The sequence below is a fragment of the Streptomyces aurantiacus genome, assembly GCF_001418335.1.
Lineage (GTDB): Bacteria > Actinomycetota > Actinomycetes > Streptomycetales > Streptomycetaceae > Streptomyces > Streptomyces aurantiacus.
The window spans coordinates 1-57671 of sequence record NZ_LIPP01000004.1 but is presented as its reverse complement, the minus strand read 5'-3'; the positions used below and the strand labels follow the sequence as shown (position 1 = coordinate 57671).

Genomic DNA, 57671 nt, shown 5'->3' with positions numbered 1-57671 from the left:
AACGGAATTGACCAACCGGGCGGCCGGGGGAGGCATCGTGGAGGACTATGCGGGACGGGTACTCGCCGACCGTTACCGCCTGCCGCTCCCGCCGACGGACGAGTACGAGTTCGCCGAGACCCGGGCCTTCGACACGTACAGCGGGCAGGAAGTACTGGTCCGTCAGGTGCCGTTGCCCGAGGTCGTCGAGGCGGAGGTGCTCGACACGGACGGGCTGCCCGACGGGTTCGTGGCGCGGGACGCCGGTGTGCGCCGACCGTCCGCGCGGACCACGCGGCAGCCCGCCGAGCCCGCCGTGCGACGGGCCATCGAGGCCGCCCAGGCCGCCGCGCAGATACCTGACCATCCCCGGCTCGACCAGGTCTTCGACGTGTTCGCCGAGGGCGGGTCGCTGTGGGTGGTGAGCGAGTTGGTGCCCTCGCGGCAGCTCGCGGCGCTGCTCGCCGAGGGACCGCTGAGCCCGTACCGGGCCGCCGAGGTGGCCTCCGACGTGCTGACCGCGCTGCGGGTGCTGCACGCGCACGGATGGGTGCACCGGAACATCACCGCCCGCACGGTGCTCGTCTGCGACGACGGACGGGTGATGCTCACGGGCCTCGCCTCCGGAGCCGCGGAGGAGGCGCTCTGCGGGTACGACCCGGTACCGGCCCCCGAAGGCGAAGCCGGAACGGGCGGGCCCGGAACGGCGGGCGGTCCGGCAGGGGCGGGCTCGGTGGGTACGACAGGTACGGCGGCCGGCGGTCGGCACGGTGGCGAGCCCGCGCAGCTCGGTCAGTCCGGTGCCTCGGGTGCCGTCGGTGTCTCCGGGCGGTCCGGTGGACAGGCGGTGCCGGGAGCGCGTGGGCCGGAGGGTGGCCGTGCCGCGGTCGAGGCCGTGCGCGGGGGCGGCAGCACGTTGCCCGTCACGCAGGCGCAGGCGCAGGCCTCGGACATGGCGCAGCGGGCGCTGGACGCGGGCGGGGACGTACGGGCCGCGCGGGCCGGAGCCATCGCGGCCTATCGCGCGGGCGCGCGGGCGGCGGCCCGGGTCCAGGAGGAGCAGCGGGGCGGCGGCCGGAACACGGCGTTGCCCGCTCCGCGGTCCCTGTCCGCCGGGAGCGACACCGAGGCCGGTCAGATCCCGCATCAGATCGTGAATCAGGTCCCGGGGCACGTCCCGGATCAGATCTCGGGGCCGGTCTCCGGGCCCGGCGCCGGGCAAGGGGTGGAGCATACGGCGCCGCCGGGGCAGATCGCCGACCCGTACGGGGTGGGCGGGATGCCGGGTGCCTGGCACGGCGCGGCGCCCCGCGGCAGTGCCCCCGCGGTGGGAAGCCCGATGGGGAACCCGGTGGGAAACCCTGGGGCGGGCCGCCCTCCCGCGCTGCCGGACGGGCGCACCAGTGGTAACGGCGACGCGACCGGTGGCTGGGCCACGGAGGCCGTCGAGCACGGCGCCGGATACGAACCGTCCGCCGGCCATGTCTCCGCCGAACTCGCCTCTACCGAGCTTGCCTCTACCGGGCTCGCGTCCACCGACCGTGCCGCTGCCGGCCAGACATCCGCCGAGCGCTCCTCCGTCGACCGTGCCCTCGCCGACCCCGCCCGGCGCGGCCCGGCCACCGCGCTGGCGGCGGAGCGGGCCCGGCAGGCGCGGATGGCCGTCGTGGGACCCGTCACCGAGCGCTGGGCGCCCGAGCAGGCCGGGCCCGTGCACGAGAACTGGCAGCTGGCCGCGCCCATCGGCCCCGCGACCGACCTGTGGGCGTTGGGCGCGCTGCTCTTCCGCGCCGTTCAGGGCCATGCGCCCTATCCGGAGGAGAGCACCGCCGAGTTGGTGCAGCTGGTGTGCGCCGAGCCGCCCGCGTTCGCGGAGGAGTGCGGTCCGCTCAGGCCGGTCGTGGAGTCGCTGCTGCGCCAGGACCCCACCGAGCGGCTGGACTTCGAGGAGCTGCGGGGCTGGCTGCGTTCTCTGGTGCGGTCGGCGCCCGAGCCGGAGGCGGGTACGTACGTCGTCGCGGCGCCGCCCGTGGACCCCGCCCGGCTGCCTGTCGTACGCCGTCGGGGCGAGCTCGTGCGCAGACGCCGTGCCGGGCTGCCCGCCACCAGCCCCCACGGCCGTCACAAGCGGGGCAAGCGCGGCAAGGAGACCAGGCCCCGCCGGCTCGGCCGCACCCTGCTTCTGCTGATCCTGCTCGTCATGGCCGCGGCCGTCGCGTACGCCATGGCGTTCATGCCCAGGACCGGCTCCGGTGACGAGCGCACCGGTTCCGCGGGGGACGTCGTCAGCCCCACCCCCGGACACTCCGGGGACACCGGCGCGGGACCGGACGGGAACGCGGGCGCCGATCCGAAGGACGACAAGACGCCGGGCAAGGACAGCAGCCCGACGCGCTCGTCCGGTTCCACGACCCAGACCACAGGACCCGAGCTTCCGCAGGGCTTCACCCTGCGCAAGGACTCCGAAGGGTTCCGTGTCGCGGTCGCCAACGGCTGGGAGCGGACCGGCAAGAACGGCCGCGGCCAAGTCGTCTACTCGCACGGCGACTTCGAGCTGCTGGTCGTTCCCGGGCGCGACACGACCGAGGAGTTCGGCAGCGACCCGATGGCCTACCAGCGCGAGGACGAGCGTGAGCTGCAGCCGTTCCGCGACTCGACGTGGGCGACGTCCAGCGGGATGCGGCGCATCGACGTGGGCGGACGGGCCATGGCCGAGGGGCAGTTCACGTGGCAGGACTCCACGGGGCGCGAGGTCTACGTACGGAACCTCGTGATCATCGCCGACGGGCGGTACCACGTGGTGCAGTTGCGCGGTCCGGAGGCCGAGCGCGACGAAGTGACGCGGCTGTACGAGCAGGCGTCGTCGACGTACCAGATCACCGGTTGATGACGTACCAGATCACCCGTTGATGTGGCGTCATGACACTGCGCGGTCGCGGCCTTTGTGCGGCCGTGACATCGGTTCGGTCAGTTTCCCGGCGGGGTGGTGACCCCGGTTTTGTGCTCCGTGCCTGGTCATCGGTCGGCGGCGGCTCGTTCACGGACGAGGCAACCGTCACAGTGCTGTCTCCGTGGTACCCCGCCGGTTCCCTGGGCGGGTGTCGGTCCTTAGTCTGACCCTGTCAAGAGCATTGCGGGGAAACGTGAATCAGATGCAGGGCCTGCTTCTGGCGGGGCGCTACCGGCTCGCCGAATCCATCGGCAGTGGCGGTATGGGCCGGGTGTGGCGCGCACACGACGAGGTGCTGCACCGCACCGTCGCCATCAAGGAGCTGACGGCCGCACTGTACGTGTCCGAAGGCGAGCGGGGCGTCCTCCTCGCCCGTACCCGGGCCGAGGCACGGGCGGCGGCGCGCATCAACCACTCGGCCGTCGTCACCGTGCACGACGTGCTGGAGCACGACGGCCGGCCGTGGATCGTGATGGAGCTGGTCGAGGGCGGCTCGCTGGCCGACGCCGTCAAGGAGTCGGGCAGTATCGAGCCCAGGGAGGCGGCTCGGGTCGGGCTGTGGGTCCTGCGTGCGCTGCGGGCCGCGCACTCCGCCGGCGTACTGCACCGCGACGTCAAGCCCGGCAACGTACTGCTCTCCCAGGACGGGCGGGTGCTGCTCACCGACTTCGGGATCGCGCAGGTCGAGGGGGACACGACGATCACGCGTACCGGCGAGATCGTCGGATCGGTCGACTATCTGGCGCCCGAGCGCATTCGCGGCGAGGATCCCGGTCCCTCCTCCGACCTGTGGGCACTCGGCGCGACGCTCTACACGGCGGTCGAGGGACTGTCCCCGTTCCGCCGGACGACACCCCTGACCACCATGCAGGCCGTGGTCGCCGAGGAGCCCGAGACCCCGCAGAAGGCGGGCGCGCTCACGTCCGTCATCACCGCCCTGCTGCGCAAGGACCCCGCCGAGCGGCCAGGTCCTGACGAGGCCGAGCAGATGCTCGCCGAGGCCGCGGAGGGGCGCACACCGAACTCGGCGCAGGCCTATGTGCCGACGCAACATGTGGCTGGAACACAGGCACCCCCGGAAACGTATGACTCGGGGTCCCAGGGCAGCGCGTACGGGTCGTCGGGGTCCCAGGGCACGTACGGGTCGGCGCAGGCCGTCGCCCCCGGCTCCCAGGACGCCACCCACGTCGCCGCCCAGGGGTCGCCGTACGGGGCTTCCGGTTCCCAGGGCAACCAGTACGCGCAGGACCCTTATGGCAGGCCGGTCGGTCACGACACCTACGGCGGCCACGGCCGGCCCGTTCCCGACCCGGCCGTCGCCACCGCGAACCAGCCGGCGGTGGTCGCCCGGCCCGGCCGCCGCAGGTTCCGCACCGTCGCCGCGGTCGTGCTGGCGGCCGCGCTCGTCGGCGGCGGTGGCGTCGCGGCGATGCTGCTCTCGGACGAATGGCGGGACACCGACACGTCGTCGTCCTCGGACCCGTCTCCCTCGAACCCGTCCTCCTCGGCCGAGGACGGCGACGGCGACGGGAAGCAGACCGACGGGGCCGGGACCGGTGACGTGCCCGACGGCTGGGAGCGCGTCGACGATGTCCAGGGCTTCAGCCTCGTGCTGCCCAAGGGCTGGGAGCGGCAGGTCGAAGGCACCCAGGTCGACTACACGCCCGACGACGGCGAGCACTTCGTACGCATCGCCGTCGACGACTCGCCGGACTTTGACGAACCGTCCCGGCACCTGGAGGACCTGGAACAGCAGGTCTCGGTGCGGTTGGTCGACTACCAGCAGGTCAGCATGGAGTCCAACACCTTCCGCGACCGCCCGGGGGCGCTGTGGGACTTCACCTGGACCGCGCTGTCCAAGGACACGGAGTTCCCCGGCCCGCGCCGCGCCATCGAACAGGCGTATCTCGGCCGTGACGGTGTCGAGTACGTGATCTACATGTCCTCGCCCGCGGCGGACTGGGACACGGCGCGGGAGCGGTTCGACACGATTTTGCGTGGGTGGCGGCCGCCGGCTTCGTAGTGACGCCGGCCCCCACCATGTCCGTGGTGCCTCGTCGTGCCTGCCGTGCCTCGTCGTGCCTGACGGGGGCGCCGTGTCGTGTCCGCTGCCGGTGCGTTGTGGCTGGGCGCGCAGTTCCCCGCGCCCCCTAGAGGCTAGGGGTCGCTCCTCCTTACGGGGCGCGGCTCTGTACGGCACTTGTCGGCCAGGCCTGTGCGCGGACCCGGAGGGGTTTCGTCCGGTGCGGCATGATGGGGCGCATGGGGACCGAGGGGGAGAGACCTGAGGACAACGCCCGTGTCATCGGGGGCCGTTACCGCCTGGAGGCCCAGATCGGCCGGGGCGGCATGGGCGTCGTATGGCGGGCCACGGACCAACTGCTCGCCCGACAGGTCGCGGTCAAGGAACTCGCCCTGGACACCACGCTCTCCGCAGCGGAGTCCCGGCTGCAACGCGAACGCACCCTGCGTGAGGCACGCGCGGTCGCGCAACTGCGGCACCCGCACATCATCGTCGTGCACGACGTCGTGGAGGACGACGAACGCCCCTGCATCGTCATGGACCTGCTCGAAGGAGGCTCGCTCGCCGAGCGGATATCCCGGTACGGCCCCGTCGACGCCGTCGAGGCGGCCCGCATAGGGGTCGATCTCCTCGGCGCGCTGCGCAAGGCGCACGACGCCGGCGTCCTGCACCGCGACCTGAAGCCCGCGAACGTGCTCCTCAACCTGGACGGCATCGTCGTCCTCACCGACTTCGGGGTCGCGCAGGTCTCGGGCGCGTCGACACTCACCGAGAGCGGGGCGTTCGTCGGCTCGCCCGAATACACCGCACCCGAGCGGATGTCGGGCGCCAGGACCGGACCCGAGTCCGACCTGTGGTCGCTCGGTGTGCTGCTCTGTACGGCTCTGAGCGGTGAATCACCGTTCCGCCGCGACTCGTTGGGCGGCACCCTGCACGCCGTGGTGAACGAGGACATATACCCGCCCGCCGCTGTCGAGCCCCTGCTTCCCGTCGTACGGGGCCTCCTCGAACGCGATCCCGCGCGGCGGCTCGACGCGATCGAGGCGGAGTGGCTGCTGCGGGCCTTTCTGGACACGGGCCGCATGCCGCCCGTGCCGCCCGGCGCCACGCCGGAAGAGCGGGACGTGCCGGGCCGGGAAGTCGCGACCCCGCCGCCGACGACCGTGGAGCCCGCCGTACCGCACCCGCTGAGGCCCTCCTTCGCCGCCTCCTCGGGCGTCCCCTCGTCGATCCGCAACGCGCTGATCGCGACCGCCCTCGTCGCGGCGATGGCCGTGGCGGGCGTGTCCGCGGCGGCGCTGCTGATGGGCGACGACGGCAGCGGGCCGGCCCTGCCCACGGGTTCGGCGTCCTCGTCCGGTACGGCCGCCACGGGTTCCCGGCCCTCGGCCTCCGGCGGTCGCACCGTGCCCACGGGATACCGCCTCGTCCAGGACGCGGCGGGCTTCTCGCTCGCCGTCCCCGTGGGCTTCACCCGCGAGACGCGGGACGAGCGGATCTACTACGTGTCCGCCGGCAAGACCTTCCGTATCGGCGTCAAGGTGTCCGACCCGGTACCGGGCGGCCCGCTCAAGGTGCTGAAACGCGCCGCGGCCAAGGGGCCCGAGACCAACCCCGGATATCGCGGGGGCCGGGTCACGGAGACCACCCGTGCCGGGCGTACCGCCGCGCTGTGGGAGTTCACCTGGGACGGCTTCAGCGAGGCGGAGGGCGCACGGCACACCTACGTCCTGGGCTGGGAGGAGGGCGGCCGGATGAACGACGTGCAGGTGTCGGCGCCGGTCGGCCAGGCACGGCAGGCACGGGAGTACTTCGACGTCGCGGTCGACACGTTCGCCCGTACCGGATCGTAAGACGCCGCGGCAAGGCCGCAGGAAGGCCGCAGGAGGGCCGCAGGCGGGCCGTAGAACAGCGCAGGACGCCGTAAAAGGCGCATAAGGAGCACCGCGCGTCACGGGTCTGTGACCGGAAAGCGCCGAGGGTGGAGCGCAAGCACTTGTCGCGATAAGGATGGACCCATGAGCAGCAACGGGGGAGCCCCTTACGGATCCGACGAGCCAACGAGTTTCGGTCTGCAACCGCCGCGCCAACCGGCCGCCGTACCGCACCCAGGGAACCCGTACGCCACGCCCACCCAAGTCGTACCCGAGCAGCAGGCCCAGCAGGCGCCGCAGGACCCCGGTGTCGGGCGGCTCATCGCAGGCCGGTACAGGCTGCTCGACAAGCTCGGGCACGGCGGCATGGGCACCGTGTGGCGGGCCAAGGACGAGACGGTGGACCGGGAGGTCGCGGTCAAGGAACCGCGTGTCCCCGACCACCTTCCCGAACGTGAACGAGCCAATGTTTTCGAGCGGATGCGCCGCGAGGCGCGCGCCGCGGCCCGGCTCGACCACCCGGCGGTCGTGAACGTCCATGATGTCGCCGTCGTGGACGGCCAGCCGTGGATCGTGATGGAACTGGTCCGGGGCCGTTCGCTCGGCGGCGCGCTGCAGGAGGGCACCCTCGGGGCACGGGAAGCGGCGAGAATCGGCCTGGAGGTGCTCGGCGCGCTGGAGGCCGCGCACGCGGCGGGCATCCTGCACCGCGACGTCAAGCCGGACAACGTACTGCTCGGCACGGGCGACCGGGTGGTCCTCACCGACTTCGGCATCGCCCAGATCGAGGGCGAGACGAACCTGACCGACACGGGCGGCTTCGTCGGCTCGCCCGAGTTCATCGCGCCCGAACGGGTGTTGGGGCAGCGCCCGGGTCCGGCCTCCGACCTCTGGTCGCTCGGCGTGGTCCTGTACGCGGCCACGGAGGGCGTCTCGCCGTTCCGCCGCACCAACACGCCCGCGACGCTCCAGTCCGTCCTCAACGCCGCGCCGGCCCCGCCCACCGCGGCCACGGGACCGCTCGCCGAGGCCATCAACGGCCTCCTCGACAAGGACCCGAACCGCCGCCCGGACGCGGCGCGGGTGCGCGCGCTCCTGGAACAGACCGCGCGCCCGCCCCAGCCGGAGCCCACACGGATCGTCCAGGTCGTGGAACCCGCTGGGACGGGAGCCGCTGGGACGGGAGCCGGCGGGACGTCGTCCCGGGTCGGCCGCAAGGGCTGGATCGGCGCCGGCGTCGGCGCCGCGGTCGTCGCGTCGGCGGCGGCGGTGGCCGCATACCTGGTGGTCGCGGACCCGTTCGCGGGGCCGCTGCCGGACAACTGGAAGAAGGCGGACGTGAAGCCGCTGGGCGCGACGGTCGCGGTACCGGCCGGCTACCAGAGGACGGGGCCCAAGCCCGACGCGCCCAAGGGCGACCACTGGGCCCAGTGGACCGACTTGAGCGGCAGCCTCTGGATCACCCTGTCGCTGGCGAAGAAGACCGAGGACACCGCGGGCGAGATCGCCGGGACGGCGGCGGCCGAGATGTACGACGACGACGCCACGTACCGCGAGAGCGGCGCCTACGGCCTGGACATGGACTCGGAGCCCGCGCCGAGGAGCGATGCCGTCGAGACGACGTACAAGGACCGCAAGGCCGCCCGCAACACCGTCGTCTATACGAGCACGGACACCCAGAATCCGCGTCCGCGCGAGATCCAGGTCCTCTACTACAAGACGAAGTCCGGCGACATGTACAGGCTCATGATCGGTTACCCGGGCAAGGGCGACTTCACCGAGCGCGGGCGTGAGGTCGCGAAGACGGCCATCGCGAACCTGGACATCGACAGGCTGTGAACCGGCGGGCCGGCGGACAGGCGGACAGGCGGGCAGGCGGGAACTGGGGCCCGGGCCGGGTCAGTTCCGTAGTCCCGTGGTCCCGTAGCCCGGTGCAGACGTGAAACGTCAACTCGGCCTGGGGAGAGGCATACTGCTGCCTCTGGACTTGGAGAGAGGCGGCAGGCGTGGGCCTGGAACTTGGCGGCCGGGCGCATGCCCGGCAGCGGTGGGCGGCGCGCGGCGCGCTGGGGGCCGCCGGTGGCGCGGTGCTGATGCTGACCGTGACCACGAGGGTGGAGAGCGTGCTGCTCGTCCCCGTGGGGGTGTTCGGCACGGCGCTGACCGTGGCCGCGCTGTGGTGGGTGCTGACCCTGCGCGGGGCGGCCCGGGGCGCGGCCGGGGCACTGGCCCTCGCGACGCCCGCCGCCGTCCTCTGGTTCTTCGCCGCCGAGAACCTGCTGTGGGTCGTCGTGGTGTCCCTGGTCCTGTGGGGTTTCGCAGTCTGGGCCGGGAAGTACGCGCTCAGCAGCACCAAGTCGCACGTGGTGAGCGTGCCTGAGCACCGGACTCCCGCTCCCGCCAAGCCCTTCCTCATCATGAACCCGCGGTCCGGGGGCGGGAAGGTCGAGCGGTTCGGGCTGCGGGAGAAGGCCGAGCGGCTCGGGGCGCGGGTGCACCTCCTCGACCCCGAGCGGCACGAGGACGTGACCGAACTCGCCCAGAAGGCCGTCGCGGACGGCGCCGACCTGCTCGGTGTCGCGGGCGGCGACGGTACGCAGGCCCTCGTCGCCGCGGTCGCCGCCCAGCACGACATACCGTTCCTCGTCGTCTGCGCCGGGACCCGCAACCACTTCGCCATGGACCTCGGGCTCGACCGCGACGACCCGGCGGCGAGCCTGGACGCGCTCACCGACGCCGGGGTCGAACTGCGCATAGACCTCGGTTTCGCCGACACCCATCCATTCGTCAACAACGCCTCGTTCGGGGCGTACGCGGTGGTCGTGCAGAGCCCCGCGTACCGGGACGACAAGGTCCGTACGACGCTGGAGCTGCTGCCGGAACTGCTCACGCACCAGCGGGGGCCGCGGCTGACCGCCCAGGTGGGTGAGAAGGGCGGCGCCGAAGCGGCCGTCATCGACGCGCCTCAGGCCCTGCTGGTGAGCAACAACCCCTACCGCATGGACGATCCGGCGGGGCTCGGCTACCGCGAGCGGCTGGAGTCCGGTGTGCTGGGCGTCCTCGGCATCAGGGTCGGCAGCGCGGCCGAGGCCGCCGGGCTGCTCCTCGGCCCGCACTCCACCGGGCTCACGGTGCTGACCGCCCGCGAGGTGGTCGTGGACGCCGACCGCCCCGAGATAGAGGTCGGCGTGGACGGCGAGGCGCTCGTCCTTCCCACTCCCGTACGGTGCCGGATCGAGCCCGGCGCCCTGCGCGTGCGCGTCCCCGGGAACCGGCCGGGCGTTCCGGAGACCAAGCCGCCCATGGACTGGCGCCGGCTGCGCAAGCTCGCGGCGGCGGTGGGACGTACGGCACTTCACCACCGGGCCCTGCCCAGGGAGGAACTTTGAGCGAAGACGGGGGGCGCCTGATCGGTGGCCGCTACCGGCTGACCGAGCGCATCGGTTCGGGCGGCATGGGCACCGTGTGGAAGGCCACGGACGAACTCGTGGAGCGGGACGTCGCGGTCAAGGAGCCCCGGCTGCCCGGCGATCCGCGGGACGCGGCCCACCAGCGCGCGTACCACCGGCTGCAGCGAGAGGCGCGGGCCGCCGCGCGCGTCGACCACCCCGGCGCCGTCGCGATCCACGACGTGGTCGTGGAGGACGGACTGCCGTGGATCGTCATGGAGTTGATCCGTGGCGAGTCGCTCCACGAGGTGCTGCAGCGCGGCGCGCTCCCGCCCACCGAGTCGGCGCGGATCGGACTGGCCGTGGTGGGCGCCCTGAAGGCCGCGCACGCCAAGGGCATCGTGCACCGCGACGTGAAGCCCGCGAACGTCCTGCTCGGACAGCACGGCCGCGTCGTGCTCACCGACTTCGGCATCGCGCACATCCAGGGCGAGGAATCCCTCACCATGAGCGGGGAGTTCGTCGGCTCCCTGGAGTTCATCGCACCGGAGCGGATGTCGGGGCGGGGCGCGGGCCCGGCCGCGGACATGTGGTCCCTGGGCGTCTGCCTGTACGCGGCCGTCGAGGGCTGGTCCCCGTTCCGGCGTACGACGCTGGAGTCCACCCTCGCCGCGATCCTGTCCGCCGAGCCGCCGGAGCCCCAGCACGCGGGACCGCTCGGGCCGCTGATCGTCCGGCTCCTGACGAAGGACCCGGACCAGCGGCCGGACGCCGACGAGGTCGCTGCCGCGCTGGAGGCGGTGGCGGAGGGCTGGCCGGTCCCGAGGGGCGACCTGACGGCACCGCAGGACGCCTCGCACTTACGGGAGTTCGCCGACGACTCCGGAACGGTACGGTTCGGGCGGCGCCCGGACGAACCCGTCGTGGTCGGCCCCGCTTCCGGCCCCGTCTCCGCGCCCGAAGCCGACAATAGCGCCCACCCCGATGCCGTACCCCCGAAGCGCAGGCGCCGCACTCCCCGCCTTGTCGCCGGCACCGTCGCCGGCGCCCTGCTCATAGCGGGCGGCGTCTGGCTGGGCACCTCGCTCACCGACGTCGACAGCGACGCCGCCGGCGGAACGGCGGGGGGCGGGGCGGCATCGGGGAGTTCGAAGAGCTCGCCGGCGACCACCACCCCGGGCCCGAAGGCACCCTCGGGCACCGGGGTGTGGACCGCCCGCCCGGAGAAGGAGATGCGCGCCGTCCTGCACCTCCCCAAGCAGTACGTGCGCTTCCACGAGCAGGGCGACGCCGACGACCAGCCGCGGATGGCGATCTTCGACAACGACGAGGTCATCCAGGTCCGGCTCACGCAGTGGGACGAGGCACCGAGCTCGTCGATGGTCCGGGCGAAGGAGCAGGGCGACACCTGGGCGGGCTACGGGGACTCGAAAAGCCTGTACACGCCGACGACCTTCGACGGGTACGAGGCCACACTCGCCGACACCACCTACGACACCGAGGGCACCCTGACCCGCGTCATGGAGCTGGTGATCCTCACCCGCGACAGCCGTATGTACGAGCTGCGCGTGGACATGCCCAAGGGGACGGCGGACGAGAAACGCGGCACGGCGGTGTTCAAGGGCGCACGAGAGGGCCTTGAGATCGACCCGTGACCACGCTCATATCCACGGTCGTGACTGCGGCGACGCCCTGATCAGGGCATTCGTTGCCAGTGATCACTGGCGTCGTGTGTGCAGTCGGTGAAACCCTGTTACCGACGGGTACCCAAAGAGCGCGGGCGGGCATACCCTGCGCCTCATGACGGACTCGCAGGCCCCAGGACAGGCCCCAGGACAGGCCCCAGCACAGGACTCGGCGCAGGACGCGGCACAGGACCCGGCGCAGGACGACCCGGCGCAGGCTCCGGCGAAGACCGGCACCAACCCCCTCGCGCCCGCGCCCGAAGGCGCCCGTACAGCTGCCGACGTGGTCACGCCGGAGCTGATAGCCCAGCTCACGCGGGGCGTGGTCGGCTCGGGCCGCACCGCCAACCACACGCCGTTCACCGGCGAGAAGCTGGCCGACCTGCCCGAGTCCACCCCGCAGGACGTGGAGCTGGCCTACGAGCGGGCCCGCGCGGCCCAGTCCCTCTGGGCGCAGACCCCCGTCAGGCAGCGCGCGGCCGTCCTCCTGCGCTTCCACGACCTGGTGCTCGCCCGCCAGGCCGAGGTGCTCGACCTGATCCAGCTGGAGACCGGCAAGGCCCGCCTGCACGCCCACGAGGAGGTCCAGGCGGTCGCCGTCGCGGCCCGCCACTACGGCCGCAGGGCCCCCTTCTACCTGCGCCCCAGGCGGCACGCGGGCGCCATGCCGACCCTCACCAAGGTCACCGAGCTGCGCCACCCGCGAGGCGTCGTCGGCCAGATCGCCCCCTGGAACTACCCGCTGGAACTCTCCGTCGGCGACGCGCTGCCCGCCTTCGTCGCGGGCAACGCCGTCGTGATGAAGCCCGACACCGAGACCTGCCTCACCGCCCTGTGGGCCCGTGACCTGCTGATCGAGGCGGGTCTTCCGGCCGATGTCTTCCAGGTCGTCCTCGGCGAGGGCCCCGTCGTCGGCCCGGAGGTCGTCAAGCACGCCGACTACGTCTCCTTCACCGGCTCCACCCGTACGGGCCGCGAGGTCGCCCGGAGCGCGGCGGCCCGGCTGGTCGGCGTGTCCCTCGAACTCGGCGGCAAGAACGCCATGCTGGTCCTGGCGGACGCCGACGTCGAAAGGGCCGCGGCCGGCGCGATCCGCGCCTGCTTCTCGTCGGCCGGCCAGCTGTGCATCTCCATCGAACGGCTGTACGTCCATGAGTCGATCGCGGACACGTTCCTGGAGCGGTTCGCGGCGAGGACCCGGGCCATGCGGCTCGGCACGTCCCTCGCGTACGGGGCCGAGATGGGCTCGCTGGTCGGCGAACGCCAGCTGGAGACCGTGACCCGGCACGTGGAGGAGGCCGTCGCCAAGGGGGCGACGGTCGTCGCGGGCGGGGTCGCGCGCCCCGACATCGGCCCGTACTTCTTCGAGCCGACCATCCTCGACGGCGTCGAGGCGCCGATGGCGGTCTGCGGCGAGGAGACCTTCGGCCCGGTCGTGTCCGTCTACCGCTTCGCGGACGAGGACGAGGTGATCGAGGCCGCCAACGCCACGGCGTACGGCCTCAACTCGTCGGTCTGGACGAAGGACGGCCGTCGCGGCGCGAAGGTCGCGGCCCGGCTGCGGACCGGCACGGTCAACATCAACGAGGGCTACGGGCCCGCGTACGGCAGCGTCCAGTCGCCGATGGGTGGCATGAAGGACTCCGGCCTCGGCCGCCGCCACGGCTCCGAGGGCATCCTCAAGTACACGGAGGCCCAGACGGTCGCCCAGCAGCGCCTGCTGCCGATGGCCCCGTCACTCGGCATGGACGACGAGAAGTACGCCGCTTTCATGAGCCGCAGCCTGCGCCTGATGAAGGCGTTCAGGTTCAGGTAGGCGCCCCCGTCAGGGGCTCGGGCCCCGTAAGGGGCGCGGGGAACCGCGCGACCAGCCACAGAGCACCCGCACTGCACACTCAAAGGGGAGAAGGCACGTGCCCAAGGACGCTTACGACTACGACGTCATCGTCGTCGGCTCCGGCTTCGGCGGATCCGTCACCGCCCTGCGCCTCACGGAGAAGGGCTACCACGTCGGCGTCCTGGAAGCAGGCCGCCGCTTCGACAGAGGCACGCTCCCCAAGAACTCCTGGGACCTCAAGAACTACCTCTGGGCGCCGAAACTCGGCATGTACGGCATCCAGCGCATCCACCTCCTCGGCAACGTCATGGTGCTCGCGGGCGCAGGCGTCGGCGGCGGCTCCCTCAACTACGCCAACACCCTCTACGTACCGCCGAAGCCGTTCTTCGAGGACCCGCAGTGGAAGGACATCACCGACTGGCAGGAGGAGCTGAAGCCGTACTACGACCAGGCGCAGCGCATGCTCGGCGTACGGCTGAACCCGACCATGACCCCGTCGGACGTCCATCTCAAGGCGGCCGCCGGGCGGATGGGCGTGGGCGACACCTTCCACCTGGCGCCGGTCGGTGTCTTCTTCGGTGACGGCGAGGACGCCGACGGGACCGTGAAGGCGCAGCCGGGACAGCAGGTCGACGACCCGTACTTCGGCGGCGCGGGACCGGCCCGCAGCGCGTGCGCCGAGTGCGGCGAGTGCATGACGGGCTGCCGGCACGGCGCGAAGAACACCCTCAACGAGAACTATCTGTACCTCGCCGAGAAGGCCGGCGCGGTCGTCCACCCGCTGACGACCGTCGTCTCCGTCACGGAGGACTCGCAGGGCGGGTACGCCGTCTCGACGCTGCCGACGGACCGCATGCGCAAGGGCGAGGGGCGCGTCCTCAAGGCCCGCCGGGTGGTCCTCGCGGCCGGTACGTACGGCACGCAGACCCTGCTGCACCGGATGAAGGCGGGCGGTCAGCTCCCGCACCTGTCGGGCAGGCTGGGTGAGCTGACCCGTACGAACTCCGAGGCGCTGGTCGGCGCGCAGACGACCGACCGCCGCTACCGCAAGGCCACCGGCGAGGCGAAGGCCGACTTCACCCGCGGGGTGGCGATCACGTCCTCGATCCACCCGGACGCCAACACCCACATCGAGCCCGTCCGCTACGGGAAGGGCTCGAACTCGATGGGCAGCCTGTCGATCCTCCAGGTCCCCTACTCGGAGGGCTCGTCGCGGGTGCTCGGCTGGCTGGTCAACGCGGTGAAACACCCCACCCTCGTGGCCCGTTCGCTCTCCAACCGCCGCTGGTCGGAGCGGACCATCATCGGCCTGGTGATGCAGTCCCTCGACAACTCCCTGACGACGTACCTGAAGCCGAAGGGGGCGGGCAAGGGTTTGCTGACGGCACGCCAGGGCCATGGTGCCCCCAACCCGAAGCAGATCAGGGCGGCTTCGGAGGGCGCCTCCGCGATCGCCGCCGAGATCAACGGCTTCGCGGGTTCGAACGTCGGTGAGCTGATGGGCACGCCGCTGACCGCCCACTTCCTGGGCGGCTGCCCGATCGGCGCGACGGCGGACGAGGGTGTCATCGACCCCTACCACCGGCTGCACGGACACCCGGGCATCTCGGTCGTCGACGGCGCCGCGATCTCGGCGAACCTGGGCGTGAACCCGTCGCTGACCATCACCGCGCAGGCCGAGCGCGCGATGTCGTACTGGCCCAACAAGGGGGAGGCGGACCCGCGTCCGGCACCCGGCGCCGCGTACGAGCGCCTGAAGCCGGTCGAGCCGCTGAAGCCCGCGGTCCCGGCGGACGCCTTCGGCGCCCTGAAACTGCCGTTCCTGGGCATGCCGACCATGCCCCCGAAAAAGTAACCGCACGCCCCCATCCGGTCCCATCGGGCCCATCGGGCCCAAAAAAGACGAAGGACCTGCGCCCCCCTCCGAGCGCAGGTCCTTCGTCTTCTTGTGCGTGAAGCGGGTTACGCCTTACGCGTCTTGAGCAGCCCAGGCGCCCCGTCAAAGGGCGCGGGGAACTGCGCGCCAAGCCCCCACCGACCCGCAGTCGTCACTGCGGGCCAAGCGGAGCGTTACGCGTCGCTGCCGGCCTTACGACGACGAGCGATGAACACCGCACCCGCACCGGCGACCAGCGCGGCCCCGCCCACCAGACCGATGGTCGGCAGTGCGGAGTTGGACCCGGTCTCGGCGAGGTTGCCGGTCGGCAGGTCGGAGACGTTGCCCTGCGGCTTCTTCACCGGGTCCTTGCTGTCGCCGTTGTCGTTCGGCGTGGCGGTACCCGGCTTCGGGTTGGTCGAGCCGGCCTTCAGGACCTCGAAGTCGTACTGCGCCCAGCCCTCGGCGATGCAGTCCTGGCCGTCGATGTTGTCGACGTAGGCACCGGAGCCGAAGGAGTACGAGTCGCCGGCCGGGGCACCCTTGTCGACGCTGAAGCGCAGGTCGACCGTCTGGCTCGCCTTGGCCTTGAGCGCCTCGACGTAGAAGAAGTAGTCACCGGCCCAGTTCTCGTCGCCGATCCGCTCCCACTTGCCGGACTCGTCGTTCTTGAACTCCAGCGTGACGTACTTGCTCAGGAACTTCGACTCGTCGAGCTCGTAGTTCTCGATCTCGGCGTAGAAGGCCACACCCTTGAGCTCTTCCTTCGACTCGTTGGTGACGACGAGTTCGAAGGGGTGGGCGCCGTCGCCCGCGACGATCTTGCCGGGCAGACCCTTGATGTCCGCGGAGACCTTGGCGTCGCCGTAGTTCTCGTCGAGGTCCTCGCAGTACGGAGCGTCCTCTTCCGGGTCGGTCGGCTCCTCGCTCGGATCGGCCGACGCGGACGGCGACCCGGAGGGCGGCGTCGTGGTGACACTGGTGCTCGGGTCCGGCGTGGCCGAGGGGATCTCACTGCCCGGAGGCGTCGTCGAGGGCGGCGTGGCGGACGGCGACGTGGTCTCGGTGGTGGACGGGTCCGGGGTCGGCGACGTGGACTCGGACCCGGTGGGCTCGGTCCCTGTCGCGAACGCGGCCGGAGCCGACAGCAGGGTGAGCGGGGCGATGACAGCCGTCACGGCCGCAGCGGCCATGACACGACGAAGCTTCATGAAGACCTCGGAAAGTCCGGTGTGCCGCAACGTAACGGCACGAGATTCGGGAGGCCTCCGCGTGGCGGGCGCGGGTACGGCCGTTGGTTCCGAAAGTGAGACCTGTGACCCCTGTGAAGGGTTGTCCTGAAACTCACAGAATTTTTATGTGGCCTGGGTCACATGCGGGGTCGACTTGTGAACTCCCGTGCCGACACCCTAGAACTGACCGTCGGTCGGCTGTCGAGCACGTCGATCAGTAAGTTGATCAATACGTCGAACAGCGAGTCGGCCGTCGGGCCGGCGATGGGGGAGAGGCGCGAGGGCCGTGACCGAGAAGTCGTCCGAAAAGTCACCCGAGGAGCCCAGCGAGCCAGGGGAGTCGAGGGGGGCAGCGGAGTCGAGGGAGCCGGGAGAGTCCATACCGGACGACGTGTGGGAACGCTTCGTCCAGGACAGCGAGCGGGACATCCGGACCTCGGAGGCGCCCAAGGAACCGTCCGCGCGCGCCCGCATGGTGACCGAGCGGCTGCGGCAACAGGAGGCCCGCGGCGAACTGCCCCAGGGCTGGCGCACGGATCCCGTCGGACAGGGGGCGAGCGGGCGGCAGGCCCGGCGCCGCAAGATGTGGACGATCATCGGCATCCCGCTCGCGCTCGCGGTGGCCGTGGTCGCGATGAAACCGTCCCTGCTGCCGGGCGACCTGTTCGGCACGGACTCGGGCACGGGTACGAGCACGGGCACCGGCGTCGGCACGGGCACGCGCCCACTCCCCGCCGAGACGGTGCCCGAGACCGCGGCCCCGGGTTCCGCGCCCGGAACCCCCACCCTGGACGAGCCCTTCGCCGGCTCCCCGGCCGCGCGGTACGCCGACGGCGCCGCCGGGATCGTACTGCCGGAGGCGAAGGCCGTCGGCGCGTTCTCCAAGGCCCAGGTCGCCCAGGCCCTGGAGCAGACCAGAGCCCTGCTCGTAGACGCGAATCTCGACCGCGGGACGCTGCTCGGCGCCACCCCCGAGACCGTGCTCGACAAGGTGCTCGACCCCAAACAGCCCGAGCTGGTCGACGACCTGCGGTCCCGGCTGCGCAAGCCCGGCAAGGACGACGATCCACTGCGCCTCTTCAGCCGCTTCGACGCGAAGGAGGTGCGGCTCGTCGGTGACGTGGTCAAGACCCGTGGCCGTACGACGTTCGAGGCGGGTGCGGACGGCGCGGTGGACATCCACGTCGACTACACCTTCGTCTACGCGCTGGCCCCGGCCGACCCGGACTCCACCGAGGTGGCCCGCACCATCGTCCGCCGCGTCATCGACCTGCAGATGGCCGATCCGGCGAAGGTCCGGGTCACGCCGGGCAGGCTGGCGATCATCCGCTACGACGACGACGTCGCCAACTCCGCCTGCGAGGTCTACGACGGCTTCCTGCACCCGCGGCTGTCCTCGGCCGATCCGACGGGCGCGCCGCCGAGCGGGCCCACGGTCGACCCGTACGACCGGAGCCGGGACATCGGTGACGACTCCGAGAGCCAGCAGTGCGGGACGGTGTCCCGGACATGACGCCAAGGATCCCGAAGATGGCGACGAGGACGAGGACGAGGACGAGGGCGAGGGCGAGGACGGGGACGGGGATCGCCCGGCCCGTGGTGGCCGTATCGGCCGTGGCCGCCCTCGCCTGCGCGGCGGCGTGCGGCGGAGGCGGCGCCGACCAGGGCGGAAAGTCGTCGCGCCCGACGGCGAGCGAACAGACGACCGCCGGTCCGAAAGAGAAGACCCCTACGCAGGACGGCCAGGACGGCCAGGACAGTCATGACGGTCAGGAGAACGAGGACAGCCAGGGCTCACAGGGCGGCGGCACGTCGGACGCGCAGAAGGCGGACGAGCGGCCCCTGACCAAGGCGCAGTTGAAGAAGGCCGCGCTCGTGACGGCTGATGTGAAGGGCTTCGAGGTCAAGGAGTCGGATGGCGCGGACCTCCTGGGCCGGTCCGTTCCGGCGGCGCCGTCGAAGTGCCAGCCGGTCGCCGACATGTTCCTGTTCGCCACCGACCCGGCCTCGGAGGACGGAGTCAGCCGCGGTGTCGCTGCGAAGGACGAGACGGACGCCTCGGTACACACGTTCGCGCTTCTCTCGTACGAGTCGGGCAAGGCCGACGAGGTGATCGACGGCCTGCGTTCGGCGACGAAGAACTGCACCGGCTACCGGCACGCCGGCTACGACTACAAGGGCGTGAAGGCGCTGGCCGACCCAGAGCTGGGTAACGAGTCCGTCGCGTACCGGATGGTCGCCTCCATCGAGGGAGCGCAGGTGCCTGTCGCGTACACGGTCGTCCGCGACGGTACGACGCTGGTGGCCTTCAGCTCGATGAACCTGCTGGACGCGGACAAGATCGAGGTCCCGGCCAAGCTGGTCGAGGCGCAACTCGCCAAGCTGACGAAGACGACCGGCTGAGACACGGGGCAGAGGCAGGTGACAGAGAGACGGGAAAGCGAAGGGCCCCGCGGGACGATCCGCGGGGCCCTTCGGGGTCAGCACCGACGTCAGGGCAGCGCCGGTGCCTTGGGAAGCGGCGCCGGGGGGTAGCGCCGCTTGTTGGCTTGTCCGCCGGTCTGCACTCCGGCGCACTCGGGGAGTGCGCGTGGTATCGACCAATGGCGGTAGGGCGGTGCAATACGGATGTCTGCTTGGTTTTGGGGGTTGTTCTAGGCATCGTGCTCGATGGGCCGCGGCCTTCGCAACCGTTTCGACCGCCCTTGCACAGATTCCGGCGGTCGGCTCCGAGCGTCCCCGGAGCCGACCTTCTGGGATGACCGGGCCGCTGTCCCCTGCCGTCCGGTCACTTCTCCGGAACGAGGTCCCACGGCGCACATGCGTACGCCTCCCGTTCCAGCGGAGCCACGCGTGGTTTTCTTCGGGCCCGCCCCTGGCTGACACGGACATCGGGACAACGAAGCCCGCGGCGGGGCAGTCACGTGCCGTACGGGTGAGAGGGAGTGCGTACGTGAGTGCACCGGACATCCGTCGTACGGGGATGGCGTACGGGAATGGCCTGCGCGGACGTCGTACGTGGCTGCCCGTAGGCGGATGTCATGGGCGCGCGCACTCAGATGCGGCCCCGGCACAGCTCCAGCAACGTCATCGCGAGCGAGGTGCCGGGCTTGCCCAGGGCTTCCCGGTAGTGGCCGAGCACCTCCATCTCGCGCGACAGGTTCACGCGGCGCCCGCCGGAGGTGATCCGGGCCTCCTGGACGACGGCCGAGACGGCCATGCGTTCCTGGACCAGACCGATGATGCGGTCGTCGAGGGCGTCGATGCGTTCTCGGGCGCCGGTGATCACGCCGGCGGCCTCTTCGGTACGGGCGCCGGTCTTGTCCGCGGTGGGGGCCGGACCCGGGGTGGCTGTGCTCATCTCGTGGGCTCCTCTTCGGATGAGGTGCCCCGGAGCGACAAGGTCCGGAAAACGCAGGCGCCCCGGGCCTTGTCGGCCCGGGGCGCCTGGGAAGTCGCTTGTCAGTTGCTCAAGCAGCACGACCATGGCAGCCGGCGGGCCGGTTGCCATAGATAAAGACGAAGGTCTGGTGCGTGAGCATGAAAGCAGTATGCCCGCGAGGCCGCCCCCGGCCAAGCCGGTTCTTTCAGCCCGTCTGGGGGCACCTCCCAGCGGTAGCTGGGGGAGTTTGAGGACGAGCGTGTTCAGCGCGATGCGGGGGTCTGGGGGCGCAGCCCCCAGAAACGGACGGGAAGGGCAGGGGCGGCGGGGGCGAGAATCCCCGCCGTGAGCGCCGCACTCACGACCCCCGTTAGACTCGGAACCACAGCCCCACAGACCCGCCGGAAGGCAAACCGTGCCAGAAGCGTCCCCCGCCGCCACCCCCGACACCGTCCTGGTCGTCGACTTCGGCGCGCAGTACGCCCAGCTCATCGCCCGCCGAGTCCGTGAGGCCCGGGTGTACAGCGAGATCGTGCCGAGCACCATGCCGGTCGACGAGATGCTCGCCAAGAACCCGGCGGCGATCATCCTCTCCGGCGGCCCCTCGTCGGTGTACGCGGAAGGCGCCCCGCGCCTGGACCGCGCGCTCTTCGAGGCCGACGTCCCGGTCTTCGGCATGTGCTACGGCTTCCAGCTGATGGCGACCACCCTCGGCGGCACGGTCGACAACACGGGCGCCCGCGAGTACGGCCGTACGCCGCTGCACGTCTCCAAGACAGGCTCGACCCTGTTCGAGGGCACCCCGGCCGAGCAGTCCGTCTGGATGTCGCACGGCGACGCGTGCAGCGCGGCCCCCGAGGGCTTCTCGGTGACGGCCTCCACGGACGTCGTCCCGGTCGCGGCCTTCGAGAACGACGAGAAGAAGCTGTACGGGGTCCAGCACCACCCCGAGGTCATGCACACCACGCACGGCCAGCAGGTGCTCGAACACTTCCTCTACCGCGGCGCGGGCCTGTCCCCGTCCTGGACCACCGGCAACGTCATCGAGGAGCAGGTGGCGCTGATCCGCGAGCAGGTCGGCGACAAGCGCGCCATCTGCGGCCTCTCCGGCGGCGTGGACTCCGCGGTCGCCGCGGCCCTCGTGCAGAAGGCCATCGGCACGCAGCTGACCTGCGTGTACGTCGACCACGGCCTGATGCGCAAGGGCGAGACCGAGCAGGTCGAGAAGGACTTCGTGGCGGCGACCGGCGTCCAGCTGAAGGTCGTGGACGCCGAGGAGCGCTTCCTCACGGCTCTCAAGGGCGTCTCGGACCCCGAGGAGAAGCGGAAGATCATCGGCCGCGAGTTCATCCGGGTCTTCGAGCAGGCCCAGGCGGAGATCATCGCGGACGAGGGCCCGGAGGTGGCCTTCCTGGTCCAGGGCACGCTCTACCCGGACGTGGTCGAGTCCGGTGGCGGCACGGGCACCGCCAACATCAAGTCGCACCACAACGTCGGCGGGCTCCCCGAGGACCTTGAGTTCCAGCTGGTCGAACCGCTGCGCCAGCTCTTCAAGGACGAGGTCCGGATGGTCGGCCAGGAGCTCGGCCTGCCGGAGGAGATCGTCCAGCGGCAGCCGTTCCCCGGCCCCGGGCTCGGTATCCGGATCGTCGGCGAGGTCAACAAGGAGCGGCTCGACCTGCTCCGCGACGCCGACGCCATCGCCCGCGAGGAGCTGACGGCCGCCGGTCTCGACCGCGACATCTGGCAGTGCCCGGTCGTGCTGCTCGCCGACGTCCGCTCCGTCGGGGTCCAGGGCGACGGCCGCACGTACGGCCACCCGATCGTGCTGCGGCCGGTGTCCTCCGAGGACGCGATGACCGCCGACTGGTCGCGCCTGCCGTACGAGGTCCTCGCGAAGATCTCGACGCGGATCACGAACGAGGTCGCCGACGTCAACCGAGTGGTCCTCGACGTGACGTCGAAGCCGCCGGGCACCATCGAGTGGGAGTAGCGGGAGTAGCGATTGGTGCGGGGGTCAGCGGCGGATCGCGGTGGTTTCGCGGGTGAACTGGCGGTGGCCGATCAGTTTGTAGGCCAGCCGGGCCGGGGCCGGTACGACCTGTAGGAATTTCCGCCGTTCGGCGTCGTCGGTTTCCTCGGTGATGTGGCCGAGGAAGACCAGCCGTCGGGTGAGCGGGATCGCGCTCATGCCGTGTTTGCCGAGTGCGTCCCATTCGCTTTGCGTCAGTGTGGTGGAGACGATGGGGAGGATCGTCTGTTCCTCCTCGGCCAGGTGGTCGGTCAGTGTCGGCATCATGGCCTCGATGAGAGCGGCCATCCGCTCGCCGGCGGCGGCGTCCGCGCTCGCTGTCCATGCCGGCAGCTCGGCACCGACACCCGTCACGGCGTCGTCGACCTGGGCGTGCTGCGCGTCCATCCGGTCCATCAGCTCCGGGTCGAGGGTGGCTCGCTCGCGCAGCAGGGGAAAGAGCAGCTCGTCCTCGCCGGTGTGGTGCGTGTGGAGGAAGTCCAGCATCTCCCGGGCGTGTGCGCCGATGACCTTGGACCGTGCACGGTCATGTGCCGCGGAGCGCAGCAGTTGGGGGAGCCGGCCGAACTCGCGGCGGATGACGCGGTGGATCAGCACCATCTCGTGGGTGTCGACGCCGGGTCCGGAAGGGCACACGGGGCCCGGTCCGGAAGGGTTCACGGGGCCCGGTCCGGAAGGGTTCACGGGGCTCACCGTGACTCCTCGATCGCCGCTGCGGCCTCGATCGCCGCGGCGGCGTCGCGGACGGCTTCGCGCGCCGTGGTCGCCGGCCGGCCGATGAGCTTTACGAGGTCGTCGCTGGTGGTGAACAGTTCCCCGCGGGCCAGGCCGGCATCCGCGTCGGCGACGACGGCGGCCATCCCCGGGGGCAGCCCGGCACCGGTCAGGACGGCGGTGTAGTCGGCGACCGGCATGTCCTGGTAGGCGATGGGGGTGCCCAGGACGTCGCTGATGGTGGCGGCCAGTTCGGCCAGGGTGAACGGCGTGCCGCCCAGCTCGTAGGTGGCTCCCAGGTGCCCGTCCTGCGTCAGCACCGCGACGGCGGCAGCCGCCAGGTCACTGCGGGCGGCCGCGCTGACGCGACCGTCGCGCGCGCTGCCCGGCAAGGCGTGGTACTGGGTGATCATCGGGAGCTGATCGGTGTAGTTCTCCAGGTACCACCCGTTGCGCAGGACGACGAACTCCGAACCGCCGGCCCGCAGATACTCCTCGGTGCGGCGATGCTCGTCGGCGAGCGTCATCCGCGCGGTCGAGGCATTGACGAGGCTGGTGTACACGATCCGGGACACACCCGCCCGGCGCGCCGCGTCGATGGCGTTGCGGTGGTTGTCGAACCGCTCCCCGACCGTCGTCGTGGAGACCAGCACCATCGCGTCGGCGCCTGCGAAGGCCTCGTCGAGGGTGCTCGGGTCGGCGAAGTCCGCCCGCCGCACGGTGACCCCGCTGCGTGCGAGGTCGGCGAGCTTGTCGATGTCCCGGCCGGTGGCCACGATCTGCGCCGGCGACGTACCGGCGGCGAGGAGTTGATCGACGACGAGCCGGCCGAGATGACCCGACGCTCCGGTGATGACAATGGACATGATGTTTCCTTCGATAGGAGGTGTTTGGTGTGAGTGAACTAGGTGGGCAGCCGGTGAAATTGGCTAATTGGCTAATTGGCTATCTGGCTAATTCGCCAACTCGCTAACTCCAGCCGCCGTCGGCTTCGATGGTGGTGCCGGTGATGTAAGACGCGTCTGGGGAGAGCAGAAACGCGACCACGGCGGCGATTTCGTCGGGTCGGCCCAACCGGCCGAGTGCGCTCATCGAGCGGAGGAGTTCGGGGAACGGTACGTCGGTGAGTGCGGGGTGGATGTAGTGGGGGGCGTAGCGGGTCATGCGGGTGTTGGTGGCGCCGGGGGAGATCGCGTTGATGGCGATGTTTCGTTCGGCGAGTTCGGGGGCCAGATTGCGCACCATGGCCGGGATGGCGGCTTTGCTTGCCGCGTACAGGGCGTGGTGATGGACCGCCAGGCGTACGCTGACCGAGGAGCTGAGGATGATCCGGCCGCCGTCGGTCATCGCGGCGACTGCGGCCTGGGTGACGAACAGCTGTCCGGCCACGTTGGTCCGGAAGAGGTGGTCGAAGTCGGCCTGGGTGATGGTTTCCAGCGCGCCGAAGTGTTCGACGCCGGCGTTGCTGACCAGTAGGTCCAGGCCGCCGAACTCGGATACCACCGCGCCGACCAGTTCGTGGGTCTGCGCCATGTCACTGATGTCTGCCGGGAAAGCCGAAGCGGTGGATCCGTTGTCGCGGAGTTCGCCGACGAGCTCATCGGCGCCGGTCTTGTCGGATCGATAGTTGACCGCGACGGTGGCTCCCTGGGCGGCGAGCCGCCGCACGATCGCGGCGCCGATTCCACCACTGCCCCCGGTGACCAGGACCCGCTTGCCCGCCAGGCTTGATGTCGATGTCATCGCGCTACCTGTCTTCTTTCTCTGTTTTCTCTGTTTTCTCTGCTTTTTCTGTCTGCTCCGGACGCGAACAATCCTTGGGTCGCACCGAACCGTCCTCGTCGGCGCCGCCACACGAACTAGCACGAACTAGTCAGGAACATTGACTACCGTACTCGTGTGGCAGCTCCGAAGCCAACAGCGCAGGTGGGAAGTCGCCGAGGGGTGGACGGCGCGTGCGGGGCGCGGTGTGCGCAGCGTTGTGGCACGCGCTGCCGCGGTCCGGTCGGCGGCGATCCGAGCGGGGCGGCGTTGACGTAGGGTGTGGAACTCGCCGGATCAGATGAGTGATGGAGCCGAAAGCGGCATGGACGACGAGCAGCGGGACGACGAGCAGCGGGTTGATCTAGGGGTGGCGTTGTTCATCCCGTACCGGTACACCGAGGACCGGATGTTCCGGGCTCTGCAGGACGCCGGATTCGACGACTGGACACTCGCCCAGTGCCGGGTGTTCCAGCGCGTCGCCCCGGACGGTTCGCGCCTCACGGACGTCGCTGAGCAGGCACAAATGACCAAGCAGAGCGCCGGTGTGATGGTCGACCAGCTGGAGCGCCTGGGCTACGTCCGCCGGGTCCCCGACCCCACCGACGGCCGCGCCCGGCTGATCGTGATCGAGGAACGCGGCCGGCGGGCGGTCGAGGTCGCCAGGGCGACGCTCGACGAGATCCTCGCGGAGTGGAAGGCCTACCTGGGCACCCGCAACTTCGCGTTGCTGCACCAGATCCTGGATCAGCTCCGTGAGATCACCGACCCCTACGGACGCTGACCCCGGCCACGCCGAGTCACCCGCCTCCCCCGTTTCCGCTCACCCCGGACCGCCGGGACCGCCGGGACCGGCGGGCACCCGCAGGCTTCGACCTTGCCTTGACATAGACAGTTCTACTGACTAACTTTCCCGATGGGATCCTCGCCGCACGGCGCGCCGACACCCGGCAGCGGCCTGACGAGGTTCGATTCGGCCTTCAATAGAATGCGAAATGTCATGAGGTTTCTTGTCCTGGGAGCAACCGGTCGCACCGGCGTCCTCTTCGTCAAAAAGGCACTCGACCAGGGACACCAGGTCACCGCTCTCGTTCGGAGGCTCGACGCCACCGTTGACCCGCGCGCTCACATCGTCAGCGGCGACGTCACCGACGCCGCCGTGATCGCGACGGCAGCCCAAGGCCACGACGCTGTCATCAGTGCCCTCGGAAACGCCCCCGAAGCTCCCACGCTGATCACCGACACCGTCCGTGCAGTCATCACCGCCGCGAAGACATCAGGCGTTGACCGATTCATCATGGTGTCTGCGTTCGGAGTCGGCGACTCTCTCGCCAAGACCTCATTCCTCGTACGCTTCATATCCCGCACCATGCTTCGGAAGAAGTATGCGGACAAAGCCGCGGCGGAAGCGCTCCTGAAGGCAAGCGGTCTGCAGTGGACCCTCGAATACCCCGGGCCATTGAACGACGGAGGCATCAGCCGCTACACCGAGATCGTGCTTGAGGACGTCACGAAATTGCCGATCTTCCCCTCGACCTCTCGCGCGAACGTCGCCGACTTCCTCCTCCAGGCCGCCGTGAAAGACACCTTTGTCCATCAGACCGTCGTCGTCGTCAACGCCAAATAGGTCCCCGATGCGGGCCCCGAACCCCCACTCGTTACTGAGCTTACTGAACTCAAATGGTCATTTCGGGTCGGTGGTCACTCATAAGTGGGAAGGGTCCCGCTCAGGTCCGCCTGAGCGTGCGCACCGGTGCTCCCGGTTTCCAGATCTCGACGACCAGATATGTGTCGTCCTCGACGTAGGTCCGTACGACCTCCGTCAGCTCGGTGCGAAAGAGGTGGAACGGCTCCGGCGGTTCCACCTCTTCGACGTACCCGGCCTTCTCCGCCGGATCGAGGACCTCGACGGCCCGGCCCGCGATCCGTACGTCGCCGCCGGCCATCTCCGTGCCCGGACCCGGGTTCGCCTGCAGGGCGAAGCGCGGGTCCCGGTGCAGGTCCAGCACCTTGAGGGAGTCCGGCATCATGCCGAGCCACAACTCCCCGTGCAGGAAACGGACCTCAAGACCGGAGGTGCGGGGCGACCCGTCCTTGCGGAGGGTCGCCACGGTGTGGTGCGTGAAGGCCGCGAACCGTTCCTCGACGGTTCCGGCGAGCTCCGCTTCCGCGGCGCAGAAGGCCGCCCAGTTCGACGTCGTACGGTTCGTGGGAGTCGTGCGAGGCATGCGGGTCATACGAGGATTCTGGCGCCGATACCCGACATCCGGTGTCGCCTTTCCGCGCCGTCGTCCTTCGACGCCGTAATTTCCGTAGTGTCAGTGGCGTCTTTTCGGCAGGGTGTTCCTCGGACGACCTCTGCCGAAGAGCCGTTCCGCCGACCGCAGCCTCCGGGCGAGCCGGTCCTTCCGTATCACCTCACGGCGCAGGAAGAGCGCGAACACCGCGGCCATCGTGGCGCTCGCGGCAAGTGAGGACCGCCAGCCCACGGGGATCAGCAGCAGCGCCATGAGGGCCGCGCTCGCGGTCATGAAGACGGCCTTGCGGCGCCAGTCGGGGACGTCTCCGGCCAGGGCGTCGAACTCGATGCGGGCCCTGAGAAGAGCTACCGCCGGTGCCACGTCCGGCAGGGGCTTCAGCGTGCCGGGACGCATGCCCGGGGCGCGGCCCGCGGCGAGCCGGCCGAGCGCCGCCGTGCTGCGCTCGCGGGCCTCGGGGCGGGCGTCGCGGACCAGCCGGACCTGAAGTGTCTGGCCGAGTCTGCTCGCTCCCTCGTACCGGAACCCGTACTGCACGGCGACGTAGCTGAGTGCGGCGAGGCGGCGTGGGGATCCGAAGGCTTCGTCCAGGACGACCACGTCGCGCGTGGCGATCTGTCTGAGCATGTTCGCGATGAGGCGCTCGGTTCTCTTCACGGGCGCGACGAGGACAGGGGCGGGAACGGGTAGGCGGTCGTGGGGCGGCGCGGTCCGCGCAGCGGGTGGGGAAGGCGGTGCACGGGGGGTTCCTCCAGGGGACGTCGGCGCAGGTGCCCGACGGGTTCGTTGGCTCCGGTCAGGCAGACCAGCGACCTCTTACAACGGTTGTGCACTCTCTTCTCCGACATCTCTGTTCTCCTGTGCTGACCGCCGGTAACTTCCCGCCCGTAACCACGTACGGAGTCCGTTCCTCAGGGCTGGAGGACATATGCACGGGCCCACCCCGCCCCTGCCCCTTCCCACCGACAGACTGCGCTTCTCGATGCCGCCGATGCACGAGTCGCTCGACGACGAGCGCCGACACCGCAAGGAACGCCTCGCGGGCGCGCTGCGGCTCTTCGGGCGACTCGGCTTCGAGGACGGGGTCTCCGGCCACATCACCGCGCGCGACCCGGAGTACAGCGACTGTTTCTGGGTCAACCCGTTCGGGATGCCCTTCAAGCATGTCACCGTCGGTGACCTGGTGATGGCCAACGGGGAAGGGCAGGTGCTTGAGGGCCGCTACCACGTGAACCAGGCCGCGTTCACCGTGCACGCCCAGGTGCACGCGGCCAGGCCGGACGTCGTCGCGGTCGCCCACTGCCACTCGGTGAACGGGCGCGCGCTGTCCGCGCTCGGCGACCTGCTCGACCCGATCACCCAGGAGAGCTGCGCGTTCTACGAGGACCACGCGCTGTACGACGCCTACTCGGGGGTGGCCGTGGACGCAGAGGAGGGGCGGCGGATCGCCTCCGCGCTCGGTTCGTTCAAGGCGCTCGTGCTGCGCAACCACGGGCTGCTGACGGTCGGCGACTCGGTGGACGCGGCGGCCTGGTGGTTCCTGTCGATGGAACGGTCCTGCCAGGTGCAGCTGACCGCGTGCGCGGCGGGCCGCCCGGTGCTGATCGACCACAAGCAGGCGGTCGCGACGCGGGAGCAGACCGGCGGGGACCTGGTGGCGTGGATCAACTACCAGCCGCTGTGGCAGGACATCAGCCGCAGCGAGCCGGACCTGCTGTCCTGACGTGCTGACGTACTCATATGCTCACGTGCCTCGCCGGAACCGGAACCGGAACACGTGCCTTGCTAGAAGTCGCGGAGCACGGCCGCCTTCGTCGTCGCGAACTCGTCGTCGGTGAGCACGCCGTCGCGATGCAGTTCGCCCAGCTCCCTCAGCCGGCGCAGGAGTACGTCGTGAATGTCCTGCGGGGGCACTTGGGGTGCCTGGGGTACTTGTTGGGATGTCCCGGGTCCCTGGGGCGGTATGGAGTCCCCGGGGGCGGACAGCAGCCGGGGCGGATCGCCCCGCGCGAGTTCGCCGGTCCGGACGGACGGGTGCGGGAGGCGGGCCATGACCGCGGTCGCGACGAGCGCCGTCAGCAGGTCGCGCCGCGCGCTGCCCCACAGGTCGAGCGCGAACGGGTCCTTCTCCGGCGGCAGTTTCGAGAACACCGAGTCGCGCGTCACGAAACGCAGGAACCCGTCCTCGTAACCGGAGTTGGGCAGCCACTCCACCTGCACGAGATCCGGCAGCCCGATGATGCGCGGGCCCGTCGCGCGCTTCACCCGGTCCGAGGTGTCGCTCCAGTCGATACGGACCCGGGTGCCGTCGAAGGAGACCGTGCCGTCGCTGGAGCGCACCGAGACGGGCACGGGCGGGCCCGGCAGCAGATATTCCCTGGCCGGTTCCTTGGGGATCTGTTCGATGAGCAGGGCATGGCGGATCTCCTCGGCGACGTACTCGGCGACGCCCGAGCGGTCGATGGCCACGGACAGCCGGTACGGGTCCGCCGCGTCGGGCAGCCTGCCCCCGGTCGCCTGGAGCAGCGGGTCGGCTCCCTCGCGGAGTCTCAGGCGCAGGCGGCCGCGCTTGCGTTCGGGTTCGTAGACGACGCCCGCGACCGCTTCGAGGGGCACGGCGATCTCTCCGTACGTCTGCCGGAACAGCGGCACGGAACGGTGCAGTCCCGGGGTGATCCGGACCGTGCTGCCGTCGAAGGCCCAGGTTCCGTCGCGCTGGATGATCTCGGCCATACGGAAATTCTCGCAGCCGGGTCAACACGGGGGCGGGCGGTTCACCCGCGCTGACCAGACCTGGCGGCAGCGGGGGCTGTGGGGTACGGCACAATGCGCGTCGGCACGAGGCAGTTGTGCGGCTGCGCAGTTGTGCGGTGGGCGGGTGTACGGCCGATGAACATTCGACGGAGCGGTGCGGAAGGCGGCAAGGGGCGTGGCGGTGCAGGAGGCTGGACAGGGCGCGGGACGTGAGGCCGGCCGGAATGCCGGTCGGGGTCCCGACCGGGGTGCCGGCCGGGGCGGGCACGAGGGCGGCTGTACCTGCGGGGACTGCCCGCACGGGGCACGTGAGGGCCATCGGCGGGCCGTCGCCGCGTTCCTCGCCAAGCGGGACGAACTGGCGTCGGGACACGGGCTGCCGGCCGCGGTGGCGCACTCGGCCGGGGCCTCGCGGCAGTGGGTGTCGGACGAGCTGACCCAGTCCGCGGACCTCGTCGCCGAACGCGGCCGGGCCGAGGGGGAGGTCTGGCTCGGTCTCGTGTGGCGGCGAACCGTCATGGCCGTGTGGGGACTTGTCCTGATCCTGCTCCTGGTGCAGACGCTCACCGCGATCGGGGCGGGCTGGACGTCCGCGCGCACGGCGGGGCTGCTCGCGGCGGTCGTCGTGGCCGGGCTGCTGACCGTGGCCTCGTGGTTCCACCGGGCGCGGGGCGGGGTGCTGGCGCCGGTCATCGGTGAGGACAACCGGCTGTCCACCTCCCGTGTGGTGGCGGGCGGTTGGGTGCTGTTCGTCGTCTACGCGGTACTCGTGCTGGCGGGCCGGCTCGCCGGGGCGTCCTCGCACGCCGAGCGGGACTCCCTGATCGAGGGACTCGAACTCGCGCGCGGCGCCGGCATCGTGACCGTCCTCGCCGTCGTGTCCGGGATCGCCGTACTGGTGCGGCGCGTGGTGGGACTGCGGGTCCTCGGGCAGCGGCTGCAGAAGGTGCGGGCCGACCGGCCCCGAGCCGCCGACCTGATGACCGACGACTCCGGGCGCGGGAGCTTCGCGGACACGCAGTACGTGGTCCTGGGCGCCGTCGCGCTCGTGTTCGCGGCGGTGCGGCTGGCCCGGCGGCCCGAACAACTGCCGGACCTGCCGTGGGGGCTCGCGGTGGTGGTGCTGGTGTCGGCCGCCACGTACGTCGCCGCGAAGTACGCCGAAGGCGGGCGGCCGGTCATTCTCTCGGTCGTGCGGGCGCGCGAGGCCGGGGACTTGGACGCGCCGATCCGGACCGGGGACGACATCGAGATCCGCGGCGCCGGGTTCGTGCCGCCCGGGGCGCAGAGCGCGGACCGGCTGTCGCGGATGGTGGTACGGATCGGCGCGGTCCATGTGCACGTGCCGTTGGTCCCGGTGCCCGGAGGGTTCAGCAACCCGTCCGACGCGGTGCTCACCGTGCCGGTACCCGTGGACGTGGAGCCGGGGCGCGTGGAGGTCCAGGTCGTCACCGCGGCGGGCGTGGAGACGAACCGGGTGGAGGTCGACGTCACGGACTGAGACGGCACTCTTCTTCCTTCCCTTCATTCCTCTCCTTCCTTCCCTCAGGGGATCAAAGGGGATGTTCCGGTGTGCGTGGTGAAATTTGTGCGCCCGGTCTTGAGCGGGAACTCGCTGCCATACGTATTGTCTTGTTGAGGGGTGAACCGTTCGGCGGTTGAGAGGTGGCGGAGGCTATGACTCACGGCATGCGGATGGACACGCACTCCGGGTACGTGGACGGCGGCGGCGGAGGGGACTGGCGGGACACCGCCACCCGATACGCGTTGCTCCCCCTACGGGTCTTCCTGGGCGTCACCTTCATCTATGCGGGGATCGACAAACTCACCGACAGCGCCTTCATGTCCGACTCCGGGGCGGGCTCGATCGGCGACATGATGCGTGCGGTCCGTGACTCGTCCGCCATTCCCGCGCTCCTCGACCTCTCTCTCAAGAACCCCGTCGGCTTCGGCTATGCCATCGCCCTGGGTGAGCTCGCGGTGGGGATCGGCACGCTGATCGGCCTGCTGGCCCGCCTCGCCGCGGTCGGCGGAGCACTGATCTCCCTCAGCCTCTGGCTGACGATGAGCTGGGCCTCGGACCCGTACTACTACGGAAATGACCTCCCCTACTTGATGGCTTGGCTGCCCCTCGTACTCGCCGGAGCGGGCGTCTTCTCCATCGACGCCAAACTGAGGTCCAGGCGCAGGCGCCGAGTCGGCGCGTACTAGACCCCGCCCCGTCCGACTCGACCACTGAGAACTCAAGCCGCCGGTACGCGCCGAGGCGGGGCTCAGCCCCCGCCCCCGGTACGCGTGCTGTCCCGTGTGGGCGACTCGCGGCGGTGGCGGCGTATCCCGTGGGCCAGGCTGCCTGCCACGGCCGCCAGGCACAGACCTCCTGCGACCAGTGGGATCACCGTGAACCACGGGGTCTCCCAGAGGTCACCCGCGTCACCGGCGTAGATGACGCCCGTGAGGGTGAGGAAGAAGCCCGCGACGAGGCGGCCGGGCTGGAATTCATGACGTGGCACGGGCCACCTCCGCCTGTCCGACGCCGACGTCGAGAGTGAGGTCGAGCGTGCCGCCGTCCTTGCTCCCGTCCGCGGGCGTGAGGGTCAGTTGCTTGTGCTTGCCGGGAGCCACGTCCACGTCCTGCTGCTTGTCACCCGGCAACTGGATGTCGCCGACGCCCACCTCGACGGACAGCTTCACCGTCACGTCCTTCGGCACGACGACCTTCAGCCGCCCTATGCCCACCTCGGCGCGTGTCGCCACGGTCTGCCCCTTGTCCAGGTCGATCCGGCTGAGGTCGAGCTTGCCGACGCCCGTACCGAGGTCGTACCCCTCCTGTACGGCGGCCACCGCGGCCGGAGTCCAGTTCGTACGCTCCCAGTGGGTGGTGATGTCCTTCGGCAGAGCCGCCGAGCAGGCCAACAGCCCCGCCGTGACGATCGCGAGGAAGACCGACCCCGCTCCCGTACGCCCGCGGAACGCGCTGACCGCGATACCCAGGCCGAACACGGCCAGCGCACAGGCCAGGCCGGTCTGCAGGCTGCTGCCGAGCGTGTGGTCGTCCCACGTCAGCCCCGTACCGAGCGCGCTCGCTATGAGGGCGAACAGGAACATCGGGCCGCCGAGCCCGCGGGGGCCGCGCGGCTTGGTCTCCCGCGTCCGTCTGTCCCGGCCGGGGCCGCCGCCGCGCGCGATGGTGATCGCCGCCGCGACGTCCCGGTCCCAGGTGCCCTTGGGGCCCCACAGATAGCCCGTGCCGCCCTCGTACGTCCCGTCCTTGACGATGGGCTCCCGCCACCAGGAGGGGAAGGAGCCGGGCACGGGCGGTGCCTGTGCCTCCGGCGGAGCGTCGGCCACGGCCTGCGCGGCTATGGGGCTTCCCCTGTTCCCACGCGGCCGAGCGGTGGGGGAAGGGTCGGGTGCGTCGCTGCCGCGCTGCCGTGACCAGTAGCCGGCGCCCGCGAGGAGCAGCGCGAGCGTCGCCGCGAAGGTCAGTACGCCGCTGTTGCTCAGCATGGAGAGGAACACACCGCAGCCGACCAGGGCGAAGAGCACGGCCGCCATCGCCTGGCCGTCCACGCGGCCGGTGAGGAGCTTGCGCACCTCGTTCTCCTCTTCGTCGTCGTACGCGACGAAGAGCCAGATGAAGCCGTAGAAGATGAGGCCGATGCCGCCGGTCGCGGAGAGCACCGCGAGCACGATCCGGAAGATCACCGGGTCCATGTCGCACTGCCGCCCGAGCCCCGCGCACACACCGCCCAGCATCTTGTGCCGCGAGTCGCGCCGGAACCTGCGCGGCAGCTCGGGCACCGGCGGGTCCTCGGCCGCGAGGGGCTTGGGGCCCGCCGTGGGCACGGCGTCCTGCGGCTCGGTGCCGGATCCCGGGCCCGGGGCGGGGCCCGGGGCGGGTTCCGGCCCGGGCCCCGGGCTCGCCGCGGCGTGCTGCTGATCGCTCATGCGTCCATGGTGACGGCCGCGAGGGCTCGGCGGCAGTCGGTACGACCCTGGCCGAACCCTGAAATCGGCCCCGGGGCGACCCTCATGCCGCTTGCTCCGGCCGGTTTGCCGGTTTGCCGGTTTGCCGGCTGCGGGGCCGCGCCGTTGCTTGTCGCGCAGTTCCCCGCGCCCCCTGGAATTCGTTCCTGCCGGGGGATCTGCAGATCAGGGAAGTCTCGGGGGTCGACCCTGATGCCTGGCGGAGGGGGGCGTGTGAATATCGATGGCATGCCGGATGCCGCAGCTCTGACCGTCGAGGTCCCGCGGCCTCCACGCAAGCTCTACCGCAGCAGCGACGGACGCTGGCTCGGGGGCGTGGCGCGGGGGCTCGCAGGGCATCTCGGCCTGCCCGTGATCTGGGTGCGGCTGGTCTTCGTGGGCCTGTTCATGGCGGACGGCCTGGGGGCGTTGCTGTACGGAGCGTTCTGGTTCTTCGTCCCGCTCGGCGTCGGCGGTGTGGACGCCGAGCGGCCCCCCGCCCTCGCCACCGAGACCGCCCCCGACGGCCGCCGCAGACTGGTGGCCCGCAAGCCCGACAAGGGGCAGATCGTCGCGCTGCTCGCGATGGTCGTCGTGGCCCTGGTCTTCGTGGGAAACGTCGATCTGAGCGGTGGCGCCAAGGCCTACCTCTGGCCGACCGTCCTCGTCGGCGCCGGCGTCGCCCTGGTCTGGCGCCAGGCGGACAACGCGCGCCGGGCCCGCTGGATGGAGGTGGGCCGCCGCAAGCGCACCATCTCACTGCTGCGCTCCGCGGCCGGGGTCCTGCTCGTCGCCGCGGGGGTCTCCGGGATATTCGTGCTGCAGGGCTCCGCCGCCCACCTCGGTTCGGTCCTCCAGGCCGCGCTCGCCGTCCTCGTCGGGATAGCGCTGCTGGCCGGCCCGTATCTCGTGCGCATGACCCAGGACCTCTCCGAGGAGCGACTGATGCGCATCCGCGCCCAGGAGCGGGCCGAGGTCGCCGCGCACGTCCACGACTCGGTGCTGCACACGCTCACGCTGATACAGCGCAACGCGGAGAACGCGAGCGAGGTACGACGCCTCGCCCGCGCCCAGGAGCGCGACCTGCGTAACTGGCTCTACAAACCGGAGGGCACAGGCAAGGACGAGGCGGACGAGCCCGACACCCTCGCCGAGGCCGTCAAGCGCAGCGCCGCGGAGGTCGAGGACAAGCACGGGGTGCCCATCGAGGTCGTGGTCGTCGGCGACTGCCCGCTCGACGACAGGATCGGCGCCCAGATGCAGGCCGCGAGGGAAGCGATGGTGAACGCGGCCAAGTACGGTGGCGAGGGCGGCGCGGTGCAGGTCTTCGCCGAGGTCGAGGGGAGGACCGTCTTCGTGTCGGTCCGGGACCGCGGTCCCGGATTCGACCTGGACTCGATACCCGCCGACCGTATGGGCGTCAGAGAATCGATCATCGGCCGCATGGAGCGCAACGGCGGTACGGCCCGGCTGCGTGCGGTGCCGGACGGCGGCACGGAGGTCGAGCTGGAGATGGAGAGGGCGGAGACATGAGCGACGCGAACGAACCGACCGGAGCGGTCGGGCCGAATCCCGGCGCGTCGTCAGGGGCGGCGCCGGCCAACGACCCGGCGGGCGCCTCCGACTCGACGGCCCCCGCGCCAGGGCGGCAGGTGCGCGTCGTGCTCGTCGACGACCACCGCATGTTCCGTACGGGGGTCCAGGCGGAGATCGGGCAGACCGAGCGGACCGGTGTCGAGGTGGTCGGCGAGGCCGCGGACGTCGACCAGGCGGTCACGGTCATCACGGCGACCCGCCCCGAGGTCGTCCTCCTCGACGTGCATCTTCCTGGCGGCGGCGGGGTCGAAGTGCTGCGTCGCTGCTCGCCGTTGATGGCCGACGCCGCGCAGCCGGTCCGGTTCCTCGCGCTGTCCGTGTCGGACGCCGCGGAGGACGTCATCGGTGTGATCCGGGGCGGCGCCCGCGGCTACGTGACGAAGACGATCACCGGCACGGACCTCGTCGACTCCGTCTTCCGCGTCCAGGACGGCGACGCCGTCTTCTCTCCCCGGCTGGCCGGCTTCGTCCTTGACGCCTTCGCCTCCACCGACGCCCCGCCCGTCGACGAGGACCTCGACCGCCTCACCCAGCGCGAGCGCGAGGTCCTGCGTCTCATCGCCCGTGGATACGCGTACAAGGAGATCGCCAAGCAACTCTTCATCTCCGTCAAGACGGTCGAGTCCCATGTCTCGGCGGTCCTGCGCAAGCTCCAGCTGTCGAACCGGCATGAGCTGACGAGGTGGGCGACGGCGCGTCGGCTGGTGTGACGCGGCCCAGCTCGGTCCGGACCGGTCCGGCTGGTCGGGGTCCGGCCCCGTGCCGCCCCGGCTCCGCGCCGCGCACTGGTTCGACCGCCCGGTGGCGCGTGGGCGAGCACGTGGTTCGCCTGTGTGCGGCGAGAGGAGCTACTACGCCTTGATCAGTTCTTCGCTCAGGTCCCAGAGGCGTTGGGCGGAGTCCGGGTCGATGGAGTGGGATGCGACGGCGGAGTTGGGGTTCTGGGGGTCGAAGGGGCTCAGGTCGTCGTCCAGTTCTGAGATGTCGCTGTTCCTCAGGTAGATACCGCCGATGTCGGCGAGGAGGGGGCTGGTGGCCGCGAACACGATGGTGGCCGCGCCCTGTTGCGGTGTCTTCTTCTCGTGGTCGGGGTCGATGATCGGGCGGCCGGACTCGTCGATGAGTCCCATGGCGCGCAGTTCCTCCTGGCCTCCGGCGCCGTTGAGGCTGGTGCCGACGACGATGCCGGGATGAGTGGCGTATCCGCGGATGCCGTCCGGGGCCCAACGGCGGTCCAGTTCGACGGCGAAGAGCACGTTGGCCGTCTTGGACTGGGCGTAGGCGAGGGTGTGGTCGTAGCCGGCGGTGAAGTGCGGGTCGTCCCAGCGGATGGCGGACAGTCGCTGGGCGCCGGAGGTGACGTTGACGACCCGGGCGCCGTGAGCGGCGCGCAGGGCAGGCAGCAGCCCCGAGGTCAGTTGGAAGTGGCCGAGGTGGTTGGTGGCGAACTGCACCTCGTAGCCTCGGGCGTCCACGGACCGTTCCCGGGGTGCCGGGACGCCGGCGCTGTTGATCAGGAGGTGCAGCGGGCGGCCGGAATCGAGCCACCGTGCGGCGAAGGCGTCGATCGACGCCGGGTCGAGGAGGTCCAGCCGGTCGGCGTCGGCGTTCTCGATCCCGGCCAGTAGTTCCTTGGTGCGGTCCGGGTTGCGCGAGGCCGTGGTCACGGACGCGCCTGCCGCGGTCAGGGCGCGGGTGACTTCCAGACCGATCCCTGCGTGGCCACCGGTGACGATGGCGTTCTTGCCGCGCAGGTCGACTCCCGCGATGACCTCGTCGGCCGTGGAGGCCGCGGTGAAGCCGGACCCGAGAGGATGCTGTTTGTGGTTCATGGCAGGGCTCATGGCAGGGCTCATGGCAGGGTTCCTGTGCTGATTCCGATCGTGGTTCATATCTCCACGTTATGGATCGGGGGGCGCACGCTGAATAATTGACAGTTCGCATTTCTTTCGCAATCGTTCAGACATGGTGAGCGACCCGTTGTCCGACGTCTTCGACCTGATCGAGATCAAGGGGCTGATGAGCAGCGGTTTCACCACCCCGCACGGGCGCGCCTGGGTGGCCCGCGGCTCCGTCACGCGCAGGTTGAAGTTCATCGCGGTCGTCCGCGGTCAGGCCCGACTGACCGCCAGTGGTACCGACCAGCCGCTCGACCTCGAACCCGGCGACGTCGCCATCCTGAACAACCAGGCCTGGCTGGAAGTACGCGGAGGGCCTGAGGATCAGGTCCCGTACGAGGTCGACGTGTCGAGCGCGAGTCACCTTCTCGGTGACGAAGAGGGGGAAGCGGGGCAGGAGGGGGCCGACGCCCTCCTCGGTGGTCACATCGCCCTCAACCCGATCGGCGAAGCCCTGCTCACGCAAGCACTTCCGCCGGTAGGACACGTCCGGGCCGCGACCGCCACCGCTCCGCTGCGCGCCCGGCTGGATCAGCTCCTGGACGAAGTCACCGGCGAGCGCGTCGGCTCCGCCTTCGCGATCCGCCAACACGGACAGCTGCTCGTACTCGACATGCTGCGCGTCTATCTCGGCCAGGCCGCGCTTCCCTCTGGCTGGCTGCGGCTGCTGGTCGACGAGCGGCTGCACGCGGCGGTGACCCTCATGCACGCCGAACCGGGCAGAGCCTGGCGGCTGGAGACCCTCGCACAAGCGGCGGCGATGTCCCGCACCGCATTCGCCACGCGCTTTCGGGAAGTGGCGGGCATGCCACCGCTCACCTACCTCAGCCACTGGCGCATGCTGCTCGCGCAGCGTGCCCTGCGCGACGGGGACGATCACGTCGGCGCGCTGGCGTCCACCTTGGGTTACGCCTCGGAGAGCGCCTTCAGCACCGCGTTCAAGCGGGAGACCGGGGAGCCGCCGCTGCGGTACCGGAAACGCGTGCGCGCGGAGGGTACGAGGCCCGTTCCGAGCGACGATGATCGCGACTGGGTTACCGGGGGCAGCGGCTGAACTCAGGGGGTGAGCACCGAGCTTGTGTGCCACGGCAGGCGCCACTTGATGGTGGGAGGCGGGTGGGTCAGGCGTGGTGACGTCCGGGAGCGCGCAGCAGCCGTAGCCGTAGCAGCCGTAGCAGCCGCAGCAGCCGCAGCGGGCTTGGCGGTACTGCGGCAGCCAGGTCGAGATGTGGAGGGAAGAGGCCGGGGCCAGTCGTCAGGATGAGGATCTGGCCAACGAGGCCGGCGGTATGAACTGCCCGGTGACGGGACAGCCCTTAGCGGTGAGCGAGGCCGTCGATCATCAGGTTGAGGGTGAAGTCGAACCGGTCGTGGCCCTCGCCCGCGGTGAGCTCGGACGCGTAGCGGATGGTGTGGGGGAAGGTTTCGGCGGGCAGCGCCGTCAGTCGGCGCCGGAGTTCGGCGGTGTCGACGACCCACTCCGTCTCGTCGTCGACCTTGCGCTGCTTCAGGACCGAGAGCTCCAGGCAGTAGCCGGCCACGTACAGCAGGAGCGCGTCGATGGCCCAGGCGGCGGCCTGTGGGGCGACTCCGCCGGCCAGCAGGACCGCCAGCATTCCCTCACTCACACGCATGGTTTCGAGATCGGTGGGGGCCATCGCGAGCGCGGCGCGGGAGATGCCGGGGTATCTCAGGTACTGGTCACGTATCTGGACGCACACGCCGCGGATCTGCTCCCGCCAGGCCGCGGGGTCGGGCTCAGGCAGGACGAGCGCGGCGCACAGCCGCCCGATGAGCAGCTCGTCGAGGTCGGCCTTGTTGACCACGTGGGCGTAGAGCGAGGCGGGGCCGGTGTCCAGCGCGCCCGCCAGTCGGCGCATGGTCAGCGCCTCGTAGCCCTCGTCTGCGATGACGCCCAGCGCGGTGTCGACTACCTGCTCCACGGTGATGGGGACCTTGCGGCGCCGTGGCCGGTGGTCGGATCCGGCTCCGGTTCCGGCTTTCGCTCCGGCTCCGGTCCCGGTTCCGGCCTCGGGGGTCGGCGGCTGGTGGCGCGCCGCGCGTCGCTCTCTCGGGTTCACTCGGCCACTATAACTTGACACGAACGCTGTTCGTTTGTAGAACACTGTTCGTGAATATGGATGCGAAAGCGAATGCCAACCAGGACATGGACGTGCCCGTGGACGTCACCGTGGTCGGGGCCGGGCCAGTAGGGCTCATACTCGCCGCGGAGCTGGCGCTCTCCGGGGCGACAGTGCAGGTACTTGAACGGCGGGCCGAGCCGGACGAGGCGATGAAGGCGCAGGGGATCAACATCCCGACGGCCGAGGCGCTCGACCGCCGCGGTCTGCTGCCTGCCGCGGAGCAGGTGCAGCGAGAGATCCTTGAGCGGGTGGGGTCGTTCTTCGGCATGGCCGACGGCCGGAGGCCAGGCGACGACCGGTCCCCTGGCGACGACCGATCCCCTGGCGAGAACGGGGCGCCCGGCCGGAACCGGCGGGCGCCCGACGTGCGCTTCACCGGGCACTTCGCGGGCATGGTCCTCGACCCCGAGCTCGTGGACTGGGCCGATCCCGACTTCACCTCGCACGCCGCGGCCGCCGGAGCGAGGATGGTGCCGCAGCGTGAGCTGGTGGCACTCCTCACCGAGCACGTTGAGCGTCTTGGCGTATCGGTGCTTCGAGGCGTGGAGGTCACCGCGCTCGACGACACCGGTGACGGCGTGCTCGTCGGTACTGCCACCCGTACTGCCGTCGGTGTTACGGCCGGTACGTTGCGCACCGGGTGGGTGGTCGGCTGTGACGGCGGGCACAGCACCGTGCGCCGCCTCGCGGGCATCGACTTCCCCGGTACCGACCCCGAACTCACCGGCTACCAGGCAGTCGTCGACATCGCCGACCCGGAGAAGCTCGCGAACGGGTGGGCTTGGTCGCCGGCAGGGGCGTACCGCTGCGGGCCACAGCCCGGGCGGGTGGCCACGATCGAGTTCGACAACCCTTCCGCCGACCTCCCCGACGCCCGGCTTCGCCCGCGCGGGGGGACCCCCATGGCGCCGGTCACCCTGGAGGAGTTGCAGACGAGTCTGCGGCGGGTCTCGGGCACCGACGTCACGCTCACCGCACTGCGCGCCACCCCGACCCGCTGGACCGACAACACCCGCCAGGCCGCGACCTACCGGTCGGGGCGGGTGCTCCTGGCCGGCGACGCCGCGCACGTGCACCCGCCGTTCGGCGGCCAAGGGCTCAACCTCGGGGCCGGCGACGCGATGAACCTCGGCTGGAAGCTCGGGGCCGTGATCGCCGGGTGGGTGCCCGAAGGGCTGCTCGACACCTACGATTCCGAGCGTCGGCCCGTTTGCGCCTGGGTGATGGACTGGACGCGGGCCCAGATCGGAGTGCTGCGCGGGGACGCCAAGTCGGCCGCGCTGCGGGGGATCGTCGGCGATCTGCTGAGCACTCGGGCGGGTACGACCTACGCGGTCAAGAAGATCTCCGGCGTCACGCAGCGCATCGACCTGCCCGGCGACCAGCGCATCGACCTGCCCGGCGACCTGCCCGGCGGCCATCTGCCGGGTCCGGCGGGTTTGCCACACCCGCCCCATCTGCCGCGTCCGCCGCACCCGTTGGTCGGCCGGTACGTTCCCGACCTGTGGCTGAGGGACGGCACCCGGCTGGTCGACCACGGTCACGGCGGCGGATTCCTGTTGCTCGACCGCACTCCGGACGGCGCGTTCGCGCGCGTCGCCGCGGCCTGGACCGGGCGAGTGAGCAGCGTGACCGATGACCACGCGACGCCGACCGGGGTGTTGGTACGCCCGGACGGGGTGGTCGCCTGGGCCACCGACCTCAGCGACACCACCGACACCACCGACACCACCGACCTCGCCGCTGTCGCCGGCCTCGAAGCCGCCCTGCGCCGATGGGCCGGCGCGCCGTCGCCCTCACCCGAGGAAGAGCAGGGCGGGTCTGTATCTATGTGATCAACGTGAAGCTCCTAGACGTGAAGCTCTGTCGGCGTGAGGCTTCGCCAGACGGGGAGCGTTCAGGAGTGTTCAGGAATAACCGCGGGCCCGCCTCGCGTTGCGGCGAGCATGACGACGAACGCGCCGCGGCCCGAGGTGTTGCGATACACAGCCTTCTCCGACACCCCCGACGGAGGAAACCCCGCCGGTGTCGTGCTGGACGCCAGCGCCCTGGACGACAGCGACATGCTGGCCATCGCCGCCGACCTCGGATACTCGGAGACCGCGTTCCTGACCGCGGCCCCGGAGGGCCTCGGCGGCAAGGAGGAACGGGCGTACAGCATCCGTTACTTCAGCCCCAAGGCCGAGGTGCCGTTCTGCGGGCACGCCACCGTCGCGACCGCCGTCGCGCTCGCCGAACGGACGGGCCCCGGGAAGCTGGTGTTCGCGACGGGCGTCGGCACCGTACCGGTGGAGGTGGCCGAGGAGGGCGGAACCGTCAGGGCCACGCTCACCAGCGTCGAGCCGCACATCGCGAAGATCGCCGACGCCGACCTCGCGGAGGCGCTCGCCGCGCTCGGCTGGCCGGCCGGCGATCTCGACCCGGACTTCCCGCCCCATATCGCGTTCGCCGGCGCCCGCCATCTCGTTCTCGCGGCGGCGACGCGCGCTCGTCTCGCGGATCTCGCGTACGACTTCACGCGCCTCGAAGCCCTGATGCACCGCTTGGAGTTGACCACGGTCCAGTTGGTGTGGCGGGCGTCGGCCACCGTCTTCCATGTCCGTAACCCCTTCCCCGTGGGCGGCGTCGTCGAGGACCCGGCGACCGGCGCCGCGGCCGCCGCGTTCGGTGCGTACGCCCGTGAGCTGGGCCTGGTCCCCGAGGACGCCGTCCTCACCCTGCACCAGGGCGAGGACCTGGGCCGCCCCGGCGAACTCACGGTGACGCTGCGCGCGGGCGACTCGCGCGTCCGTGTCAGCGGCGCAGGCGCTCCCATCGAATGAGCAGTGTTCCTGCGGCGTCAGCCGGCGTCGCCGAGCATCGCTGACAGCTCAGGCATTGCTGATCGCTGATCGCTCACGCCACGCGGGTCCCTCATGCCACGCGCGTCGCCCCCGCGAACGGCATCTCGTCGATCGGCGCCACCCGTACCGGTGCCGACGGGCTCGGCGCGTGGATCATCTGCCCGTTGCCCACGTACAGCCCCACATGACTGATGCCCGAGTAGAAGAACACCAGGTCACCGGGGAGGAGTCCGGACCGCGAGACGTGCCGGCCCGCGTTGATCTGCGCGTACGTCGTCCGCGGCAGCGAAATGCCCGCGGCGCGGTACGCGGCCTGCGTCAGCCCCGAGCAGTCGAAGGCGTCGGGGCCGGTGGCACCCCACACATACGGGCTGCCGAGCTTCTCGTAGGCATACGAGATCGCCGCTGCCGCACGGGAGTTGGGGGCGGCCGTGGCGGAACCCGCCCCGGCGCCGCGCGGCTCCGAGCCGGAACGCGAGGCACGTGCGGTGTCCGGGTCGTCCGCCCCGATGCGGGCCCGGTCCGCCTCCGACAGCCGCGACAGCAACTGACGCGCCTCGCCCAGCTTCCCGGTGACCGCCTTCTTGTGGCGCTTCAGGTCGGCCTGCCGCGCCTTGAGCGAGGCGAGTTCGACGTGTGCGGCTCCGCGCAGCTGTTCGATCTCGCGCAGCTGTGTGCGTACGCGCGACACCGTCGACGCCTGCCTGTCGCCGACCCGCTCGGCGAACGCGGCCCCGTCCAGGTACTGATCGGGGTCCGAGGAGAACATCAGCTCCAGCGAGGGATCGACGCTCCCGTCCCGGTACTGGGCGGTCGCCAGCGAACCGAGGGCGTCCCGCTCCGAGTTGAGCCGTTCCGTCCTGCGCGCGGCCTCGTCCTGCAGTGTGTCGTACCGGCCAGCCGCCTTCGTGGCCTTCTCCTTCGCCCCGTTGTACTTCTCGGTGGCGACCTCCGCCTCCTGGTACAGCTTGTCGACCTTCGCCTCCACCTGCGCCGGTGTCAGCTCGGGCGCGGCAACCCCCGTCCCGTCGAACCCGGTCGCGCTCGCCGCGCCCGCGAGGGCGATGGTGAAGGCGGTACGGGCCGTACCGCCGCCGCCGAGTGAGCGCTGTCTGGGCCTGCGATGCGCTGCCACGTGCGATCCACGTTCCTTCCGTGTTCCTTCCGTACGGCCGCCGAGGTGCCGGGCGGAGCCGGTCACCTGGGGAAGGACGCTAAGCCTGGTGGTGCACTGGGAGTAACGACTTGTGCGGAAGTGGTGACACTCGGCCACGAGCTGACCGGGTACGACCATGATCCGGGCCCGACGCCACCAGCTCGGCACGGAGGGTGACCGATGCGCGGGTTGTGGAGGAACGGCGGGCCGGACAGTGCTACGAGCTCGTAGCACGGGCCCGCAGTGCAGGCTCGTATCACGGGCTTCGTGCGGGGTGTGGTGACCGGGGCGGTGCGAGGCGGTATGCGGGCATCCGGTTAGGGTCCGGGCTCATGGACGTACTCATTCATGTCTTCGTCGCCCTGCACATCATCGGCATCGCCGCCCTGCTGGGCGGATTCCTCACCCAGCTGAAGGCCATGGGCGACGGCACGGCCCGCTTCACCCCCGCCATGCTCCACGGCGCACTGACCATGCTGGTCACCGGCGCGGTCCTCGTCGGCCTGAACCAGGCCGACGACCAGACCGTCAACAACATCAAGATCGGCACAAAGCTGGCACTGCTGGTCGTGATCCTCGGACTCGTCTACGTGAAACGTGACGAGGAGAAGGTGGAGAAGGGACTGTTCGCCCTGGTGGGCGGACTGACCGCGGTGAACGTCTTCATCGCGGTCCTCTGGACCTGAGCGAACCGTCCCCTCCCTCGTTGCGCAGGTCCGTCGTTTTCCGCAGGTCTGTCGTTACGCCGGTCCGTCGTTACGCCGGCCGCACCACGCTGTGGATCGGCATGTAGTAGATCGACTCCTCGCGGACGTACGCACCCGGTTTGGGGGCGTGGATCATCATGCCGTCGCCGATGTAGATGCCGACGTGGCTGATGTCGTCGTAGAAGAAGACCAGGTCACCGGGCTGGGCGTGGTCCACGGAGACCGTCGTGCCGGTCTCGACCTGGTCCCATGTCGTACGGGGAAGGGTCACACCGGCGGCCTTCCAGGCGGCCTGGGTCAGCCCGGAACAGTCGTACGAACCGGGGCCGCTCGCACCCCATACGTACGGTTTGCCGATCTGTGCGCGCGCGAAGGCGAGCGCCTTGGCCGCCTTCGAGGTGGCGGCGGAATCGGAGCCCGGCGCGCTCCCCGTACCCGTACCCGTGCCTGTGCCTGTACCTGTGGCGGTCCCCGCGTCCTGCTGGGCCTGAGCCGCCGCGTCGGCCGCCTGCTGCCGGGCGAGCTCGTCTGCCTTGCGCTGGGCCTTCTCCTGCCTCTCCCGCTCGATCGCGGCGAGCCGGGCCTTGTCCTCGGCGGTCAGTTTCGAGAGGAGCTCGCGCGCCTCGGCGAGCTTCCGCTGGACGTCCGCCTTGGACGTCTTCAGCGTGCTCTGCGTCGTGGTGAGCGTCTCCAGGCCCTCGGACGCCTCTTGTCGCTTCTGCGTCGTGGCGGCCCGCTGCGTCGCGTAGTCCTCGACTGCCTGCTTCTGCCGGGCGGTCAGCCGGTTCATCAGCTGGGTCTGGTCGAAGTAGTCCTGCGGGTTGTCCGCGAGGAGGAGGGAAGCCGTGTCGGGGGCGGAGGCTCCCGTGCGGTACTGCGCGGCGGCGAAGGTGCCGAGCTCCTCGCGTGCATCGTTGAGCTTCTCGGTGCGCTGCGCCATGTCGTCGAGGAGGGTGTCGACACGTTTGCGCTGCTTGGTGGTCTTCGCCTTGGCCTCGTTGTACTTCTCGGTGGCCGTGCCCGCCTGCTGGTAGAGGTCGTCCACCTTCTTCTGGACTTCCTCCATGCTCGGCTTGGGCTCCGCGGCCGGTGAGGCGTCCGCCGACTGGGAGAGCAGGGCCACCGAGGTCAGGGCCGCGGTGGCGAGGGCCGGCGTCCGCATGCTCATGGAAGCGGGGGGCCGCGACTTGCGATGTGGCGCCACGAGGGCGTCTCCTTCCGTCATCCGCCTACCGAGTTAGCTGTCGGGTTCGGGCGAATGCTTCGGAAGGTTTGCCCTACGGCCCTTGTCCCGCGAGGGAGTTCGGACCGATTCACCCCAAGTTCGGTTGGGTCCCCGGTTCCGGTGCCACGAGGGCGTACCGGATTCGGCGGAGCCCGCTCGGCCCGGCGTTGTTCGCCGGTGCGGGTCGAGCGGCCTACCCGAAAGTTAGCCAATTCGTGTGGCGCCTGTGAAGTTTGATGTGCGATATGCCCGATACATTTTCGTGACCTGGGTATGGAGACTCGTTCGCTGGCTTCAATTGGGCGGGATATGCGCCGAGTTGCCCGGAGTGGCAAGTTCCGGGTGGGGTGACCCGTTCGGCGGCAAGGCGCATGTTTCGGCCCCGGTCGGTCTGGTTGGCCCTCGGTCGGCCCGGTCGGCCGTTTGGTTCCGGAACGTGTTCGGGTAGTAGCTATGAGCGATCCACCCTGTCGGGACCGGATTCAGGACCGGATTCAGGACCGGAGTAAGGATCGGATTCGTGTCCGGGTTGGAGTCCGGGTCCGGGTTCGGATTTCGCGGAGTTTCCGGGGTGGCGGCAGGGTGTCAGTGGGGGCGCCTAGACTCGGAGAGCGATGAGCAGCCTCTTTGATGACAGCTTCCTGGCGGACCTCCAGCCCTCGCGGGCCCATGAGGAAGAGCCCCCGCCGCCGCCCGAGGACGAGGCGCCGGACCCGGTTCCGGACGACCTGTTCGGCGGGCGCTTCGACGTGCCCCCGGTGCCGCCGACCAGGGACGGTTACTACCGCGACGGCGCCCCCCGGCCGCTCGTGGACCCGGCCGCGCTCCTGGACGGGCTGAACGAGAACCAGCGCGCGGCGGTGGTCCACCACGGCTCGCCCCTGCTCATCGTGGCGGGCGCCGGTTCCGGCAAGACCCGCGTGCTCACGCACCGGATCGCCCACCTGCTGGGCGAGCGCAAGGTGCACCCGGGCCAGATCCTCGCGATCACCTTCACGAACAAGGCCGCGGGCGAGATGAAGGAGCGCGTCGAGCAGCTCGTCGGCCCGCGGGCCAACGCGATGTGGGTGATGACCTTCCACAGCGCCTGTGTGCGGATCCTGCGCCGCGAGAGCAAGCAGCTCGGGTTCACGTCGTCCTTCTCGATCTACGACGCCGCCGACAGCAAGCGCCTCATGGCCCTGGTCTGCCGCGATCTGGAGCTCGACCCCAAGCGCTTCCCGCCGAAGTCCTTCAGCGCCAAGGTCTCGAACCTGAAGAACGAGCTGATCGACGAGGAGGACTTCGCCGCCCAGGCCGCCGACGGCTTCGAGAAGACCGTCGCCCAGGCCTACGCGATGTACCAGTCGCGGCTGCGCGAGGCGAACGCGCTGGACTTCGACGACCTGATCATGACGACGGTCAACCTCCTGCGCGCCTTCCCCGACGTCGCCGAGCACTACCGCCGCCGCTTCCGCCACGTCCTGGTCGACGAGTACCAGGACACGAACCACGCGCAGTACTCGCTGGTCAGGGAGCTGGTCGGCACCTCGGATCACTCCAAGGCTCTCCCCGAGGATCACTCCGGCGACCACTCCGGGGACGTGCCGTCGGCGGAGGGCGACCTGCCGCCCGCCGAGCTGTGCGTCGTCGGTGACGCCGACCAGTCGATCTACGCATTCCGTGGCGCGACGATCCGCAACATCCTCCAGTTCGAGGAGGACTACCCGAACGCGACGACGATCCTGCTGGAGCAGAACTACCGTTCCACGCAGACGATCCTGACCGCAGCCAACGCGGTCATCGAGCGCAACGCATCGCGCCGCCCCAAGAACCTGTGGACCAACGCGGGCGCGGGCGCGCGCATCACCGGCTACGTCGCCGACACGGAGCACGACGAGGCCCAGTTCGTCTCCGACGAGATCGACCGCCTCACCGACGCAGGCGACGCGAAGGCGGGCGACGTCGCCGTCTTCTACCGTACGAACGCCCAGTCCCGTGTCTTCGAAGAGGTCTTCATCCGGGTCGGCCTGCCCTACAAGGTCGTCGGCGGCGTCCGCTTCTACGAGCGCAAGGAGGTCCGGGACGTCCTCGCGTACCTGCGTGTGCTCGCGAACCCCGAGGACTCCGTACCGCTGCGCCGCATTCTGAACGTTCCCAAGCGCGGCATCGGCGACCGCGCCGAGGCGATGATCGACGCGCTCTCCCAGCGCGAGAAGATCAGCTTCCCGCAGGCACTGCGCCGCGTCGACGAGGCGTACGGCATGGCGGCCCGCTCGACGAACGCCGTCAAGCGGTTCAACACGCTGATGGAAGACCTCCGGACGATCGTCGAGTCGGGCGCGGGCCCCGCGACGGTTCTGGAGGCCGTACTCGAACGGACCGGCTACCTCGCCGAGTTGCAGGCCTCGACCGACCCGCAGGACGAGACCCGCATCGAGAACCTCCAGGAACTGGCCGCCGTGGCACTGGAGTTCGAGCAGGAGGCCGGTGAGGGCGAGGCCCCGGGCGGGCTGTCCGCCTTCCTGGAGCGGGTCGCGCTCGTCGCCGACTCCGACCAGATCCCGGACGACGAAGAGGACGGGTCCGGCGTCATCACGCTCATGACCCTCCACACCGCCAAGGGCCTCGAATTCCCCGTGGTGTTCCTGACCGGCATGGAGGACGGCGTCTTCCCGCACATGCGTGCGCTCGGCCAGGCCAAGGAGCTGGAGGAGGAGCGGCGGCTCGCGTACGTCGGCATCACCCGCGCGCGCGAGCGGCTGTACCTGACACGGGCGTCGATGCGCAGCGCGTGGGGGCAGCCCTCGTACAACCCGCCGTCCCGCTTCCTGGAGGAGATCCCGGACGCGCATCTGGACTGGAAGCGCACCGGATCCATGGGAGCGGTGGCCTCCGGACCGGCCGCCGGCGTCGCGGCCTCCCTGTCCTCCACCCGCTCCCGCTCGGCGGCTTCGGGCGCGTCGGGCTTCGCGACGCGGCGCGGTGCCTCGGACAAGCCGGTGGTGTCGCTGGCGGTCGGAGACCGGGTCACGCACGACCAGTTCGGCCTCGGCACGGTGGTCGGCGTGAAGGGCATGGGGGTGAACTCGGAAGCGACGGTCGACTTCGGCGGAGAGAAGCCGAAGCGTCTGCTGCTGCGGTACGCGCCGGTGGAGAAGTTGTAGGAGCAGGAGCAGGAACTCGCTCGGTTCGTACGTACCGTACTTACTGCCGGTACTTACTGCCCGTACGTACTGCTACGTCGGGTCCACCCCGTGGCTGCGCAGCCACGGGAGCGGGTCGATCGCCGAACCGCCGGCGGGGCGTACCTCGAAGTGCAGGTGGGGGCCGGTGGAGTTGCCGGAGCTGCCTGAGTAGGCGATCGGGTCGCCGGCCTTCACGACCGTCCCCGAGGCGACCTTGTACGTGGAGAGGTGGCAGTACCAGGTCTCCGTGCCGTCCTTGGCCGTCACGATGACCATGTTTCCGTAGGCGCTGTTCCACTCCGTACGGACGGTCCCGTCGGTCGCGGCCATCACCGTCGTGCCGAACGAGACGGGGAAGTCGATGCCGGTGTGCACGGACATCCAGTTGACGCCGGCCTGACCGTAGTAGGCGCTGAGTCCGTGCCGCGAGACCGGCAGCGCGAACTTCGGGCGCAGCCGCTCCTTGCGGGCCGCGTCCGCCGCCGCCTTCTGCTTCTCGGCGGCCTGCTCGGCCTTCAAGTCGATACGTTCCTGCGTACGGCTCGCGCGGTCGGCGAAGTCGTCAGCGTCCGCGGAGAGGTTCTCAAGCTGCGTGTCCAGCTTGTTGTTCACGGCCGACGGCTTCACGGCGCTCGCGTCGGGCGCGGCGGCCGTCGTCTGGACGTCGTCACCGCCGTCGCCACCGGTCACGGACGCGGCGGCGATCCCGGCGACACCCATCACGCACGCCGACGGCACGGCGATCGTCATCAGCGCGGAACGCTTGGCCGGGGGGCGGCGGCGCGACCGGGAACCGGAACGGTTCGTCGCGCGGGACGCGACACGGGAGGCCGGGGCCGGGGAGTCGGGAGCGACGTCCTCGACGTCGTCGAGCAGCGGGGAGTCGTCGTGAGCTTGATCAGATTGACCGTGACCGTGACCGTGAGTGTGGGTGTCGGCGTGGGTGTCGGGGTCCGCGCCGGCGATGCCATCGGCTTGGTCGTAGTGGCCGAAGTCGCCTTGCGCGGTGACCTGTTCCTCGTGCGGAACCTGCTCGAACGTGCGCGTGGCCTGCTGATGGAACGACTCTTGCTGGTCGTACGCGTCCGGCTGGTCGCTGTGTGTATGGGGCTGCGCCTGGTGCTGCTCGCCGCCGTCCGAGTTCCACGCCGTGGCGTCGTACGTGCCCGTCTCGAAGGTCGGCGCGCTCCACTGCTGGGTGGGGTCGACCTGTTCGGCCTGGAGCCAGGCGTTCGCGTCCCACTGACCCGTGCCGTCGGGGCTCGCGGCCTGCGCCGGGATCCCGCCCAGCTGCTGGTAACCGGCCTGCGCCCAGACACCGCTCGTGTCGTAACTGCCGGTCTCGTAGGCGGTGTGGTGCTGGGCCGCGTACGGGTCGTAGTTCAGCGTCTGATGACTGCCCGTGGAATCGCCCCAGTTGTTGCTGGGAGCCGCCCCGGCCGTGGCGTCGTACGAACCGGTCCCCGCGCTGCCGCCGTCGGTTCCGCTTCCGTTGCCGGGCAGGTCGCCGAAGAGGGGGTCGGTGTCGAACGTGGACGTCGCGTAGGCGCCCGCCGTGCCGTAACCGCCCGTTGTGTCGTACGAGCCGGCGGCGGCCGGGTCGAAACCGGTGGCGGAGTATGTGTCGTACGTGGTGAAGTCGCCGTACTGGTCTCCCTGCTGGCCATAGGACGCGTAATGCGCCGAGGTGGCCTCGGGAGCCGGAGCCGGGGGAGTTACGGTCCCCGACGGGTGACGGTCGTTCACCAACTTCTCTTTCGCCTCGACAACAGGGGCTGGCAGAGCAGTGCGGTGACTGTACCCGGCGGTATGAGGGCGCGACAATCTTCGGCAGGTTTCCTCCTCTCGGGAAACGGGCATTCGGCCGCCTTTCGGCGGAGGATGGGGACACCTTTGGCCTTGTGTTCGATGAGCGTTCGAAGAAAAGACGGCTGCGAAGCCGAATACGGCTTCCGCTTACGGCACTTCCCGCCGCTCTCCGTTGCCCCGGTACGGGGAGGATGGCCGCCGGATGTCCGCTTCCGGTTACGCCACTGTCAGGGCGCCGGTGTGGGCGCCGGTGTCGGCGGTGGTGCGGGGGGTGGCGTGGGTGGCGGCGTGGGCGGTTTCCTCCGCTGTGTCCAGGGCCTGGCGTATGCCCGCCGCGACCGCCGGGTGCACCGGTAGGGCGAGGTGTCCGATTCCGGTCACCCGTACGTTCTGCACGAGCAGATCCGGGTGCTCGATGCACGCCGTTTCCAGCGGTTCCATCAACTGGTCCAGGTCGCTCCAGAAACTCACGAACCGCGTGCGGCAGTGCGGGGCCGGTTGGCGCAGTTCCTCAAGTACGCCGGAGCCCGGGCGCATCTGCCGGACGATCGGGTGCGCGTTCAGCAGCGGCACGACACGCGTGCCCGCGTGCGGTGTGCCCAGGGTGACCAGGGTCCGGACGCGGATGTCACCGCCCAGGCGCTGCACGTAGTAGCGCGCGATCAGTCCGCCGAGGCTGTGCCCGACGATGTCCACCTCCTGGTGGCCGGTGCGTTCGCAGATCTCCTTGATGTGCCGGCCGAGCAACTCGGCGGCGGCCCGTATGTCACAGGTCAGCGGGGAGTAGTTGAGCGACTCGATCTGCTGCCGGCCGTGCTGGGTCAGGGAACGGCGCAGCAGCACGAAGACCGAGCGGTTGTCTATGAAGCCGTGCAGCAGGACGACCGGGGGCCTGTCCGGGGTGGGCAGCCGGATTGCCTCGGCGGTGCTCTCCGTGTCGAGGGCCGAGGTGGCCGGGTCGGACAGGTCTGCCGGGTCGGACAGGTCGGTCAGGGGCTGGGCCGGGACTGGGGACGGGGACGGGCGGCGCTCCGGGGTGATGCCGGAGGGATAGAGGACGAGGTGGCCGGCGAGGATGGCGATCTCCAGGGCCGTCGCCTTCAGCAGGGTCAGTGAGAGTCCGGCCAGTCTGGCGGGGAGCAGGTGCCGGCAGAGTGGAAGAAGGGGCGGTAGCGCCCTGGTGACCTGCATGGCCGACCTCCCGTCGGCGCACGGCAGGACCCCTCTGTCCCCCGTGTGCCCTCGTGGGAAGCCGATGGCGAGGACGGCGACGGTGCACGTACGGCGTGGGTGACACCGGTGGAGCGACGGGGTGCCCGTCGTCGTGCGATAGCCGATGCGCCGCACCACCCCGTCGCGCGGCTGACGGCGCGGAGGCGCGGAGACCTCGTAGCGGTTTCCCTTGCGCTCGTCCCGGGTGCGAACCGTGTGTCGTGGTGCGCGGGATCGGTGCGCTGCGAACTTGTCCCACCGTGTGATTTCCCCCTCGGTCTCCGCCCCGAAACTGCCGGTTGCGGGATGCTGCGGATAACGCTCGTTCACTTCTCCGGACCGCGCGGTGCGGGGTGGCTGTGTCGGGCATGTCCGCATAGGTTCGGAGCGGTGGTCGGTGGCCGCCGTCGCTCGACAGAGATCGGTGTAGTCGGTTCATGGAGGCAGTGATGGGTGTGGCAGCCGGTCCGATCCGTGTGGTGGTGGCCAAGCCGGGGCTCGACGGACACGATCGCGGGGCGAAGGTGATCGCGCGGGCTCTGCGGGACGCGGGTATGGAGGTCATCTACACCGGTCTTCACCAGACGCCCGAGCAGATCGTGGGCACGGCGATCCAGGAGGACGCCGACGCGATCGGTCTCTCCATCTTGTCGGGCGCGCACAACACGTTGTTCGCCGCGGTTCTTGAGCTCCTGAAGGAGCGTGATGCGGAGGACATCAAGGTGTTCGGTGGGGGGATCATTCCTGAGGCGGATATCGCGCCGCTCAAGGAGATGGGTGTGGCTGAGATCTTTACGCCTGGGGCGACGACGACGTCTGTGGTGGACTGGGTGCGGGTGAATGTGGGGCAGTCGGTGTAGGGCTCCGCCGGGGTGGGGTGGTTTGTTGGGTGCGGGTTGCCTGTGGCTGGTCGCGCAGTTCCCCGCGCCCCTGAAAGACAAAGATCGCGCAGTTCCCCGCGCCCCTCAAAGACAAAGATCGCGCCGTTCCCCGCGCCCCTGGAAGACGGCGCCGTTCCCCGCGTCCCTGGAAGCCGTGCCCCTGGCCGGAAGCCCGCGCGGCTCTGGCGAGACGGTGTCGTTGGTGGGGTGGGGTGGGGTTACGGGGGTGTGAGTTCTGTTTGGATTGTTGCGCGTAGGCGGAGTGTGGTGAGCAGGCGTTGGAAGGACTCGGCCCAGTAGCCGCCGGCGCCCGGTGCCGCGTGCTCCGGTTCGTCGGGGACCGCGGTGAGTGCTTCGAGGCGGATGGCCTCCGCCGGGTCCAGGCAGCGTTCGGCCAGTCCCATGACTCCGCTGAAACTCCATGGGTAACTCCCCGCGTCCCGTGCGATGTTGAGCGCGTCCACCACAGCCCGGCCCAACGGGCCGGCCCACGGCACCGCGCACACCCCGAGCAGTTGGAACGCCTCGGACAGTCCGTGCACGGCTATGAATCCCGCCACCCACTCGGCCCGCTCCGCGGCCCCCAGCGTGCTGAGCAGCTTCGCCCGCTCGGCCAGGGACATCGCGCCGGGCCCGCCCGCCTCGGGCACCGCCGGTGTCCCCAGCAGCGCTCTTGACCAGGAAGGATCACGCTGCCGCACCGCCGCCCTGCACCACGCGGCATGCAGTTCGTCCCGCCAGTCGTCGGCCACGGGCAGCGCCACGATCTCCTCCGGCGTACGTCCCCCGAGCCGCCGTGACCAGGTGCCGAGCGGCGCCGCGTCCACCAACTGACCCAGCCACCACGACCGTTCACCACGCCTGGCCGGAGCCTTGGCCACCACGCCGTCCCGCTCCATGCCGGGATCGCATTCGTGCGGCGCCTCCACCACTATCGTCGGCGTGCCGCGCGTATGGTCGACCGCGACGCAGGACCCCGCTCGCTCCGCCATCCGCCCCGCGAGTGCCGAGGCGGGCAGCGCGGACAGCAGTTCCGCCGCCGTGGACCGCACATTGCGGCTCCGGTCGGCCAACGCCTGCTCCAGGAACGGCTCGTCCGCCGCGCACAGCCCCGTCCGCAACGAGTCGAGGAACATCAGCCGGTCCTCGGCCCGCTCCGAAGCCCACGTCGTGGTGAGCAGGTCCCGCGCGGCTCCGGCGTCCCGCCCCCGTACCGCCGCGAGGAGCGCGACCCGCTCGGCGAACAGCCCCTCCTCCCACAACTCACGCATCCGCTCCGGCTCCTCGGGCCCGGGCAGGGCCGCACCACCGCCCGGCGCCGCGCGCAGCGCAAACCGCCAGTCCGCGTTCAGCCGGGCCAGCCACAGTGCGCGCGGTCCCGCGAACGCCAGCACCGCAGGCCGGATGTCCGTACGCCCCCGGGCCGCGTCCAGCAGGGCGGGCAGTGCCGGTGCGGGAGCCGCGAAACCGTGCCGGTTCGCCGTGGCGAGCCACTGCGGCAGCAGCTCCATGAGATCGGGGGTCGTCCCCCTGCGGCCGCCGCTCCCCGCCCCCGGCCGGTCGGCGAGCAGCATCGTCAGCCTGCGCGCCGCCGCCGACGGCAGCGCGGGACGGGAATCCTCCGCCGCCGGCTCGATCCGGGCCGCCGCCCGCCCCGGCCGCATCCCGGCCCTGCGCCGTACGGTCTCCACGGCCGCCGCGTCCAGCAGCGCCGTCGGTGCGTCGCGCCGGGCCGTCATCCCCGACGGCGTACGCCGTGCGGTCCCCAGCAGCGCCACGGTCACGAGCTCCTCCCAACGGTTCCCGTCGGGCGGCGTCTTCGTGGCAGCGGGGGTGCCGGGCACGGCCGTTTCGTTCATCATGCGTGTCCCTTTCATCGGGAGGTGGGGAGCGCGGGGCAGGGTGGCTTCAGCACAGGGGCACTGCCTCGCCCCGGCCCTCCGGCCACGCCGCGAGGGGGGAGAAGCCGCGGTGACCGCACTCCCCGAACACCGTCAGCGGCGCGCCGCCGGAGAGCGCGACCAGACGCCACAGACCGGAGCGGGACCGGGCGGGCGGAGCGAGCGGCAGGGCGAGTTCTCCGTCGGCGTCCGCCAGCTGCCAGTCGTCGCCGTCCGGAGTCGGTATGACGCGGCCGAGCGTCACGGGCCGGGACTCCAGCCACGGATCGTCCCGGAGCGCCTCGCCGTACTGGGCCACGGCCCGCGCCACGCCCACTCCGGGCGGCCGGAACCCCGTGGGCGCCGGAGCGGCGAACCGCTCGCCCAGCGCCACCCGCGACTGCCCGGCACCCGGATATGCCGACACCTCCGCGTCGAGCGTCAGCCCGACGGGCAACACCAGCTCCGGCGCACGCCCGGCGGCCCCGTAGGAAAGGACCAGGACCGTACGCCCCGACTCGGCCCCGTACAGCCAGATACGGCGAGTCGTCAGCCGGCTGTCCGCGGTGTCGTACTGGGCCAGGACCAGCCACTGGTCGCGCACCGGCGGACCGTCCGCCGAGCCGGGCAGCCCGATCCGGGAACGGACCGTCGCGGCCAGGCCGCCGGGCAGCACGTCACGGCGCAGCCACCCCTGGTCGAGAAGGTGGAGCAGCGCGCACTCCTCAAGCAGCCGCACCGGCCAGCCGGGGCCGGACGACGGTATCGCCCCCAACTCCCGCACCCGCGCGGCAAGTCCCGGCGCCTGCGCGTCGACCATGCGGGCCGCTGTCTCCTCCCACAGCCCGTACCCCGCCTGTTCCGCCGAGGCCAGACCGCCTCGCAGCAGATCGGTCAGCCGCTGCTCCAGCTCCGCCGCCCCCGCGGTGATCCACTCGGCTCGCCGCTCCGCCCTGCGCCGCGCCGCCTCCGGATCACCCGCGGGCGCGGAACCGGCCGCGCTCGCCGCCGCCCGCTTGTCGTCCGCTCGCTTCCTCCGGTCCTCGATCCACTCGTCCGCCCAGTCCGGCGCCTGCCCCCGCGGCACCGTGCCGTCCTCGCCGGCCCAGAGCAGCAGCAGCCCCAGCGCGTGCTTGCACGGGAACTTGCGGCTCGGGCAACTGCACTTGTACGCGGGCCCGGTCGAGTCCGCGATGTCGATCACCGTCCGATACGGCTTGCTGCCGCTTCCCCTGCACAGCCCCCACACCGTCCCCTCGTCAGAACTGCCCGCCTCAGACCACGGCCCTGCCGCGCCGAGCTTGCTGCCCGCCTTGCGTGACGCGGTGTCAGGCGCCAGTGCCAGCACCTGATCCGCAGTCCAGCGCACCCCCTGCTGAGTCATGCAATCGAAGGTAGGTCCCACCACTGACAATCGACTGCGCCGAGCGTGTTTGTGCAGGTCAGAGTGATTGTCAGTGGCGTGGTGCACGGTGGAACCAGATCCGAACCGGCCGAGCCGCAAGGGGGACCGCTCCATGTCCGTGCCCATGTCCGTGTCCGTGGACCCGACGTCCGTCGACCCGAACCACCACCAGTCCGCGCCCGCGCCCGCATCCTCGGTCGCGCAGGACAAGCAGGACAAGCAGGACAAGGGCGAGGAGCTGCGGCCGCACGCCGAGGACGCGTTCGCCGTCGAGCTCGCCGCGCTGGCCGCGCAGGACGACCGCCCGCGGCCCGCCCGCTGGCGGATGTCCCCCTGGGCCGTCGCCACGTACCTGCTCGGCGGCATGCTGCCGGACGGCACGGTGATCACACCGAAGTACGTGGGCCCGCGCCGCATCGTCGAGGTCGCTGTCACCACGCTCGCCACCGACCGGGCGCTGCTCCTGCTCGGCGTGCCCGGCACGGCGAAAACCTGGGTGTCCGAGCATCTGGCCGCGGCGGTCAGCGGCGACTCCACACTTCTCGTGCAGGGCACGGCCGGCACACCGGAGGAGGCGATCCGGTACGGGTGGAACTACGCGCAGCTGCTTGCGCACGGCCCGAGCCGCGACGCGCTCGTGCCCAGCCCGGTCATGCGGGCGATGGCCGAGGGAATGACGGCCCGGGTCGAGGAGCTGACCCGCATCCCCGCCGACGTACAGGACTCGCTCATCACGATCCTGTCCGAGAAGAGCCTGCCCATACCGGAGTTGGGCTCGGAGGTGCAGGCCGTGCGGGGCTTCAACCTGATCGCGACGGCCAACGACCGCGACCGCGGGGTGAACGACCTGTCGAGCGCCCTGCGCCGCCGCTTCAACACGGTGGTCCTGCCCCTGCCGGAGAGCGCCGACGCCGAGGTCGACATCGTCTCGCGCCGGGTCGACCAGATCGGCCGGTCCCTGGACCTGCCCGCCGTGCCCGACGGCGTCGACGAGATCCGCCGCGTCGTCACCGTCTTCCGCGAGCTGCGCGACGGCGTCACCGCCGACGGTCGTACGAAGCTCAAGTCGCCCAGCGGCACGCTGTCCACCGCCGAGGCGATCTCCGTCGTCACCAACGGCCTCGCCCTGGCGGCCCACTTCGGGGACGGCGTCCTGCGCGCCGGTGACGTCGCCGCGGGCATCCTCGGCGCCGTCGTCCGCGACCCGGCGGCCGACCGTGTCATCTGGCAGGAGTATCTGGAGGCGGTCGTCCGCGAGCGCGACGGCTGGAAGGACTTCTACCGGGCGTGCCGGGAGGTGAGCGCGTGAGCGAGCACGACGAGGTGAGCGAGCATGCTGCGGTGAGCGGGGCCCGGCGGGCGCCCGGGCCCCTGCTGCTCGGAGTGCGCCACCACGGGCCCGGCTCGGCGCGGGCCGTACGGGCGGCACTCGACGAGGCGAACCCGCGCGTGGTGCTCCTCGAAGGGCCGCCGGAGGCCGACGCGTTGATCGAGCTCGCCGCCGACGAGGACATGCGGCCGCCCGTCGCGCTCCTCGCGCATGTCGTGGACGAGCCGGGACGGTCGGCGTTCTGGCCGCTCGCCGAGTTCTCACCGGAGTGGGTGGCCATCCGCTGGGCCCTGGAGCACAAGGTGCCGGCCCGCTTCATCGACCTCCCGGCCGCCCACACGCTCGCCTGGGGACGCGAGGAGGGGGAGAGCGAAGAAGCCGAACCCGATCGAGCCGATCGGTCCGTGCGGATCGACCCGCTCGGCGTGCTCGCCGAGACCGCCGGGTACGACGACCCCGAGCGGTGGTGGGAGGACGTGATCGAGCACCGGGGGGCGGGAGCGGGGGCGCGGGAAGGGGACGCGTTCGCACCGTTCGACGTGCTCGGCGAGGCCATGGAGGCACTGCGGGAGGTCTACGGCACCGGGGGACACGACCGGGATCTCGTGCGCGAGGCCTACATGCGCCTTCAGGTGCGCGCGGCTCATAGGGAGTTCGCGGACGACGTGGCGGTGGTGTGCGGCGCCTGGCATGTCCCCGCACT

Annotated in this window: 44 protein-coding genes and 1 riboswitch; of the genes, 26 read left to right on the top strand and 18 right to left on the bottom strand. The window is 70.8% G+C overall.

Annotated features, from left to right (window positions below):
- Positions 1-37: 37 nt before the first annotated feature.
- The 8 genes from AOK01_RS00635 (at position 38) to AOK01_RS00600 (ending at position 15592) form a co-directional block, all read left to right on the top strand.
- On the top strand, positions 38-2866 hold the full coding sequence (locus tag AOK01_RS00635; protein ID WP_245702005.1) for a protein kinase domain-containing protein: 2829 nt from the start codon (positions 38-40) through the stop codon (positions 2864-2866).
- Positions 2867-3131: 265 nt separating this feature from the next.
- The gene (locus tag AOK01_RS00630) at positions 3132-4952 is read left to right on the top strand and encodes a serine/threonine-protein kinase (protein ID WP_055507184.1); all 1821 of its coding nucleotides are present in this window, start codon (positions 3132-3134) and stop codon (positions 4950-4952) included.
- Positions 4953-5191: 239 nt separating this feature from the next.
- A complete protein-coding gene (locus tag AOK01_RS00625; RefSeq protein WP_055507182.1) occupies positions 5192-6805 on the top strand; it encodes a serine/threonine-protein kinase in 1614 nt (537 codons plus the stop codon).
- A gap of 165 nt (positions 6806-6970) precedes the next feature.
- The gene (locus AOK01_RS00620) at positions 6971-8665 is read left to right on the top strand and encodes a serine/threonine-protein kinase (RefSeq protein ID WP_055507180.1); all 1695 of its coding nucleotides are present in this window, start codon (positions 6971-6973) and stop codon (positions 8663-8665) included.
- A 167-nt stretch (positions 8666-8832) separates the two neighbouring features.
- Entirely contained in the window at positions 8833-10215 is a 1383-nt protein-coding gene (locus tag AOK01_RS00615) for a diacylglycerol/lipid kinase family protein (protein ID WP_055507178.1), read from the top strand.
- Entirely contained in the window at positions 10212-11870 is a 1659-nt protein-coding gene (locus AOK01_RS00610; protein ID WP_055507175.1) for a serine/threonine-protein kinase, read from the top strand. The genes AOK01_RS00615 and AOK01_RS00610 overlap by 4 nt, the downstream gene beginning before the upstream one ends.
- Positions 11871-12015: 145 nt before the next feature.
- Positions 12016-13716: a succinic semialdehyde dehydrogenase gene (locus tag AOK01_RS00605; RefSeq protein WP_079103065.1), complete on the top strand. Its 1701-nt coding sequence runs from the start codon at positions 12016-12018 to the stop codon at positions 13714-13716.
- A gap of 97 nt (positions 13717-13813) precedes the next feature.
- Positions 13814-15592, top strand: coding sequence for a GMC oxidoreductase (locus AOK01_RS00600; RefSeq protein ID WP_055507173.1), 1779 nt, complete (start codon positions 13814-13816; stop codon positions 15590-15592).
- Between the two features lie 215 nt (positions 15593-15807).
- On the opposite strand, the gene AOK01_RS00595 is transcribed toward AOK01_RS00600, so the two are convergent.
- The gene (locus tag AOK01_RS00595) at positions 15808-16824 is read right to left on the bottom strand and encodes an LAETG motif-containing sortase-dependent surface protein (protein ID WP_055507224.1); all 1017 of its coding nucleotides are present in this window, start codon (positions 16822-16824) and stop codon (positions 15808-15810) included.
- Positions 16825-17131: 307 nt separating this feature from the next.
- Between AOK01_RS00595 and AOK01_RS00590 the strand changes: the two genes are divergently transcribed.
- Both AOK01_RS00590 and AOK01_RS00585 read left to right on the top strand, forming a co-directional pair.
- Entirely contained in the window at positions 17132-18358 is a 1227-nt protein-coding gene (locus AOK01_RS00590; protein ID WP_425424708.1) for a hypothetical protein, read from the top strand.
- Between the two features lie 83 nt (positions 18359-18441).
- Positions 18442-19248 carry a hypothetical protein gene (locus AOK01_RS00585; protein ID WP_055507171.1) on the top strand — a complete coding sequence of 269 codons (807 nt, stop codon included), beginning with the start codon at positions 18442-18444 and terminating at the stop codon, positions 19246-19248.
- Between the two features lie 652 nt (positions 19249-19900).
- Here AOK01_RS00585 and AOK01_RS00580 read toward each other — a convergent pair.
- On the bottom strand, positions 19901-20206 hold the full coding sequence (locus tag AOK01_RS00580) for a chorismate mutase (protein WP_055507169.1): 306 nt from the start codon (positions 20204-20206) through the stop codon (positions 19901-19903).
- 436 nt (positions 20207-20642) lie between these two features.
- Between AOK01_RS00580 and guaA the strand changes: the two genes are divergently transcribed.
- Positions 20643-22220 (top strand): glutamine-hydrolyzing GMP synthase, encoded by a 1578-nt coding sequence (gene guaA / locus AOK01_RS00575; RefSeq protein ID WP_055507167.1) that lies wholly within the window; start codon positions 20643-20645, stop codon positions 22218-22220.
- 24 nt (positions 22221-22244) lie between these two features.
- On the opposite strand, the gene AOK01_RS00570 is transcribed toward guaA, so the two are convergent.
- The 3 genes from AOK01_RS00570 to AOK01_RS00560 all read right to left on the bottom strand — a co-directional run bounded on the left by AOK01_RS00570 (position 22245) and on the right by AOK01_RS00560 (position 24716).
- Positions 22245-22952: a hemerythrin domain-containing protein gene (locus tag AOK01_RS00570; RefSeq protein WP_213862032.1), complete on the bottom strand. Its 708-nt coding sequence runs from the start codon at positions 22950-22952 to the stop codon at positions 22245-22247.
- The gene (locus tag AOK01_RS00565; protein WP_055507165.1) at positions 22949-23839 is read right to left on the bottom strand and encodes an SDR family oxidoreductase; all 891 of its coding nucleotides are present in this window, start codon (positions 23837-23839) and stop codon (positions 22949-22951) included. The genes AOK01_RS00570 and AOK01_RS00565 overlap by 4 nt, the downstream gene beginning before the upstream one ends.
- Positions 23840-23942: 103 nt before the next feature.
- Positions 23943-24716 (bottom strand): SDR family NAD(P)-dependent oxidoreductase, encoded by a 774-nt coding sequence (locus AOK01_RS00560; protein ID WP_063792681.1) that lies wholly within the window; start codon positions 24714-24716, stop codon positions 23943-23945.
- A 343-nt stretch (positions 24717-25059) separates the two neighbouring features.
- On the opposite strand from AOK01_RS00560, the gene AOK01_RS00555 reads away from it, so the two are divergent.
- Complete coding sequence (locus tag AOK01_RS00555; RefSeq protein ID WP_107099692.1) at positions 25060-25518, top strand: MarR family winged helix-turn-helix transcriptional regulator; 459 nt, start codon at positions 25060-25062, stop codon at positions 25516-25518.
- Between the two features lie 216 nt (positions 25519-25734).
- A complete protein-coding gene (locus tag AOK01_RS00550) occupies positions 25735-26361 on the top strand; it encodes an NAD(P)-dependent oxidoreductase (RefSeq protein WP_055507161.1) in 627 nt (208 codons plus the stop codon).
- A gap of 100 nt (positions 26362-26461) precedes the next feature.
- Here the strand turns inward: AOK01_RS00550 and AOK01_RS00545 are convergent, their stop codons facing one another.
- Both AOK01_RS00545 and AOK01_RS00540 read right to left on the bottom strand, forming a co-directional pair.
- Positions 26462-26971 carry a pyridoxamine 5'-phosphate oxidase family protein gene (locus tag AOK01_RS00545; protein WP_245702003.1) on the bottom strand — a complete coding sequence of 170 codons (510 nt, stop codon included), beginning with the start codon at positions 26969-26971 and terminating at the stop codon, positions 26462-26464.
- Between the two features lie 81 nt (positions 26972-27052).
- On the bottom strand, positions 27053-27649 hold the full coding sequence (locus AOK01_RS00540) for a hypothetical protein (protein WP_055507159.1): 597 nt from the start codon (positions 27647-27649) through the stop codon (positions 27053-27055).
- Between the two features lie 271 nt (positions 27650-27920).
- Between AOK01_RS00540 and AOK01_RS00535 the strand changes: the two genes are divergently transcribed.
- Positions 27921-28715, top strand: a complete 795-nt coding sequence (locus AOK01_RS00535) for a class II aldolase/adducin family protein (protein WP_055507158.1) — start codon at positions 27921-27923, stop codon at positions 28713-28715.
- Between the two features lie 62 nt (positions 28716-28777).
- On the opposite strand, the gene AOK01_RS00530 is transcribed toward AOK01_RS00535, so the two are convergent.
- Positions 28778-29725: a DUF4429 domain-containing protein gene (locus tag AOK01_RS00530; RefSeq protein WP_055507156.1), complete on the bottom strand. Its 948-nt coding sequence runs from the start codon at positions 29723-29725 to the stop codon at positions 28778-28780.
- A 196-nt stretch (positions 29726-29921) separates the two neighbouring features.
- Here AOK01_RS00530 and AOK01_RS00525 point away from each other — a divergent pair, with 196 nt between their 5' ends.
- Positions 29922-31247, top strand: a complete 1326-nt coding sequence (locus AOK01_RS00525) for a hypothetical protein (protein WP_055507154.1) — start codon at positions 29922-29924, stop codon at positions 31245-31247.
- Positions 31248-31423: 176 nt separating this feature from the next.
- Positions 31424-31957, top strand: a complete 534-nt coding sequence (locus tag AOK01_RS00520) for a DoxX family protein (protein WP_055507152.1) — start codon at positions 31424-31426, stop codon at positions 31955-31957.
- Positions 31958-32019: 62 nt separating this feature from the next.
- Here AOK01_RS00520 and AOK01_RS00515 read toward each other — a convergent pair whose 3' ends face one another.
- Together AOK01_RS00515 and AOK01_RS00510 are read right to left on the bottom strand one after the other, a co-directional pair.
- Positions 32020-32259, bottom strand: a complete 240-nt coding sequence (locus AOK01_RS00515; RefSeq protein WP_055507150.1) for a hypothetical protein — start codon at positions 32257-32259, stop codon at positions 32020-32022.
- Complete coding sequence (locus AOK01_RS00510; protein WP_055507148.1) at positions 32246-33697, bottom strand: PspC domain-containing protein; 1452 nt, start codon at positions 33695-33697, stop codon at positions 32246-32248. Before AOK01_RS00510 ends, AOK01_RS00515 begins: the two co-directional genes overlap by 14 nt.
- A 267-nt stretch (positions 33698-33964) precedes the next feature.
- Between AOK01_RS00510 and AOK01_RS00505 the strand changes: the two genes are divergently transcribed.
- Together AOK01_RS00505 and AOK01_RS00500 are read left to right on the top strand one after the other, a co-directional pair.
- Positions 33965-35248, top strand: a complete 1284-nt coding sequence (locus tag AOK01_RS00505; RefSeq protein WP_055507146.1) for an ATP-binding protein — start codon at positions 33965-33967, stop codon at positions 35246-35248.
- On the top strand, positions 35245-36021 hold the full coding sequence (locus tag AOK01_RS00500) for a LuxR C-terminal-related transcriptional regulator (protein WP_055507144.1): 777 nt from the start codon (positions 35245-35247) through the stop codon (positions 36019-36021). Before AOK01_RS00505 ends, AOK01_RS00500 begins: the two co-directional genes overlap by 4 nt.
- 141 nt (positions 36022-36162) lie before the next feature.
- On the opposite strand, the gene AOK01_RS00495 is transcribed toward AOK01_RS00500, so the two are convergent.
- Positions 36163-37143 carry an SDR family NAD(P)-dependent oxidoreductase gene (locus AOK01_RS00495; RefSeq protein ID WP_055507142.1) on the bottom strand — a complete coding sequence of 327 codons (981 nt, stop codon included), beginning with the start codon at positions 37141-37143 and terminating at the stop codon, positions 36163-36165.
- A gap of 133 nt (positions 37144-37276) precedes the next feature.
- On the opposite strand from AOK01_RS00495, the gene AOK01_RS00490 reads away from it, so the two are divergent.
- The gene (locus tag AOK01_RS00490; protein WP_055507140.1) at positions 37277-38263 is read left to right on the top strand and encodes a helix-turn-helix domain-containing protein; all 987 of its coding nucleotides are present in this window, start codon (positions 37277-37279) and stop codon (positions 38261-38263) included.
- 262 nt (positions 38264-38525) lie between these two features.
- Here the strand turns inward: AOK01_RS00490 and AOK01_RS00485 are convergent, their stop codons facing one another.
- Positions 38526-39290 (bottom strand): TetR/AcrR family transcriptional regulator, encoded by a 765-nt coding sequence (locus AOK01_RS00485; RefSeq protein WP_055507138.1) that lies wholly within the window; start codon positions 39288-39290, stop codon positions 38526-38528.
- 56 nt (positions 39291-39346) lie between these two features.
- On the opposite strand from AOK01_RS00485, the gene AOK01_RS00480 reads away from it, so the two are divergent.
- Together AOK01_RS00480 and AOK01_RS00475 are read left to right on the top strand one after the other, a co-directional pair.
- Positions 39347-41188 carry an FAD-dependent oxidoreductase gene (locus tag AOK01_RS00480; protein WP_055507135.1) on the top strand — a complete coding sequence of 614 codons (1842 nt, stop codon included), beginning with the start codon at positions 39347-39349 and terminating at the stop codon, positions 41186-41188.
- A 111-nt stretch (positions 41189-41299) separates the two neighbouring features.
- On the top strand, positions 41300-42175 hold the full coding sequence (locus AOK01_RS00475; RefSeq protein WP_055507133.1) for a PhzF family phenazine biosynthesis isomerase: 876 nt from the start codon (positions 41300-41302) through the stop codon (positions 42173-42175).
- Between the two features lie 91 nt (positions 42176-42266).
- On the opposite strand, the gene AOK01_RS00470 is transcribed toward AOK01_RS00475, so the two are convergent.
- Positions 42267-43331: a C40 family peptidase gene (locus tag AOK01_RS00470; protein ID WP_055507131.1), complete on the bottom strand. Its 1065-nt coding sequence runs from the start codon at positions 43329-43331 to the stop codon at positions 42267-42269.
- Between the two features lie 353 nt (positions 43332-43684).
- On the opposite strand from AOK01_RS00470, the gene AOK01_RS00465 reads away from it, so the two are divergent.
- Complete coding sequence (locus tag AOK01_RS00465) at positions 43685-44038, top strand: hypothetical protein (RefSeq protein WP_055507129.1); 354 nt, start codon at positions 43685-43687, stop codon at positions 44036-44038.
- A gap of 70 nt (positions 44039-44108) precedes the next feature.
- On the opposite strand, the gene AOK01_RS00460 is transcribed toward AOK01_RS00465, so the two are convergent.
- Positions 44109-45263: a C40 family peptidase gene (locus AOK01_RS00460; protein WP_055507127.1), complete on the bottom strand. Its 1155-nt coding sequence runs from the start codon at positions 45261-45263 to the stop codon at positions 44109-44111.
- A 7-nt stretch (positions 45264-45270) separates the two neighbouring features.
- Positions 45271-45442: riboswitch (cyclic di-AMP (ydaO/yuaA leader) on the bottom strand.
- 456 nt (positions 45443-45898) lie between these two features.
- On the opposite strand from AOK01_RS00460, the gene pcrA reads away from it, so the two are divergent.
- Positions 45899-48430 (top strand): DNA helicase PcrA, encoded by a 2532-nt coding sequence (gene pcrA, locus AOK01_RS00455; RefSeq protein WP_055507125.1) that lies wholly within the window; start codon positions 45899-45901, stop codon positions 48428-48430.
- A 72-nt stretch (positions 48431-48502) separates the two neighbouring features.
- Here the strand turns inward: pcrA and AOK01_RS00450 are convergent, their stop codons facing one another.
- On the bottom strand, positions 48503-50197 hold the full coding sequence (locus AOK01_RS00450; protein ID WP_055507123.1) for a M23 family metallopeptidase: 1695 nt from the start codon (positions 50195-50197) through the stop codon (positions 48503-48505).
- A 279-nt stretch (positions 50198-50476) separates the two neighbouring features.
- Complete coding sequence (locus AOK01_RS00445) at positions 50477-51451, bottom strand: lipase family alpha/beta hydrolase (protein WP_055507121.1); 975 nt, start codon at positions 51449-51451, stop codon at positions 50477-50479.
- 470 nt (positions 51452-51921) lie between these two features.
- Between AOK01_RS00445 and icmB the strand changes: the two genes are divergently transcribed.
- Positions 51922-52332: a coenzyme B12-dependent isobutyryl CoA mutase small subunit gene (gene icmB, locus AOK01_RS00440; protein WP_055507119.1), complete on the top strand. Its 411-nt coding sequence runs from the start codon at positions 51922-51924 to the stop codon at positions 52330-52332.
- Positions 52333-52571: 239 nt separating this feature from the next.
- On the opposite strand, the gene AOK01_RS00435 is transcribed toward icmB, so the two are convergent.
- The gene (locus AOK01_RS00435) at positions 52572-54212 is read right to left on the bottom strand and encodes a DUF5691 domain-containing protein (RefSeq protein WP_245702007.1); all 1641 of its coding nucleotides are present in this window, start codon (positions 54210-54212) and stop codon (positions 52572-52574) included.
- A 49-nt stretch (positions 54213-54261) separates the two neighbouring features.
- Positions 54262-55617, bottom strand: coding sequence for an SWIM zinc finger family protein (locus tag AOK01_RS00430; protein WP_055507117.1), 1356 nt, complete (start codon positions 55615-55617; stop codon positions 54262-54264).
- A 145-nt stretch (positions 55618-55762) separates the two neighbouring features.
- On the opposite strand from AOK01_RS00430, the gene AOK01_RS00425 reads away from it, so the two are divergent.
- Together AOK01_RS00425 and AOK01_RS00420 are read left to right on the top strand one after the other, a co-directional pair.
- Positions 55763-56947 carry an ATP-binding protein gene (locus tag AOK01_RS00425; protein ID WP_055507212.1) on the top strand — a complete coding sequence of 395 codons (1185 nt, stop codon included), beginning with the start codon at positions 55763-55765 and terminating at the stop codon, positions 56945-56947.
- On the top strand, positions 56944-57671 hold a 728-nt coding region (locus AOK01_RS00420; protein ID WP_245702001.1), incomplete at its 3' end, for a DUF5682 family protein. The genes AOK01_RS00425 and AOK01_RS00420, both read left to right, overlap by 4 nt.

What these genes read in the sequence shown, in the direction of transcription:
- AOK01_RS00580 (WP_055507169.1), bottom strand. Translation starts at nt 20,206, where the DNA reads ATGAGCACAGCCACCCCGGGTCCGGCCCCCACCGCGGACAAGACCGGC.
- AOK01_RS00500 (WP_055507144.1), top strand. Translation starts at nt 35,245, where the DNA reads ATGAGCGACGCGAACGAACCGACCGGAGCGGTCGGGCCGAATCCCGGC.
- AOK01_RS00530 (WP_055507156.1), bottom strand. Translation starts at nt 29,725, where the DNA reads ATGGCCGAGATCATCCAGCGCGACGGAACCTGGGCCTTCGACGGCAGC.
- AOK01_RS00620 (WP_055507180.1), top strand. Translation starts at nt 6,971, where the DNA reads ATGAGCAGCAACGGGGGAGCCCCTTACGGATCCGACGAGCCAACGAGT.
- AOK01_RS00565 (WP_055507165.1), bottom strand. Translation starts at nt 23,839, where the DNA reads ATGTCCATTGTCATCACCGGAGCGTCGGGTCATCTCGGCCGGCTCGTC.
- AOK01_RS00550 (WP_055507161.1), top strand. Translation starts at nt 25,735, where the DNA reads ATGAGGTTTCTTGTCCTGGGAGCAACCGGTCGCACCGGCGTCCTCTTC.
- AOK01_RS00545 (WP_245702003.1), bottom strand. Translation starts at nt 26,971, where the DNA reads ATGACCCGCATGCCTCGCACGACTCCCACGAACCGTACGACGTCGAAC.
- pcrA (WP_055507125.1), top strand. Translation starts at nt 45,899, where the DNA reads ATGAGCAGCCTCTTTGATGACAGCTTCCTGGCGGACCTCCAGCCCTCG.
- AOK01_RS00630 (WP_055507184.1), top strand. Translation starts at nt 3,132, where the DNA reads ATGCAGGGCCTGCTTCTGGCGGGGCGCTACCGGCTCGCCGAATCCATC.
- AOK01_RS00535 (WP_055507158.1), top strand. Translation starts at nt 27,921, where the DNA reads ATGCACGGGCCCACCCCGCCCCTGCCCCTTCCCACCGACAGACTGCGC.
- AOK01_RS00445 (WP_055507121.1), bottom strand. Translation starts at nt 51,451, where the DNA reads ATGCAGGTCACCAGGGCGCTACCGCCCCTTCTTCCACTCTGCCGGCAC.
- AOK01_RS00520 (WP_055507152.1), top strand. Translation starts at nt 31,424, where the DNA reads ATGACTCACGGCATGCGGATGGACACGCACTCCGGGTACGTGGACGGC.
- AOK01_RS00605 (WP_079103065.1), top strand. Translation starts at nt 12,016, where the DNA reads ATGACGGACTCGCAGGCCCCAGGACAGGCCCCAGGACAGGCCCCAGCA.
- AOK01_RS00555 (WP_107099692.1), top strand. Translation starts at nt 25,060, where the DNA reads ATGGACGACGAGCAGCGGGACGACGAGCAGCGGGTTGATCTAGGGGTG.
- AOK01_RS00480 (WP_055507135.1), top strand. Translation starts at nt 39,347, where the DNA reads ATGGATGCGAAAGCGAATGCCAACCAGGACATGGACGTGCCCGTGGAC.
- AOK01_RS00490 (WP_055507140.1), top strand. Translation starts at nt 37,277, where the DNA reads ATGGTGAGCGACCCGTTGTCCGACGTCTTCGACCTGATCGAGATCAAG.
- AOK01_RS00595 (WP_055507224.1), bottom strand. Translation starts at nt 16,824, where the DNA reads ATGAAGCTTCGTCGTGTCATGGCCGCTGCGGCCGTGACGGCTGTCATC.
- AOK01_RS00560 (WP_063792681.1), bottom strand. Translation starts at nt 24,716, where the DNA reads ATGACATCGACATCAAGCCTGGCGGGCAAGCGGGTCCTGGTCACCGGG.
- AOK01_RS00425 (WP_055507212.1), top strand. Translation starts at nt 55,763, where the DNA reads ATGTCCGTGTCCGTGGACCCGACGTCCGTCGACCCGAACCACCACCAG.
- AOK01_RS00430 (WP_055507117.1), bottom strand. Translation starts at nt 55,617, where the DNA reads ATGACTCAGCAGGGGGTGCGCTGGACTGCGGATCAGGTGCTGGCACTG.
- AOK01_RS00625 (WP_055507182.1), top strand. Translation starts at nt 5,192, where the DNA reads ATGGGGACCGAGGGGGAGAGACCTGAGGACAACGCCCGTGTCATCGGG.
- AOK01_RS00475 (WP_055507133.1), top strand. Translation starts at nt 41,300, where the DNA reads ATGACGACGAACGCGCCGCGGCCCGAGGTGTTGCGATACACAGCCTTC.
- AOK01_RS00495 (WP_055507142.1), bottom strand. Translation starts at nt 37,143, where the DNA reads ATGAACCACAAACAGCATCCTCTCGGGTCCGGCTTCACCGCGGCCTCC.
- AOK01_RS00510 (WP_055507148.1), bottom strand. Translation starts at nt 33,697, where the DNA reads ATGAGCGATCAGCAGCACGCCGCGGCGAGCCCGGGGCCCGGGCCGGAA.
- AOK01_RS00435 (WP_245702007.1), bottom strand. Translation starts at nt 54,212, where the DNA reads ATGAACGAAACGGCCGTGCCCGGCACCCCCGCTGCCACGAAGACGCCG.
- icmB (WP_055507119.1), top strand. Translation starts at nt 51,922, where the DNA reads ATGGGTGTGGCAGCCGGTCCGATCCGTGTGGTGGTGGCCAAGCCGGGG.
- AOK01_RS00505 (WP_055507146.1), top strand. Translation starts at nt 33,965, where the DNA reads ATGCCGGATGCCGCAGCTCTGACCGTCGAGGTCCCGCGGCCTCCACGC.
- AOK01_RS00465 (WP_055507129.1), top strand. Translation starts at nt 43,685, where the DNA reads ATGGACGTACTCATTCATGTCTTCGTCGCCCTGCACATCATCGGCATC.